This window comes from Microcoleus sp. LAD1_D3, assembly GCF_036702135.1.
GTDB lineage: Bacteria > Cyanobacteriota > Cyanobacteriia > Cyanobacteriales > Microcoleaceae > Microcoleus.
Map to the genome: position 1 here is coordinate 1 of NZ_JAUBSB010000041.1, position 57,671 is coordinate 57,671.

The following is a 57,671-nucleotide window of genomic DNA, read 5'->3' on the forward strand; positions in this document are numbered from 1 at the left end:
AAGCTTGCACACGCGGAGCGTTCAAACCATTCAAAGTCTTTCTCTGTCGAGGTTTTAGGCTTTTTCGGCAAGCCCTAATTATTGTTGTATGATAAACACCTTGGATTCTTTCTTTCTATTGCTCGAAAACCCATACCATTGACATACATCTTTAGGCATTCGTGCTTAAATTCTTGAGAGTAACCTTTATGGGGTTAGTAGCCTTCTATGAATTGCCTACCACAGTCAACAAAAAGATAATTTTGTTTACCTTTTTTAGGGCAATTTTTATTGAGATGTCTTGATTTACATTCAGGAAATTTCATAGGCTTTGACTTTTCGTTAATTGTTTTTGTCAATTTCTCTTTGAACTAATCATACCTTAGTTCAGTAACGCCGCCAATAAATATGGTTCACTTTAACGTTGCCTTTCAAGGCTTTAACTCCTTCACCGACATTACCCTCTCCCTGGCGAAAACTTTAGACCAAATGGGAATTCCTATTTCGGTCGAACCTTCAACAATAGCCTCTCATCTCAGCCGCAATTTCACAGCAGAAGAAAACGACCTGCTAGAGAAGTGGATGAACAGCACACCCTCAGATTTATTTCAGATCAAATGGTCTCATTACTGGAAACCTTATTTTTTAAAAGAACTCAACGGACATCTCAACTTAGAACTTTTTGCTATCAATTATGAATTCGCCAAAAACCATGATGATTATGATTACTGGATTTACGATGCTGTTAACACTTCATCCCACAAACTAGCAGTCAGCCAATATTCTAAAAACGTTTTAATAAAAGCTGGCTGTCCGGCGGCAAACGTATCAGTCATGCCTCTAGGTTTCAATCCTTTAATCTCGCAACTCTATTTTCCCAGCTCCCCAAAAAAACCAAAAGATGTAAAACATATTCTACACATGACCAATTCTTTTGATTTCTATAGATTTGGCACGGATCTGGCCGTTCAAGCTTTTTGGGAAGAGTTTAAAGATGATTCTAACGTAGAGTTAATAATCAAAGATGGAGGCAAAAATTCAGATGTTATAGTAAAACATCTCGCCAATATCGAAAAGCAGCTCGGCAAGTTAAAGGCAAAAATTATGATAATCCCTAAATTTTATAATAAAACCGAACTAGCTGATTTATACTTGTCAGCCGATGCTTTTTTAGCTCCCTTTCGCGGGGAGGGTTTTGCGATTAAAATTTTGGATGCCTTTGCAGCAGGTTTGCCCGTCGCGATGACTATGTACGGCGGCCCGACTGAGTACGCCAATGCTGATAACTGCTATCCCATTGCTTACGATCTAATCCCCGTCGGAAAGTGTTACGATACTCAGTATCTAGAAATCAGAAATGCTCCTCAGTGGGCAGAACCAAATGTTCAGTCTGTTCGCGAACAGTTGCGAAAAAGTGTTGAAGACCCGATGCGTTTTCAGGTAGCTCAAAAAGCTAGAGAGACGGCGGATTTATTTAATTGGGAAGCTGCCGCTCAAAAATTGCTAAAATTAATGCGAGAATTGTTTTAGGAGCGGAAATTATGGGACTCGAACGCAAAATGTTTAGGGGAATGTTTTCACCGGGGGAAGTGGTACGATTGAAACAGCCTTGTTTTACTCCCGGGCGATTGTTTGAGCCCGGAAAATATAACGCTGATGAGTTGCCGGATATCGCTTTTGATATGGGTTTGGTAGACCATTTGCCACCAGCAAAAGGCAAGTGTTCAGAAAATCTCAATGCCCAGAACCCGCCCGCTCAAAACCTTGAGGACTAAACTCCCATTTGCAGTAAGGACATCAGTCCTAACAATCCCCGTTTGTAGTAAGGACTTTAGTGCTGACAATTAAAATAATCAAAGACTCAAGTCCTGACTGCAAAAAAGATAAAGCCAATTTAACTATTTTGCTCTATCTGGGCAATTAACTCTTTCAAAACTTGACTAGCTTTATCGTTCTCAATCTGACAAGTTCCGGCATTCTGGTGCCCACCGCCGCCATATTTTAACATTAACTCCCCAATATTAGTTTTAGAAGTTTTGTTAAAGATTGACTTGCCAACTGCGAAAACAGTATTTTGTTGTTTCAGTCCCCAAAGTACGTGAATTGATATATTGCACTCAGGGAACAAAGCGTAAATTACAAAACGATTCCCCGCATAAATCACCTCTTCGTTACGCAAATCCAAAACAACTAAATTATTATAAACTTGGGCGCATCGCTGTATTTGCTCTTTAAATTTTTCTTCTTGCTCGAAGTAGAGGTCTACTCTTTCTTTTACATCAGGAAGCTGCAAAATTTCATCGATGGTATGATTTTTGCAGTAATCGATTAACTGCATCATTAACTGATAATTGGAAACCGTAAATTCTTTAAACCTTCCCAAGCCGGTTCTGGCGTCCATTATGAAGTTTAACAGCACCCATTCTTGCGGATGCAGAACCTCTTCTTTGGCAAATTGAGCGGAATCTGATTTGTCAACTGCCGCCATCATCGCCTCCGAAATATCAGGAAACTTTGCTTGGCCTCCATAATATTTGTACAGTACCCTAGCTGCAGAAGCTGCATAGGGATCGATGATGTGGTTGATTTTGATTTTCTCGTGTCTGAGAGTTTCGCTGAAGTGGTGATCGAAAGCTAGATGAACTCCCTCAACATAGGGTAAATTGGTGCTAATATCGTTATTTGTTATTTCGATTTTCCCATCCTGCATATCTTTAGGATGCACGAATTTAATCTCGTCGATCATATCGAGTTCTTTGAGCAAAACGGCACAGACAAGACCGTCAAAATCGCTGCGGGTGACTAATCTGTATTTTTTAGTGAGTGGCATATGCTTATGTGATGCGGAGGAACTGATCACCAGCTAATATAACGTATTACCCGATCGCTTTCCAATATGAACGCAGACCCTTACGCTTGGATAGAGAAATCCCTGGACACAGTTCGCCGTGCCCATTGGTATCGATCGCCACAATCGATCGATAGTTGCCCCGGGTCTGTGGTAAAGTTAGCAGGCCACAGGCTGATTAACTTTGCCAGCAACGATTATCTGGGACTTGCCGGCGATGACAGGTTAATTCAAGCTGCTATGGCTGCAACTAAGGAATTTGGTACGGGTGCGACGGGTTCGAGGTTGGTCAGCGGACACCGCGATTTGCACCGACAGCTAGAACAAGCTATTGCTAATTTAAAACAAACTGAAGATGCTTTGGTATTCAGTTCGGGATATTTGGCGAATCTAGGGGCGATCGCATCCGTTGTCGGCAAGCGCGATTTGATATTATCTGACAAGTACAACCATTCGAGCCTGAAAAACGGAGCCACACTCAGCGGTGCAACTGCCCTAGAGTACAGTCACTGCAATCTTGAGGATTTAAAGGCCAAGTTAGAGCAAAATCGCGCCAGATACCGCAAGTGTTTAATTATTACCGATAGCGTCTTTAGCATGGATGGGGACTTGTGTCCCCTACCGCAGTTGTTAACTGTGGCAGCAACATTTAACTGCATGGTATTAGTAGATGAAGCTCACGCTACAGGAGTTTTCGGTGCTAGCGGTGCCGGTTGTGCAGAACATTTCGGGTGTACGGGAACACCGCTGATTCAAGTGGGGACACTCAGCAAAGCTTTGGGAAGTTTAGGTGGTTACGTTGCGGGCTCTGCTGCTTTAATTGATTTTTTGCGTAATCGAGCTGCGAGTTGGATTTATACTACAGCATTGACGCCTGCTGACGCGGCGGCTGCTTTGGAAGCTGTGAGAATTGTACAGCAAGAACCAGAACGCCGAGTTCAGTTGCGACAAAATATCGAAACTTTCAAATATTGGGCGATTACCAATCACCAATTACCAATTACCAATTCCCTCTCCCCAATTTTCAGTCTTCCGTTAAAAGATGCAGCCTCCGCTTTAACAGTCGGCAGCAAACTCAAGGAGATGGGTATTTTTGCTCCGGCTATTCGGCCTCCGACTGTAAGCGTGAGTCGAATTCGGATTTCGCTGATGGCAACTCACGAGCTCGCACACCTTCAGCAGTTGGTAGAGGCACTGCTGCAAGTTTTAAGTTTTGAGTAAATGTTGTGAGACGGGGAGAATTTCTACTTCTGCCTTCTGCCCTCTGCAGCTCTAGCTTTCGGCCTTCTGCAGCTCTAGCGCTCTGCCTTTTTTTTGATTGTCAAGATATCGCTATTGACTTATGACCAATCTTATACAGGAGTTTTGTCGATCGGTCAACAACTGTAAATTTTTTGTAAATTTAGATACTTTTTGGAATTTAGCGCTATATTAGAGAAGTAGCAGGTACACCAAATTTAATATAAGGAACGTCCACCATGAACACAAATCGTCAAAACGTAAAAAAAGTAGCAGAAACCCACCGCGCTAACATTCACAAGCAACTGATGCACCGCATAGAAGTAGCGAGATCCAGTGGGAACCAAGATTTGGTTCGGGTGCTTGAAGAGGAAATGAGACAGCTTTAAAGAAGCTGCAACTAGAATTTGCCTGTAGTTTGGTTTAGAGGGTTGTGCGAGAAATGCAGAATTCCGGCAACCGCTACCTGTGAAGTTTTGACTCCTCTCTTAGTTGGTAGGAAAAGCCCCGGTTTCTTGAAGAAACCGGGATTTTTTATTGAGAAGAAAGAAATAAAGAAACAAGAGGGAAAAGTCCTGGACGCGCAAACTTTATCTGTAGGGTGCGCCTCGGCCCCCAGAGACTCTACAAATAGGGCAGTGAACCATTTTTTGCGTAAGTTATTAAGTCAGAAGGAAGAGGGAAGAAAAGAGAACAGGAGTTATACTGCATTCCTTCTATTTTTATCTGTAGTAAACTGCGCCGAGGCGCGCCCTACGAAGAACTACAGGACTTACCCTACTGGCACAGGATGAGGGCGCGCCCTCACCCTTCACTTTAAGCAGTCCGGGGCACTGACAAGTGGACTGTCGCGACTAACGACAAACTCAATAAGCGCACGAAAGACGTACACTCATGTGTGTGCTATTCGTTGGAAAATTGAGGAATTACAAGCGGGAACTCAAGCAATTAACCGAGAGACAATCTTGGCGCTGCCATCAATCTATAATTCAAACCAATCATATTGCTTGCCATGAACTTGTGTGGGTAGGCGCTCAAAAGTTTAGCCGAGAAAAATGGTCAAATAATATATCAAATTAAACCTGGGTTGCTATTAAGTTATTTAATTCAGCAACTAAAACTTCCCGTTCGATGTTTATTGTCTAATTTTTTGGTGCTGGTAAGTAGGTAGGCGCTGTAAGACGCAACTATGTAAACGATTGTAAAGTATGCAAATGCTCTAAGCGTGGTTGACTGAGCAATGTTTTCCTACTGTTACATTGTTTAGTTTAATCCCACCTACCTACTTACACTGAGCTGTGATAGTTGCGTAAGTCCTGGTAATATTGAAGACGGATTGAGATAGATTTTCATGGTTGACTGGGAAAGGTAGCTTTCCCAAAATTTTAAGACTAGCAAAAATGCTTAACCGAAAAAGTTAAAAGCTATAAAGCTGAACATCAGGGTAGCGACCGCAAAATCCCCAAAATAATAGGTAAAACTGATGGCGACAGGCATCCGACACCAGCCGGAAAACGGCTACCACTCAGAACCAGCTCAGCCTTCCCCAGGAGAAAGTCTCAAGAGGCGAGAGCTCATGCGTCTACCCCGAAGCCTGAGTGCCGTCGAAACATCAGGCTTTGGCCTCACAGGTCTCGCTAATTGGTTTACCATCGCCACAGCCATCCAAGCAGGGATGGGGCCTAGCGCCATCTTCGTCTGGTTGCCCGGTATCCTGATGGGCATAATGCTCAATCTACAGGTAAAACGCATCGGTGAGTATTTCCCAAACATGGCTGGGGGAACGCCCAACTATACCGCCCGAATGCTGAAAAATTATCCCGGTCTGGGAAGCTATGCAGCGATCGGCTACTTTTTAAGCTGGGTATCAACACTGCCAATTTCTGCGATCGTACTGACCCAATTAATCAAAGTCAACCTCAATAGTTTAGGTTTTAGCTGTCCTGAAACTTTACTAAATATTACCTTCACGCTCCTACCCTTCATTTTGACATTCAGTGGCACTCGCGCCTTAAGTATTCTGCACGCCTTTTTCGTGTTACCGACAGTCGGCGTACTATCCGTTTTTTCCATTCATGGTCTAATTTGGTTAGCTTTTTCCCCAAACAGTCCCGGCTTTTTCCCCGCCATTTGGCCGGAATTCACCTTTATTGACTGGGCTAAATGGTTTTACTTTGCTACCTACATCTTCTACTGCTGTGACTCTGCCGCTAGTTTCGTAGCGGATAGCCGCAACCCTACTAAAACCTTGCAGTTTCTCAAAATTTCCGCACTAGGGATGCTGCCTGTGATTTTAGGAGGTTCCTGGGTACTGATGCGCTTGGCTACTGCTCCTGGTCTGAAAGATGACGTGTTCTTGAATGTATTAGCTGCCTGTCAGGTATTATGGGGGCCCTGGGTTCCCACCCTTGTCACCTTTCTGGTAGTCGCAAGCTGTCTTCTGAGTTGCGCGACCATAGTTTCCAACTGCCCCCGGATGCTGTATCAACTTGCCGTAGATGGGCATATTTCGCCAACATTCGCAGTTGTATCCCGCCGGGGTGTATTTGGATTTGGGCTGGTCTTTGTTTTGGTTCTCAGTTTAATCTGTCTAGCTTGGGGAAATGTACCTCGCCTTGTGGCGATTACTAATGTTGGCTTGGTTGTCTGCCTGATGATGTTCCATCTCTCACTATGGCTCCGGCGGGATCAGCCTGAAGTTCGGTGGCCTGGGTGGTCGCTGGGTTTTTTCGTAGTAGATGCGGTGGTTCTGGTGGTGGGAGGCTTGGCTTGGGGCTGGCAAGACTTTATCATTGGGTTGTTTTTTCCCCTGGGCGTTTTAGCAGTGGAGGCAGGGATAAGTCGCATTGCTTTTGCCCCTTTCCATCCGTCGTGGTGGATTCGGCTTTACCGCAACACAAGCAAGAGCAAAATGCCAGATTTTGTGGCGTTTCAGGTTGTAATTTTGATCTTGCTGATTGTGAGCGCCGTCTCTGTCGGCTGGATTTTTGGCTTCAAATTATATGCTAACTCTACTGTTGGCTTGAATTTATTCGTAGTGCTACTGGTGACAGTTGCTTTTATTGGGGTGGCAGTTGCCTGCTGGACAAGCTTACCCCAGGTCGTCTCAATGGACGAGGCGCGAGAGGGAGCAGAACAGCTGTTTATCATTGCCCTAGATGCGATTGTAGTGCTAGATGAAAATGGTGTCATTCGTCAGACTAATCCCGCTGCTGAAAGCGTCTTCGGAATAAAGGCTCGTGGGCTAATTGGGTCTCACCTAAACAAATTACTACCCGGATTAGGGGTTCAGCCAGAGCAGTGGCTCAGTCGCAGCGAACAAACTTTCAATTTTTATGATCGTAGCGCGCGTATTCTGGAAGTTGCCATCTCCGACCGATTCTCTCAAGGCGCTTCCCTTTCCAATCAGGATCTGCAACAATATGTGGCGATCGTCCGCGATATCACCGATCGCAAACAAGCCCAGCAAGCACTGCAAAAAGCTAATGAGGAACTAGAAATCAAAGTCGAAGAGCGTACATCTGAACTCACCCATACTGTGGAGCAATTGCAGAATGAAATTGAAGAGCGCCAGCGAATCGAAGAAAATCTCAGAGCTATGCAAAATCAAATTATCGTCCAAGAAAAACTCGCTTCCCTGGGCAGTTTAACAGCAGGAATTGCCCATGAAATCAGAAATCCCTTAAACTTTGTCAACAATTTTTCAGAAGTTTCTGCTGAATTAACCGAAGAACTTTTGCAAGAAATTGAAAATCAAACAGAACGTTTAGAACCCGATAGCAGGGAGTATATTACTGAGCTATTAACCGATCTAAAAGCTAATCTCCAAAAAATCAATCAACACGGTCAAAGAGCCGACAGAATTGTCGGCAATATGCTTTTGCATTCTCGCGGACAAAGGGGTCATTGGGAAGCCACAAATATAAATAGTTTATTGGAAGAATATGTCAATCTAGCCTATCACGGGATGCGAGCCAAGGAGGCTGCTTTTAACATGATCATCGCCAGCGACTACGATAGTGATATTGGCAAAGTAGAAGTCGTGCCACAAGACATTTCCAGGGTTTTTCTTAACATTATTAACAATGCTTGCTATGCAGCCCATAAAAAGAAACAAGAAACAGGAGAAGAATTTTCACCTCAGCTTGATGTCAGAACTAGAAATCTGGGCTCGGCGATTGAAATTCGCATTCGCGATAACGGCCCAGGTATAGACCCAGATATCTTCGATAAAATTTTCAATCCCTTTTTTACTACAAAGCCAGCGGGGGAAGGTACTGGTCTAGGTCTCTCTATCAGTCACGATATTATCGTCCAGCAGCATCGGGGAGAAATCAAAGTGGAAACAGAAGCAGGAAATTACACAGAGTTTATCATCACATTGCCGAAAAAAATAGCCGAAGTTAAGGAGTTTAAAAAATGAAAGTAATGGTTGTAGACGACGAGGAAGATATTCAGTCTTTGTTCAAGCAAAAGTTTAGAAAAGAAATCAAAGCAGGGCAAATTGAATTTCATTTTGCCCTGTCGGCAAAGACTGCATTGGACTACTTGGAAAACCCGAAAAAAGCGTCTATTGTCTTGATTTTGTCGGATATTAATATGCCAGGGATGAATGGGCTAGAATTGCTCAGAATTATCAAACAAAAGTTTCCAGATATCAAAGTTTTTATGATTACCGCTTATGGAGATGAGACAAATTATCAAACCGCGATATCTTATGGATCTGATGACTATATTACTAAGCCTGTTAATTTTGAGACCCTGAAAAATAAAATAATCAATTTGGAGTAAATTCACAATGAAACATAATTGGTAATTGGTAATTGCTACCTTCCCCATCCTCTCCATCTTCCTTCTGCCTTCTGGGTTCTACTAGCAACTGAAAGACTAATATGTCAGCAAAAATACTGTTTGTAGATGACGAAGAAAATTTAGAATATCTAATTTCCCAGGTATTTAGAAAAAATATCCGCACGGAAGGATGGCAGCTTTTTTTTGCCCATAATGGTGTAGAAGCGCTGGAAAAATTGAAAGAACACCCGGATATCGATATAGTATTGACCGACCTTAATATGCCTGAAATGGATGGTCTGACTTTACTATCTAGACTTAATCAAATAGACCTACCCCTCAAAACAATAGTTATATCAGCCTATGGCGACCTGAAAAACATTAGAAATGCAATGAACTTAGGTGCCTTTGACTTTCTAACCAAGCCGATAGATTTGGAGGATTTAAAAATTACCATCAACCAAACGCTGCGTGACGTGCAACACTTAAAAGAAAACCAGTGCTTGCGGGAATCAGAAGCCCGTGCTAGAGAACAAGCTCAGGATTTACAACAAAGTCTGCAAGAGCTAAAAAAGACCCAAGCTCAACTAATTCAGACCGCAAAAATGTCTTCTTTGGGTCAATTGGTTGCGGGGATGGCCCATGAAATTAACAATCCCGCTAACTTTATCTATGGCAATATTAGCCACGTCAGTGATTATATCCAAAAGCTATTGCACCTGCTACATCTCTATCAGCAGCAGTACCACCCACCCTGTTCTGAGATTGAAGCTGAAATCAAAGCCTTAGATTTAGAATTTATGATAACAGATTTATCCCAAATCCTGGCTTCGATGAAATGTGGTGTTGACCGTATTCACAAGATTGTTTTGTCTTTACGCAACTTTTCGAGGCTGGATGAAGCTAACATAAAGTCTGTTGATATTCACGAGGGGATCAAAAGCAGCCTGCTGATTTTGGCTCATCGACTTCAAACAACGACAGCGCGTCCAGAAATTCAAGTGATCCAGGAGTACAGCAATCTGCCTTTAGTAGAATGCTATGCAGGAGAACTAAATCAGGTGTTTGTTAACATTTTTTCTAATGCGATTGATGCTTTGAATGAGTACAATAAACAACAGTCACTAGATGACATCTTCGCTCCTCAACTCACTATTACTATTCGCACTGTTCTGCTAGAGGAAAACTCCCGTGTTGTCATTCAAATTCGGGACAATGGGCGGGGAATGACCGCAGACGTGAAAGACCGCATTTATGAACCTTTTTTTACTACTAAGCCTGTAGGTCAGGGTACTGGTTTGGGTCTCTATATCAGCTACCAAATTATAGTGGAGAAGCATGGGGGCGAATTGAAGTGTGTTTCAGAGGTGGGGGAGGGAGCGGAGTTTTGGATTGAAATTCCAATCAGACAAACTAAGGCTGAACTTGAGTTGAGCTAATAATTTTGCCTCTACCCAACAAGAAAGCCTATTACAGCCGTCCGGTTGGCAAATGTATAAATCAGCCTTTTCATTACTCCTGCAATAATCTATAATAGACATTAAAGTATATAAATATTATGCGGTTAAGTTAATTAATCAAATAATTAATCAAAGGAGAAAAAATGTCGTATACAACCGAAAGAGTTCGCAATATGCCAGCTAAAATATTATTTGTGGATGACGAACCCGATTTAGAATCTTTAATTTCCCAAAAATTTAGAAAAAAGATCCGCACAGGAGAATACGAAGTTTTTTTTGCACATAATGGCGTAGAAGCGCTGTCAAAGTTGCTAGAACAGCCGGATATAGATATTGTACTGACAGACATTAATATGCCAGTCATGGATGGTATGGATTTACTAGCGAAACTTAACGAGCTAGTTACTATGGTCAAAACAGTAGTTATATCTGCTTATGGCGACTTGGGAAATATTAGAAAGGCAATGAATGGTGGGGCCTTTGATTTTTTGACTAAGCCTATAGATTTTCAGGATTTAGAAATTACAATTAACAAAACATTGTCCCATGTGCAACAGCTAAAGGAAAACGAGCGCTCCCGCCAAGAAAGAGAGGAGAAATTGCGACAATCGGAAGTGCGAGAGCGAGAAAAAGCTATCCAACTAGAAATCGCAATGCAAAAGTTACAGCGTACCCAATCTCAGCTTATTCAGACTGAGAAAATGTCTAGCTTAGGACAGTTAGTTGCTGGTGTTGCCCACGAAATTAATAATCCCGTTAATTTTATCTATGGCAATTTAACTTATGTTAATGAGTATACTCAGCAGCTATTGGATTTAATCAACCTTTACGAACAGCACGATGCCCATAATCACCCTGAAATCGAAGCTTTAATTGAGAAAATAGAGCTGGAATTTATCAGAGAGGATCTGCCTAAAATGCTATCTTCGATGAAAGTAGGGGCAGAACGTATCCGTCAGATTGTGCTGACTTTGCGAAACTTCTCGCGGCTTGATGAAGCTGAGATGAAACCCGTTAATATTCACGAGGGCATCGACAGCAGTATAGTCATTTTGCAGAGTCGGCTCAAGCCTAAGCCGGATTGTCCACCTATTCAAATTATTCAAGAATACGGAGATTTGCCGAAAATAGAATGTTATGTCGGTCAGTTGAATCAGGTATTTATGAATTTGCTGAGCAATGCGATTGATGCCTTGAATTACTATGACAAAAAACGCAGCCCGGAGCAAATTAAAAACGAGCCTAGTATGATTACGATTCGTACTTCTATGCTGAATCAGGATTGGGTAAGAATCAGTGTTAAAGACAATGGGCTGGGGATAACAAGCGAGGTAAAAACGCATCTGTTTAGTCCTTTCTTCACAACTAAACCTGTAGGTCAAGGCACTGGTTTGGGATTATCTATTAGCTATCAGATTGTGGTGGATAAGCACGGCGGAGATTTGAAGTGTTTATCACAGCGAACAGAGCGGGGTGCAGAATTTGTGATCGAGATTCCCATTAGGCAGAATAATCGGGTAGAGATGAAGGAAACTTAAGGGGAATTAAACAAAAAATCAAGGGAAAGTCTAGTAAAGTCTATAATTGCGATCGCACTTCCCCAATTTCTCTGTGATTTCTGAAGTCCCCCAAACACCGAACGACCTAGCTGAAGCCCTCTATAGTAGATTTTGAATCAGTTGTCAATTTGTCAGTGTCCGGGACTGGTTAAGGTGAGGCGTGAGGGCGCGAGCACGCCTTCACCATCTGCCAGTTGCGTAAGTTTTGAACTAATAATTAATGACTAATGACTAATAATTATCTTCCTCCGACGACGACATTTTTAATCCGCAAATGGGGGCCGCCGACGCTTACTGGTAAACCACTCTGGCCGCCTTTACCGCAACCCCCGTAGGCATAAACCGAGTCGTTTCCTATCGACTCAATATCCTTTAAAGTCTGAAATACATTGCCGCTTAAAGTGACATCGCTCACCGGTTCAGCCAATTTGCCGTCGCGAATCATGAACCCTTGAGCCGCCGCAAAGGTAAACATTTCGCCGTTGGTTTGTCCTCCCAACATCCGCACTGCATAAACTCCTTCGTCAATGTCGGCAACCATTTCGTCAAAAGAATGTTCGCCAGATTCGATCGCAGTATTAGTCATCCGCACCAAAGGCATAAAAGTAGCGCTCAGAGCCCGGGCATTTCCCGTCGGACTTTCGCCCATTTTGCCCGCAGTCTCGCGATTGTGCATCCGAGCGGCTAAAACTCCATTTTTAATTAAATGCTTGCACTGAGCCGGCACACCTTCGTCGTCGTATTTCAAAGTTCCCGGCAATCCCGGTACAGTTGCGTCGTCAATTACATTCAATTGTTCGATCGCCACAGGCTTGCCCAAAGTCAACAATTCCTGCATTTTCGGGTTTTCGTAAATGCCGTCTGCTTCCGACAAATGCCCGAAAGCTTCGTGAATAAAAACCCCCGACAAATAAGGGTCTAAAATCACCGGATACTGACCGCCTTTCACCGATTTTGCCTCTAGTTGGCCAACAGCTCGAACGGCAGCACTCTTAACACGATCTTCAATATTTGTCAAGACATTGTAATCCGATCGCGAGTGAATCGACTCAAACCCTTGGCGGACAACACCGCCCTCGCCGCGGGCGATCGCTCCGAAACGCCCGGTCACGTCCAAGCGCTCTTGAGCGATGCAAGTACCTTGAGAATTCACAAAATAAGTAATCCCAAATCTGTCGCTGTAACCTGCCATTGTCGTCTGAATTCGCGGGTCATAATCTAACAGCAACTGATTGTAAGATTCGAGCAATTTCCGCTTTTCGGCTAAAGTAATAGAGCGCGGATCGCGACCCAATTCCACCGCTACATAATCTTGAATCGGGGTGACATCTGCTAGTAGAGTTTTTTCGCTGCCAACCAAACGAGATTGCACTACAGCTTCTTCAATGCGGTCTTTTAACTCAGCTAAACCGTTAAAAGTTACAAAACTCCAGCCGCCTTTGTGACAGGCGCGAATGCCGCCTGCGAGACTAAAACTGCGGTTGACAGCATCTAACTGAGGGCCGCGAAAACTAATCGCAGTTGACTCGCTTTGTTCGAGGCGAACTTCTAGATAATCTACGCGATCGCGGTAAGGTGCGATCGCTTCCATCAACTGTTCTTGCATCAAATTGCCCCTATGAATGATTAGCCGTAGCGCTGAAAAAAATTATTGCTAACCTTATTTTAGCTAATAACTCCCGTCTTTCGGGTGCGCGCTCCCCCCCCGGTGTGGTGCGGGAGCATGGCGCGCCCTACCCGAGCAAGGAGGAGTCAACCAATTTTAGATTTTAGATTTTAGATTTTAGATTGATCCCGTCCTGAGCCTGTGAAGGAATGAATCCGGGGGCTTATGATCACATTACTTTCGGTCAGTCGATTGTAGATTTAAAACTTTTTCCATAGAATTGATGATTAGAGGCTTACACATCGCCGACGTTCGGCGGGCGTCCTAGAACACAAAAAACTCGCGCCCGCTTGCGAAAAGCCCGGTATGCCGCAAATCTGGCATTTGCCTACAGAAATCAAACTAAACTAAATCTATCTAAAGATGTAAAAAATATACCTTAACCGCCGGCAGATGGAATACTTTAAGGTGAAAAAATTCCAAATTTCACCGTATTTAGCAGCAATTTCGGCATCAATAGCAATTTTGGTCGGAGTTGGCATTTTAGATCGATCAGAACAGCGGCGGTTTTTTCAATACAACCGCGCTAGCACCCTCGATCGGCTCAGCACAGTCCGTTCTAAGCTAGAAGGCTCTTTAAATTCCCGGCTATTTCTGATGCGGGGTTTGGTGGCTTACCTTTCCAACAACCCAAATATCACCGAAGCCGAGTTTGCAGCGACGGCGAGAATTCTGGTGGCACAGCAACCGGGCATTCGCGCCATAACTTTAGTTAAAGGCACGACGATCGCTTACATTTATCCGCGGGACGGAAATGAAGCGGCGATCGGCATTGACTTGACGGCGCTACCTGAACACAGGCAAATGGTCAAAGATGTCATCAACACCAGAAAAACTTTGCTTGCCGGGCCCGTAAAATTATTGGAGGGGGACTTGGCGTTCATCAGTCGATCGCCCATTTTTCTCACACCCTCCGGTGCCGAGCCCGAAACAGGAGTCTACTGGGGCTTGACAGGTCTGATCATCGACAAAAATTCCCTGATTGAGGAAGCAGGACTCAACGACTCCTCAGCGAAGCTGCAATACTCTCTGCGGGGCCAAGACGGGAAGGGAGCATCCGGCCGAGTGTTTTTCGGTGACGGGTCAATTTTTCACCACAATCCCGTGATGCTGGAAGTGACTTTGCCCAACGGTTCCTGGCAGTTGGCAGCAATTCCGGCGGGAGGATGGCCTGCGAATTCGCCGTTTCGGGGCTGGCTGCTTTTTGGAGGCGGCTTGCTGGCACTTTTGAGCGGGGTGGCGGTTTTTAGCTGGGTGTACGGCCGTGCGAAACTGCGTTCCAGCGAAGCTAAGTATCGGCAACTCGTTGAGAATGCTAACAGTATGATTGTGCAGTTAGACAGTGAAGGCAAGATTACTTTTTTTAACGAGTGTGCTGAAACTTTTTTCGGGTATTCAGAAGCAGAAATCATCGGCAAAAGTGCGATCGGCACAATTATACCGAAAACAGATTTATCAGAAAGTGGCCTGGCGGCAATCATTCGAGACTGTTTGGCACAGCCGGAAAAATACTTGCAAAACGAAAATGAAAACATCCGCCGCAATGGAGAAAGGGTGTGGATAGCGTGGACAAATAAACCTTTACTAGATGGGAAGGGAAATTTGGCAGGAGTGCTTTGTATCGGGACGGATATTAGCGATCGCAAACAAGCTGAAATCGCCCTGCAAGCTTCTGAAGCGGAACTTCGAGCTTTGTTCGCTGCCATGAACGACGTAATTTTCGAGGTCGATATTGAGGGACGGTTCCTGAAAGTTGCTCCGACCCATCCCCAATTATTGTACAAGCCGACGGCGGAATTTGCCGGTAAAAAAATTAACGATTTATTCGAGCCCGAAATGGCAGAATTTTTTCTGGACCAAATTCGCACCGCCCTCGCTACAAATCAAACCTGTACTTTTGAATATAACCTGGAAATTGCCAGCTTACAAAAGTGGTTTGCCGCTACCATTTCGCCAATGAAAGAAAACACGGTTCTGTGGGTTGCCCGCGACATTACGGAGCGCAAGCAAGCTGAAAGTTGGTTGATCGGTCAAAAACAAATTTTAGAAATGATTGCTAAGGGCGCTCCTCTTGGCGATACTTTAAATACCTTAGTTGAAATTATCGAACAGCAATCTAGAGATGTCATCGGTTCGATATTGCTTCTAGCTCCAGATGGCGAACATTTACTGCATGGAGCCGCGCCCAGTTTACCCGACAGTTACAATGCTGCTATTCATGGCAGAGCCATCGGCCCGGATGTAGGCTCCTGCGGCACTGCTGCCTTTACCCGCCAACAGGTGATCGTTACAGATATTGCCAGCGATTTTTTGTGGGAAAATTATCGAGATTTAGCCTTGAGTTTTGGACTGAGAGCGTGCTTGTCTACTCCTATTTTCTCATCTCAGGGTCAAGTTTTGGGAACTTTTGGAATGTATTATTCCCAACCGTGCCACCCCCCAATTGTTGATCTGCAATTAATAGAAGCAGCCATGAATTTAGCCGGAATTGCGATCGAACGCAACCAGGCAGAAGAAAGTCTCCAACAACTCAATCAAGAATTAGAAAATAGAGTCCAACAGAGAACTGCTCAATTGATGCAAACTGAAGAACGCTGGCAGTTAGCACTCAAAGGCAACAACGACGGCATTTGGGACTGGAACTTGCAAACAGGGGAACTATTCCTGTCCGATAGATTTAAGGAAATCACCGGATACGACGAACACAGCCCCATTCTCGATTACTTCGACGAATTGAACAAGGGCACGCATCCCGACGATTTAGCCTTAGTAATGCAAGCTCTCCAAGACCATTTAAACAAAAAAACGCCGCATTACATCATCGAATACCGCTGCTGGTGCTACAACAGCGCCTACAAATGGATACTCAGTCGAGGACAAGCTTTGTGGGATGTATCTGGAAAAGCAGTCCGCATGGTTGGTTCAATTACTGACATTACGGAGCGCAAACAAGCAGAGGAAGCACTACGGGAAAGCGAGGCAAGATTCCAAAAGCTGTCGGGTAATGTGCCGGGAGTAATTTATCAATTTGTATTGCGTACCGATAGCTCTTTCAGTTTCCCTTACATTAGTCCGGCTTGCCGAGAAATGTTTGAGCGAGAAGCAGAAGCTGTTCTGCAAAATGCGGCTTTAATAACAGATTTAATTCATTCCGATGACCGCCAAAATCATGACGAATCCGTTGCTATTTCAGCCCAAACTTTGCAACCTTGGCACTGGGAAGGACGGTTCGTGCTACCTTCCGGCAAAATTCGATGGTTCCAGATAATTTCGCGTCCTGAAGCTAAAGAAAACGGCGATACTATTTGGGACGGAATCGCGGTTGATGTTACCGATCGCAAACAAGCTGAGTTAGCTTTGCAAGAAAGCCAGCAGTTCATTCAAAAAGTAGCATCAGCTACTCCCGGTATTTTGTATCTCTACGACTTGGAAGAACAGCGAAATATCTACACTAATACTTCAATGCTCGCGCTTTTGGGCTATACCAGCGAGGAAATTACAGCGATGGATGCGTCCCTGATGCCTCAGTTAATACACCCCGAAGATTTGCCTAAAATTGTGAAACATCACGCCAGCTTTGCAGGAATTAAAGATGGCGAAACTAGGGAAATTGAGTACCGGGTACGGGCAGCAGATGGTCAATTGTTGTGGCTGCAAAGTCGCGATACTATTTTTAGTAGAAATGCGGAGGGTCAGGCTAAGGTAATAATTGGAGTTTCCCAGGATATTACGACTAGCAAGCAAGCAGAGGAAGCACTGCGACAAAGCGAGGCGCGAGAAAGAGAAAAAGCTCGAGATTTAGAGTCAGCGCTCCTGGAATTGCGCTCTACTCAAACTCAGCTCATTCAAACTGAAAAAATGTCTTCTTTGGGGCAATTAGTGGCCGGGATTGCTCACGAGATTAATAATCCCGTTAATTTCATTCACGCTAACATTGATTATCTCAACCAGTATACTAAAGAGTTGCTGGATCTGGTGACTCTTTACGAACAGGAGTATCCCGAACCAAATTCAAAAATTGTCGATCGCATTCAAGAGATAGATCTGGATTTCATGGCTGAGGATTTAAGAAAAGTTATGGGTTCGATGCAGGTAGGAAGCGAGCGCATCCGGCAAATTGTATTGTCCCTCAGAAATTTCTCGCGACTGGACGAATCGGCAATGAAGCCGGTCGATATTCACGCGGGAATTGAAAGCACTTTGTTGATTTTGCAGCACCGCTTGAAGAGTCACGACAGCCGCCCGGAAATTGAAGTAATTAAGGAGTTTGGGAAACTGCCGCTGGTGGAGTGCTATGCCAGCCAACTGAATCAGGTGTTTATGAATATTATTGCTAATGCAATTGATGCTATTGAAGAACGATATCACAAGTTGTCGGTTCCACTATCAGAGACAAAGAGTGGCCGGATTGCTATTTCCACTGGCATAACCCCCCACAACACTGTGAGGGTGGAAATTTCGGACAACGGTACGGGCATTGCCGAGGGGATAGTCGATCGAATTTTTAATCCGTTTTTTACTACAAAAGCTGTAGGGAAAGGTACGGGGTTGGGAATGTCTATCGCGCACTCGATTGTGGTGGAAAAGCACAAGGGCAATATTGAGTGTATTTCGTCCATAGGATGCGGAACGACTTTTAAGATTGAGATTCCGATCGACAAAGTGTATAAAGAGTAGGGTGCGTCAGTCGATTTTAGATTTTAGATTTTAGATTTTAGATTTAGATTTTAGATTTTAGATTTTAGAATTGACTCCACAGTGGTAGGGTGCGTCAGTCGATTTTAGATTTTCAGGCGCGGGCGTGGAGTCATAAGCTGACGCACCCTACAAGTAGTAGCAGTTCCTAATTTTCAGGCGCGCCGTCTGGAGCGATAAGCGGATGCACCCTACAAGTTAAGGACTAAAATAGACTGAAGCTGCGAATGAAGCGGTGCTGCATCAAACCTTTAAGTGTATAAAAATTGACATGATGGGATTAATCCTGGAAGCGCTGCAAGCAATGGGACACAATGTCCGCTGGATGTCTTGGAATTTGTTTTTGAGTTTAGTACCGCTGGGCCTGAGTTTTTGGCTGTTCCGCAAACCTCGATCGCGCTGGCTGCTGTGGGGTACGGGCTTTCTCCTCGGCGCTACTTTTTTGTTCAGTACGCGCCCTGTTTTTGCCTATCTGAAGCACATAGTGCAAGATGTGGGCAAAACTTACGTTTTGGGGGCGATCGCCATTACACTCGCATTGATGGCTGTAGACATCTGGGTACTGCGACAGCGCGGAGTTCGCTCTCTCCGGTGGTGGGTCGGCTTTTTCTGGTTTATCGCATTTTTACCCAATGCGCCCTACGTTTTAACTGATATCATTCACCTGATTCGCCAGATTAAAGAGGGGAACTCGGTGTGGATTGTGGCTCTAGCTTTGATCCCGCAGTATCTGGTGTTTATGCTGGCCGGGTTTGGGGCTTACGTGCTGTCGGTGATGAATTTGGGTTACTATTTGAAGCAACAGGGTTGGAGTAAATTTATCCTGGCAACGGAGATAACTATACACGCACTTTCGGCGATCGGAATTTATTTAGGGCGATTTATCCGCTTCAACACTTGGGACATTCTGACTAACCCCGATGCGCTAGTTAACACAGTAATGAACGATTTGATAGGCAAGCGTCCCGTTTTAGTAATGGCTGTCACTTTTGTAGTAATTGCTGTTTTGTATTGGCTAATGAAACAAGTAATTTTAGGGATTAGCCAACGATTTTACAGCAGTAAATTGCAGTCGGACTTGGCAGGCGATAGCGCAACTTCTTCCAGCTAGAGCGATTTGAGATTTGAGATTAAATAATTGATTCAACACAGGAATCTAAGAGCTTGAACTAAGCTCCTAAATTTTTTCTTGCCACCAGTTAAGTCGGAAAACCTGTTTCCGTCTGTGGGTGAGACAAATTTTTTCGCGAAACTCCGAAATAAATTACTGCTGCAGTTTGTCACAACACTTGATATGTTAGAACAGTCAAAGTAGTTTTGTGAACAGCAAAGATGAATCGATTTGACCGTCAGTTGTGGCAGAGATTTATTGCGATCGCTCAGCCTTACTTTTATCCTTTAGAGCCTGGGGGCGGCAGAATATTTTTAGGATTAGTGGCGCTGTTGTTGATATTTCTCTTCGCTGCGATGTTTGTGGCTGTCAGTGTTGTCAGTTTGGGTGCTCAACTCTTTTTTCCAGACGCTTTTAACGGGGTTGCCGCTGGCTTAGCTACTTTGATTAAAGGGATTATCTACTCACCGACAATTGCGATCGTTGGTTTAATGCTAATCCTCCCGCTGGCTGCTTTTGTCTTTTTCCGAAGCAAGTTGATACCGCGCTGGAAGCAGTGGATAATGTTAGCTCTGCTGCTATTTTTGTCGCTGTCAGTTAGCGGAATTAACGTAGTAATTAGCTACATTGGTAACTTTTTTACGACATCACTTGCTGAAAAAGATCAAACCACTTTTTGGCGGTTTATGTGGGTCTATGCTGGAGTTTTCATAATCGGTACTCCGATAGTGGTGATTTACCGCTATACCCAAGATAAACTAGGACTGTATTGGCGAGAGTGGATGACTGATAGTTTCCTGGATAGATATTTTCAAAACCGCGCTTATTACGAAGTAAATTCTCAGAAAGAAATTGACAATCCCGACCAGCGAATTTCTGAAGACATTAACTCGTTTACTAGCACAAGTTTATATTTTTTGCTGCTGATGTTGGGAGCAGTTATTGATGTTATTTCGTTTACGTGGATTCTCTGGTCTATTTCTGAAGGCCTTTCGATAGGTCTAATTATTTATGCTGTCTTTGGCACGGCAGTAATGGTAATTTTTGGCAAAAGGTTGATTGTTTTGAATTTCAATCAGCTTCGCAAAGAAGCTGACTTTCGCTATGGATTGGTTCACATTAGGGACAATGCAGAATCAATTGCCTTTTACCGGGGAGAAGCACAGGAATCTGTTCAGGTGAAACACCGATTTTTAGAAGCAGTTCGGAACTTTAATTTGCTAATTGGCTGGCAGCGGAATCTGGAATATTTTACACGCACTTATAAATATGCAACTTATATTATTCCCTCTTTGTTTCTGGCTTCTATCTACTTTACAGGTGAGATAAGATACGGCGATATTACTCAAGCTGAATTTGCTTTTCGTCAGGTTTTAGAGGCATTTTCTTTGGTTGTATATAATATTGAAGACTTGAGTGCTTTTGCGGCGGGTATTAATCGTCTAGCTACGTTTAATGAGTCTTTAAAAAATGAAAAAAATGCTATTAATTTCGACGAAATCCGAAGAATCGATACAGTTATAAATTCGCAGTTGACATTGGAACACGTTACTTTATATACTCCGAAGCAGCAAAAGACTTTGATTAGGGATTTGTCGGTAGCGGTGTCGCCAGGGGAAGGACTGTTAATTGTCGGTCAAAGCGGTGCTGGGAAGAGTTCTTTGCTGCGGGCAATTGCGGGTTTGTGGGACTCGGGAACCGGCCGTTTGGCGCGGCCGGAACTCGGAGAAATGTTGTTTTTGCCGCAGCGTCCTTATATGATTTTGGGTAGTTTGCGATCGCAACTTTTGTATCCCAATACCAGCAGCGCAGTTGATGAGGAAAAATTGCACCTCGTTTTGGCATCAGTAAATTTAGCAGATTTGCCCGACAGATTGGGCGGTTTTGATGCGGATTTAGATTGGGGTGAGATTTTGTCGCTGGGAGAACAGCAACGTTTAGCTTTTGCTAGATTGTTATTGACGGAACCGAGATACGCTATTTTGGATGAGGCGACAAGTGCTTTGGATTTGAAGAACGAGCAACATTTATACGAGCAATTGCAAGCCACTAAAACTACGTTTGTCAGTGTCGGCCACAGAATGAGTTTGTTGCAATATCACCAGCAGGTTTTGGAACTTTTGGGCGATGGGAGTTGGCGGCTGGTTTCGACGGAAGAATACCGCGCTAGTGCGAAGGTTTTTGGCTGATCCTGATACAGCGCTGCTTTCAGGAATGGTGAATTTACCGGGTTGTTGGTTGGGGGTGAGTGGTGGCGCGGTTGGAGATTTATGGTTTGGTGCTATAAATTAATCGCCGTGCCTCCACCCATCCTACAATAGGTTCTACCGGTAGGGACATAGCAACAATCAATGCCGATCCATTCCCGGTTCCTCATACCCTTTTAAATTAAAGAATTAAAGAATTGAAAAATTGGTAATGACTGATTCTGTATGGGTTTGGATCGCGGGCCTACAGTTGCATTCTTTGTTTAAACTGATATCACAATCGATAAAGGGGTATAAATATCTAAAACTGCCTAAACAGCAAAAAGCAAGCTGAACGTTTGCAGATTCGATTCAATTGCTCGCCCGCGAGAACTCACAGAATATAATAGAAGATAGATTTTTTTAGTATAGGCGAGATTCCTACCTTGACTACTCCGATTCCTCAAAACTTTGTGCAAACGATCGCCAAACAGCGCGGTGTCACAGATGCCGAGTTAGAAACTGTGTTTATGGCTCTCGATGGTCAATCTACGGCGAAGATCGCCACAAAGCTTGGCATTAGCGACATCGCCGTTCGCAAAAGACTCGGCGAAGTTTACAAAAAGTTTCAGATCGGGGGGAACGGCCCTGGAAAGCTTTCGGAATTGAGGCATCAGTTGCTGTTCTCATACCACACGGATCAGGGAACGAGCGATTTTAGTCGACGTAAAGGCTCTCTATTGAAGATGGCGCTCCTCTCCGAGGGCTTCGCTAACGGACACCGACAGGAAGATTGGGGTCAAGCACCGGATGTTTCGGTTTTTTACGGACGGACTGAAGAATTAACTACTTTAAAGCAGTGGACTGTATCAGATAATTGTCGCCTGGTAGCGCTGCTGGGTTTGGCTGGTAGCGGCAAAACAACTCTGTCGGTGCAGTTGGCAAAACAGGTACAGAATGAGTTTGATTTTGTGATTTGGCGATCGCTGCGATCGACACCAGCACCATCCGACTTCCTAGGAAGCTTAATTCAACTTTTTTATAACCAACAACAACCCGATGTACAGATCGACCTCAACAGCCAAATTTCGCGATTGGTCGAGTGTCTGCGGAAACACCGCTGTCTGGTAATTTTAGACGATTTTGAAGCGGTTCTCAGACCAGAAGAATTAGCGGGACACTACCGCGAAGGCTGCGAAGGATATCGAGATTTAATTGTGCGGCTGTCAGAGGTCAATCACAATAGCTGTTTACTGCTAGTTAGTTCGGAAGAACCTACGGAACTGGCTTTGCTGGCGGGAGAAAAAGTGCGGTCTTTAAAACCTGCTATTTCCGAGGAAATAGCGCGGGAAATTTTCCAAGAAAAAGGTTTGTCGGCTCAAGATCAAGAGTTGGAAATCTTGTTATCCCGCTACGGAGGCAATCTGTTAGCATTAAAGATTGTAGCGACCACAATTAACGAGTTTTTCGAGGGAAATGTTTTAAAGCTTTTGGAAGCAACGGCGTTATTTATTGAAGAACATATCAGCAATTTGCTGGCGCAGCAGTTCGAGCGAATGTCGAGCTCTGAACAAGAGATTGCCTACTGGATTGCTATTGCTCAAAGTCCGATTTCCCTGGGGAGTTTGCGAGAGCATATCTTGGTCAATTTATCGCTTTCGGATTTGCTGAAAAATCTCGATTCTCTGGGTCGTCGCTCGCTGATTGAAAAAATTAGTAAGGGCGGGGAAACTGTTTTTATGCTTCAGCCTTTGATCGTGCAATATGTGAGCGACAGATTAGGGGAGCAAATTCGAGCGGAGGTTTTGGAGACGGTTAAGACGCAAGGAATAGAAAGAATGGGGCTGTTGAAAACTCACAAATTGAGCATCAATATTGCTAAACGGAAAGGGGATAAAGGCGAACCAAGTAGCTATATTTTAGCATTAGTAAAAAATCGGTTGCAAGTGTTGTTTATGAAGACGATAGGCTCTGAAGAACCGCTAAATATCTTGAAGAAAGTTGCCTCTGACCTGGAGGATAAATCGATTCTTGAGGTGGGATATGCTAGGGAGAATCTGGCGCAAATTATTTCAGAAATTCAGCGATAAGAAAAAAGCGATCGCCCTTTGCCAAAAGCGATCGCCCAATTTTTAACAAAAACAGAATTCGATAAAATTATTTGACAATGCCCAAAACCGATGCAGATTCAGACCTTGTAATTTTGCCCAAAGCAGGCGATTTTTGAGCTTGTGCAATTTTGGGAAGCAAAAGTTGATTCGCATAAATCCGAGGATTTTCTTGAGCAATTTGGATGTAAGATTGGCGGACTTCTGCGGTGACTGCGACAGTCTTGGCATCGTAGACTTGCATCGCCATCTTAGGATAGAAACCAATGCCGACAATCGGTATCAAAAAGCAAAATGCGATCGCCAATTCGCGAGGTTTAGCATCAATAAACTCTGCATCACCAGGCAAAACGCAACTATTACCGAAACAAACCGCTGCATCCAGATTGTTTCTCTGGTTCTGCAAATTCAGATCCTCAAGGTCGCAAGCCGCTAGTGTCCCACAGTTGTAAAATAACTGTCGCAGCATCGAGAGCAAATAAATCGGTGTCAAAATCACTCCAACCGCCGACAGGAACACAATCGCTGCGCGGAAAGAATCGCTGTAGATATCGCTAGTTGCTACACCGACAAATACCGAAAGTTCGCTAGCAAAACCGCTCATTCCCGGGAGTGCCAAAGATGCCATCGCGCCTACGGTAAACAAGGCAAACACTTTCGGCATGACTTTGCCAATCTCGCCCATTTCATCCATGATCATTGTATGGGTGCGATCGTAAGTAACGCCAGCCAGGAAAAACAATACTGAGGCGATTAAACCGTGGGAAATCATTTGCAACAGCGCCCCGTTGATTCCCAAATCCGTGAAGGAAGCAATACCCAACAACACGAATCCCATGTGAGAAATCGACGAATTGGCTAAGCGACGCTTCATGTTCGATTGGCCGAAGGAATTCAGCGCGCCGTAGATAATATTGACCACGCCGAGCACCGCCATAATCGGTGCAAAGTAAACGTGTGCTTTGGGAAGAAGTTCCAAATTCAGGCGAATCAGTCCGTATCCGCCCATTTTCAGCAACACACCTGCCAGAATCATCGACACGGGAGAAGATGCTTCGCCGTGGGCGTCAGGTAGCCAAGTGTGGAAGGGGAAAATCGCCAGTTTCACGCCGAAAGCAATGAACAATCCCGCATAAAGCAGTAATTCTAAACCGAGTGGGTAGTCCTTCAAGCCTAGTTCTACCATGTCGAAGGTGGGGGTGCCTCCGCCGTAGAATGCCATTGCTAAGGCAGCTATCAAAATAAAGATGGAAGCGCCTGCGGTGTAAATCAAGAATTTGGTAGCTGCGTAGCGGCGGTTTTGTCCGCCCCAAATCGAGATTAGCAGGTACACCGGAATGAGTTCTAGTTCCCAGACAATGAACAGCAGCATGATGTCTTGGGCAACGAACACTCCTATTTGTGCGGAGTACATCACCAGCATCAGGAAGTAGAAGAGTCGTGGCTTGCGATCGACTTCCCATGCAGCAAAAATAGATAGAGTCGTCACCAATCCCGCCAACAGTACCAATGGAACTGACAGTCCGTCAACGGAAACAGACCAGTTGAGGCCTAAAGAAGGTATCCACGAATACTGCTCTACGATTTGGAAACTAGAGATACTCGGATCGTAATGAGTCCAAAACACCCAGCACATTAATACAAAATCTGCAATACCTACGCCTAGCGCATACCAGCGCACGGTTTTGCCGTCTGTATCGGGCAGAAAAGGGATGGCGATGGAAGCGAGGAGGGGTAGGATGACAATTGCGGTCAGCCAAGGAAATTGATCCGCTATCATGATAGTGAGAATAAATACTTAGTTGGAAGTTACCAAGATTATAATACTAAATTTAATCAAACATTAAGATTTGTAAATAAATCTTTTTTTTTAGAGGTATGCGGAGTAAATCCGCTAAACACAACTTGTTGCAAAAGTCAAGAAGTTTTGCAGTTATTAGTCAGTAATCATTAGTCGCACTTTAGTGGTTGACAATTACCGATGACCGATTACTCTGTTGTCATGCAGTGGCAAACTGTGGTAAATATTCAGCTCGATCGAGATAAAGTCCAGAGTCGATCGGCGAAAGATGCAATTACAGGGAGATACGCCAATTGCGATCGCCATTTTTCCGGTATACCACATTCTCCGTAAAAAGCCCCAGCCAACTGTCCGTAAACCGCACCAGTGGTATCCGCATCGTCGCCCAAATTTACAGCCAACAAACAGCCTTCAGCAAAAGAAGAACTGTTGTAAAACGCCCAAAGTGCCGCCTCCAAAGACTTGACAACATAACCAGTACCTTTAATTTCAGGAGGTTGTCGCAATTTAAATGAACCCGCCGCAATCTCATCAATCTCTGCTACCAGGGGATTTTCTGCCCAATATCCAGAAATCGGACAATATCTTTCCGAAAGCAACACATCTTTAGCAACTCCATTCACCGCCCCCGCAATTAAAGCACCAAAATAGCGGCAAGCATCCACACAAGTAGCAGCACCATGAGTAGTTCGAGAACTTTCTCCAGATTTTTCTATTACTTCTAAAGGATTTGTAGCATAAAACAAAGGCACGGGAGCCAAGCGCATAATCGAACCGTTTCCAGCAGCCCAAGCATCCGTAGAACCGCAGTAAGGTTTGTTTGTATCTTCAAACTTCCAAAGTGCTTGTTGAACCGTATTGCCAATATCAAAACATTCACCAGTGCTGCTCAAATGTCCCTCTCGCCACCACCGCACATAAGTTTCTAACTGATGGACAGGATCGAAACCTTGTTTCTCAATCAAACTTTCAGCCAAACAAAGTGCCATAGAAGTATCGTCCGTCCACTCACCCGGTTGCAGTCGAAACGGGCCACCGCCCACCATATCGTTAATAGGCGCAAACGTTCCAGGGCGATGGAACTCTAAAGTTGTTCCAAGAGCATCGCCCACTGCTAAACCGAGAAGACTGCCGCGATAACGTTCTATTTGCTGCATAACGTAATTGAAAATTAATAATTAGTAAGCGCTAGTGAATTCAAAACCATTTCTCTGTGCATCTTACCTGCCTGTATAACAATCGATGCCAAACTTGTCAAATTCTCTCTTTCTCTCTTCTCTTAATTCTCTTTCTCTGTGTTCTCTGCGCCCTCTGCGGTTCATTAAAACACAATCTCGTCCAACAACCGATACCAAATTGGTGAACTTCTCTCATTCTCTCTTGTGATCTCTTAATTCTCTTTCTCTGTGCCCTCTGCGGTTCATTAAAACAAAATCTTGTTCACAAACGAAATAGAATTGCCCTGGCTGCCGTTAAAAATAAAAAAACAAGACTTTCTCCCCAAATGCTGAGCCAAAAGACGACTCAGGCTAATATTGATGTTAACCTGTCCCTACCCGATATCAAACTGTCCCATGACACCCGATGCCTCCGCCGCAGCCGCTGCTGCCGCCCCTCAATCCACACCCGAAGTCAGCTTAGAGTTGCAAGTCCGACTCAAGACAGAAGATGGACAGCTACTGTTGCTACTCCCCCCAGAAACTAATAACGAACCTGCAACAGCCTCCGCCTCGACTTGGACTGAACTTTGGCAGCAGCTAAAAGTCAGGCTGAATGCGGGAGAACGCTTTTGGCAGCCAAACGCAGAAGTACAATTGATGGGGAACGATCGACTTTTAGATATCCGCCAACTGCAAGAAATCGCTGATGCCCTCTCCGAAGTGGAACTGCAACTCAAACGAGTCCACACCAACCGCCGCCAAACAGCCGTTGCCGCAGCTACGGCAGGCTATTGTGTAGAACAGCAGCCTCCGGTTTCTTCCCTGAATAAAGCCACTGCCGAAAAACCGCAATCGCTGGCGGAACCTTTATATTTGCAGATGACAGTGCGATCGGGCGTAGAAATTCGTCATCCAGGCACCGTCGTACTTTTGGGAGACGTAAATCCCGGCGGCTCAGTCATCGCCGGAGGGGATATCCTAGTTTGGGGCCGTTTGCGGGGCGTCGTGCACGCCGGTGCCGGTGGTAATACCAAAAGTGTGATTATGACCTTGCAGATGGAACCGATGGTGATTAGGATTGCTAAGTATGTTGCCAGAGGCCCAGAAACCTCACCCGCTCAGTTTTTCCCGGAAGTCGCCTATGTGACGCCCCAAGGGATTCGGATCGGTAGAGCCTCTGATTTTGACAAATCGCAGTTAGTCGGGGGTAATGAGTAATCGATAATTGGTCAGTGATAATTGGTAATTGGTCAGTGATAATTGGTAATTGGTAATACTCTTTCTCTTTAATCCTGCACTTGATAATTTTTGCCGGGGCTAAATCAGTCACTAAAGGACGCTTTAAAAATTAAGGGCACGATTAAAAAGAATTAGTAGAACAAGGAGAGTTGTGAGTTTATGAAGTAGGGGCAAAGGCTTTCGCCGTGTCCCTACGGCGGGGATAGAACGATCGCGTGGCGTCCTTCATAAACGTGGCATCTGCTGTAATTCCCTGAATAACCGATGGCTGCCTAATTACCAAAGAAAAATTGCCAATTATCAATTAACAATAAGACCAATTATCACTTAGCCATTACCAATTACCAATCACCAATTCCCAATAAATCTAAAATCGCTTATGGCTCGCATTATTGTTGTTACATCAGGGAAAGGCGGGGTAGGAAAAACCACCTCCACAGCCAATCTCGGCATGGCTTTAGCTAAGCGGGGGCGCAACGTTGCCGTAATTGATGCCGATTTCGGTCTCAGAAATTTAGACTTGCTGCTGGGCTTAGAAAATCGCATTGTTTATACGGCATTAGAAGTTCTCGCAGGAGAGTGCCGATTAGAGCAAGCTTTGGTGAAAGATAAGCGGCAGCCGCGCTTGGTGCTGTTGCCGGCTGCCCAAACTCGGATGAAAGATGCCATCAGCGCCGAGCAAATGAAGCAGCTTGTGGGGATGTTGGGAGCAAAATACGACTATATTTTGATCGACTCTCCTGCTGGAATTGAACAAGGTTTTCAAAATGCGATCGCCCCGGCCCAAGAAGGCATCATTGTCACCACTCCCGAAATCGCTGCTGTCCGCGATGCCGATCGAGTCATCGGCCTGCTGGAAGCCAACAACGTCAAGAAAATCAACCTCATCGTCAACCGGATCAGGCCCGCAATGGTGCTGGCAAATGATATGATGTCGGTACAAGACGTGCGGGAAATCCTCGCCATTCCGCTGTTAGGCGTCGTTCCCGACGACGAGCGCGTCATCGTTTCCACCAACCGAGGGGAACCATTAGTATTGTCGGAAACGGCCTCTTTAGCTGGAACTGCCTTCGACAATATTGCCCGCCGCTTAGAAGGCGAAAAAGTTGAATTTCTAGATCTCAATCCCCGTCGGGAAAACTTCTTCACTCGCCTCCGCAAGTTCTTAAACACTAAAATTATGTGATGTGCTTATTGGCGATCGATCTTTAACAGCAGCGACCGCATCACAAAAACTAGCCCAAAATTTCCCCCAGTTACACCAGTTCCCAAAAAGAATGAAAGTGTCGCCCAGCTCCCAACCTGACGGGAATCACTGATTCCCCAATCGAAAATCGACAATCGAAAATCGAAAATGGTATGACCTTTTCTATGCCTAACCCTTGACAAACCAGCCCGACCCATGATACATACACTTCTCGAACGACTTTTCCCGCGCACCCCTGACAACAGCCGCGACGAGGTAAAACGGCGCCTCAAACTGGTTCTAGCCCACGATCGCTCAGAACTCAGCCCAGAAATGGTTGAGTCGATGCGCCGAGAAATTCTAGAGGTGGTATCTCGCTACGTGGAAATCGATACCACCGGATCTGAGTTCTCGCTGGAGAGCGACCAGCGGGCAACAGCACTGATTGCAAATCTCCCGATCCGGCGAGTCAGGCTGGAGCATCCACCGGAGAATTTGCCCCAGAATTTGCCCCCGAATCGGTCCGAAAATCGACCCGAATATGTACCGGAGTATGTAGTCGAAATTATCCCCGACACTAGAGAGTGATAGGGATTGAGATTTTATGGTCAGGCAAAGAGTTCGATCGGCTCGATCGCCATTTAAATTAAACTATCTCTCTCGAATTAAAATATTGTGGTGGGTACTCTTAAGTCGCCCAAAATATGTGATTAAAAAGGGAAAAAGTTTCTGATACCTAAAAACTCATGAAGTTAATCTTAATAACTAATGGCTCTTTCCAGAGGATCGGGCGTGGACTATCTTAATAACTAATCGCTCTTTCCAGAGTATCTTGTAACTGAAGTTCTAAGGGTCGGTCGGAGCGAATTTCTAAACCGGGTAACTCATGTTTTACTAACATTTTTTCGCCAGTTTCAGCAGTTGCCAACGGCCAGAGTACCCAGCGGCTGCCGGGGGAAAGAGTGCTTAAACTTGCAGAATTTTGAGTCAGCCAAATTATCGGCAATTTCGGCAGATTCTCAACCGCATCTTCCGCAGCATTAACCGCCGCTAAAGTTTCCAAAACTACCCGGTTCCCCGATACGAGTCCAGTCCGGGCAGTCCAAAGTTTGACGTTTAACAGGCGCTTGCTAGCATAGAAGTAAAGAGACGCCGCTACAGTCACGGCTCGTTCAAATTCTTCTGACTGCCACCCCGCAGCGCTGTCGAGAGCAATAATAATTTCTTGACCGCCGGCTGCAACTTCTAACTCTCTCACCCGCAGTTCTCCGTAGCGGGCGCTGGTGCGCCAGTGAATTAGGCGGGTGGGGTCTCCGTGGCGGTAAGGTCTCAGGTTGCGGGTGAGGCCTTCGGTAGCAGTTTGCGATCGACTACGATTGTAAAATTGCGGGCTGTCTTCTTGACCGATGCGATCGATCAAAGGGCAAGTGCTCAAGGGCAAAACTTGTGGATAGACAACCGCCACCGCTTTGACTGGGCGACTGCGTCGGCACCAAAACAACCCTAAAGGTGCCGCCGTCCTCAAGTTTACCTCTTGCCAACGATAGACCCCGCGCTGCCGGACTTCTAGATAGTATGTATCCCTGTATATACTGTTAGGGTCTATGACTTCGATGGGGCGGGCGACGGGTTCTCCCAATACAAACGGCAAGATGTCTACGACTTGTAACAGAGTCTTAGGTTGGCGGGCGCGATTTTCGATTTCTAGTTCGACGGTGATTTGATCGCCCGCACTCACCGGTTCGATGGGGCGGCGACGGACTTCCAAGGAACGGAGGGATTTTCCCGGCAAAACTGCCGCTACTCCCAACAGCGCCAAACCCCCACCGCTAAGCACATATAGCCACCCAGACATTGTATTGGTCGCAGACCCAAAAAAGAAAACCGTCATCCCCAAGAGCAGCCAACCCGCGTAGGCGGGGGTGACAGCTCGATTTTCGAGCCAGTCAGCAATTTTGTGACCGATGTTCATAGGAGTTTAAATTGTTAATTACTCGATCGCCCCATCAAGCCTAATTCTAAAATATTCTCAGCATTTAACACCGAATTAGCTGCGAGCGATTAGATTAGAAATCGGGCATTTTTTCGCAATAAATCTACATTGACCCCGCCCAAAAACGGATACAAGCCCCCGACACTCAGTCAGGGTCGATCCCCAAATTTTAGACTCTAGTTCTTGCTCCCAGATTAATCTGTGGAGTAAATCTAAAATCTAAAATCTAAAATCTAAAATAGACTGACTGGAGACAAAAAAATGAACCCATTAAACAATCCTACACCCCTTCGACCAGAGGCTCAAGCCCGCCGAACACCGCCCCCGCCCCCGCCTTTGGCTGCAACTCCCGCGCCGCCTCCACCCGCGCCGAGTGCGCCCCCCGCAGCCCAGCAGCAGCAGCAGCAGCAGCAGCAGCAGCAGCGGCCTGTTGAGACACCCGTCAGTACGATCGAACAAATGGTCAGAGATGCCCATAGTGCCTCGGCTTCCGACATTCACATTCGAGTCGGCCAAGTACCTCGATTTCGGATTCGCGGTGTGATGCAAGTAGCGACCACCCACCCTAAAGTAACGCCAGAAATTTTTGAACATTACCTAGCCGAAATTCTCACCCCCGAACAGCGAAAACAGTTTGCAACTACCAAGGAATTAGATTCAGCAATTTTTTACCCTGGCTTCGTGCGGTGTCGCCTCAACTGTTTTGATTCCCTCAGCGGCGGTGCCGTAGTATTGCGGTTGATCAGTTTGGAAATACCTACTATCGATTCCTTGAGGTTGCCAGAAGTTTTCAAAAATATCATTTTGCGATCGCAGGGATTAATATTGGTTACTGGGCCTACCGGTTCGGGGAAATCGACAACCGTAGCTGCGATGATCGACCACCTGAATCAGATGGAGCAAAAGCACGTAGTTACAATTGAAGACCCGATCGAATTCATTCACCCCTCCAAAAAATGCTTGGTCAGCCAGCGGGAAGTCGGCTTGCATACTCATGAGTTTCAGCAGGCTTTGCGGGCAGTTTTGCGGGAAGATCCAGATGTAATTCTCATCGGGGAAATGCGCGATCGCGTTACCATCAATACAGCGTTGCAAGCAGCTCAAACAGGTCACTTAGTATTGGGAACTCTCCACACTCGCAGCGCCATTAACGCTATTAATCGGTTGTTGAACCTCTACCCGCCCGAGGAACAACAGGCGATGCGGATTCAAATTTGCGATTCTTTAGTAGCGGTAATTGCTCAACTTTTGCTGCCAACAGTTGACAACCGTCGGATAGCAGTTCACGATATTTTGGTAAATACACCTGCCATGCACGATTACTTGATGAAAGGTGCTGATGATGAAGCTTTCCGATTAATGGAACATGATACTTACGAAGGAATGCAGATTATCAACCAAGGTCTTTACAAACTGGTGCTTGAAGGCAGAGTGACGATCGAAGAAGCAGCAAAAACTTCTCCCGAAGCCAGCGATTTAGACCGCCGCTTGCGGACAGGAGGTTACGATGTTGGGGACGCTCGTGGCTTTGAAGGTAGCAAAAAAGAACGCACCGTTCGCGCCTAGTAGCAGCGCACAGACAGGGGTAGGCACAGCAGGACTACCCCACCCATCAAGATAACAAGCTTTTCAGCAGACGGAAATATTTGGTTAGAGTTTGGGTGCGTATTTTTACTTAAAACTCCGCTCTATTTAGTAACAAAACATACATTTTAATTAAATAGTAAAATGATATAATCAATGTCGAGTTTATTGTTAAGTTTTTTAAACATAGACCTTACTTTACATAAACTTTAAAATTGCGTGAAAACTCGCAGGTAATTGCAAAGAAATAGTAAAGATATGTTCGGAGTATTGCCAACACTGAGCAATTTAAGTATATAGTTGTAGTGACAAATTTTGGACAGAGAAGATTCCGACTTTGCCGATATTTGCCGATCGCAGAAATAAGGCGGTTAAAAAAGCGCTTAATAAAACTACAAGCAGAGCTGATGGCGTGTCTTTCCGATTAAGTAGCTTTCTGTCTAAAAAATCCTAAAACCAACCAGACTTTTAAAGATTCTGTCCCTCGCTAATTTGTTTAACAACTCGCTTATCAGCAACGGTATTTCTAGAATTTAAAGGAGCAAAAAAAGTGAAGAGTGCATTTAACCCAAGAGAAGTGTTTGAAGGTGCCAGCACAGCAGAAATCATCGATCGCATCCAGCAGCTAGTTCCGCCCGGTTCCCCGGAACCGCAAGATCCTGAAATCCTCGCGGCCTTACAAACTCTCACCGCACAGCTAATCGCAGCTTATCAAGCCGACGGACAATTAGAAAGCGAACCTTTTAGCGACGTGCGCGATCGCACCATTCACCTATACGCGGCCAAAGTCAGCAGCCAAATCCAAGGAAAAACCATCCTCATCACCGGCGGAGAAGGATGTGTCGGCAGTTTCTTAATCGAAAAACTCCTCGAATTAGGCGCAACTAAAATCATTTCTGCCGACAACGCCCGATGTCAAAACCCCGAAGAAAATCTCCCGCTTTTTACCAGAGAAGGTGCAGTAACTTTCTATGCCGTTGACATTCGCAACATCGAGGCGCTCAAACACATATTTGAGGTAGAAAAACCAGAAATTGTTTTTCACCTAGCAGCCCAGCGCCAACCCGGACTCGCTGAAATCAAAATCCGAGAAACAGTTACAACCAGCCTGTTAGGATGTAAACACGTCATCCAACTGTGCGAAGAATACGGCATAGAACACTGCATCTTCTCTTCCACAGGCAAAACATCTCGATATTTTACAACCGAAGTTTACGCCGCCTCGAAGAAGTTTGCCGAATGGCAATTTGCCAAAGCAGCTCAAGAAGGAGATGTCACTTACGGGATGGTTCGCTTTACTCATATGTTGGAAAATAGCTTGTTCTGCGAGCAAATGTCCAAAAAAGTAGAGCAAGGTAAAACTGTCAACGTTCATGCTCCCCACCGCTACGTAACCGCTCAAAATCTGGTCGAAGCCGTACATTTATTGCTGAATTCTCTGGTTGTGTCGGTTCCCGGAAAACTGAAATTTGTTGCCGTAAGTAATCTCGGGTGGCCCACAGAAACCTTGGAAGTAGCTCTTTATAAAATTCTTGAATCAGGCAAAAATCTGCCGATTTATTTTCAAGGACTTTTACCGGGATACGAAGAACCGTTTTTCCTGGGACAGTTTGACTGGAAAAAACCTACAGACATTCACCTCCTAATTAATGTTTTGGAAGATCCTTTTAGAAGTGTTAACGATAGGGGTGACATGGTGAGTGTAGAATTAGCTCCTTTTTCTTTGCCCGTCTTAGATAAACAAGTGTCGAAGCTGGAAAGCTTAATCATTGATCCAGATTTCCCCGAAGTGCAAATCAAGCACGCTCTTGTCGCAGCGGAAAAAGAAGTGATTGCTTCCTCTTTTGCGTGGAGTGTCCCTGAAGACTTGTTGAAGATTTTGCAGTGGGGAATTAATCCGAAGAAATTGCAAGGTTACGGAACGGAAATCGCTGACTATAGCGAGATTATCGAACTCCTCCTGCAAGGAATCTGCGGGCGGCTGAGCCAAGAAGTCTTGCACAGTGCTGGAGTTACTGCTGATGAATTTGATGACTTGGTGGAGAGTCTTTCTACGCTGGATTCTATTCAAGCAGAAGTGGGATATTTGCGATCGGTGTCGAGATATCTCAGAGAATTTGCACCCCCCGCACAGTTCACCACCAAAAAATCTGAACCTGTTGCTATCCCGGATGCAGCGTAGCTTAAAAATAGTTTTGAGTGGGAAGATTGCTTCCTGATTGGCAACCCACAGGGGATGAATGAGTTAAACATCGACTAAGTGTTTAGTTGATTAAAAATAGAAAACGCAGAAACCAGGTTTCTTTTAAAAACCTGGTTTCTCCAGTCTGGGCTTGTTTGAGGTTTAATTAAATAGAGTGACTTAACATTGTCAGAATAGACATGATATGATATTAGTTGCGACCGCACAACCGCAATCAAATTAATTTGTAGTAATGACGCTAGTCCTAGTAGTTTTAGGAGGACTTAAGTCGTCACTACAAATGTGAAAATGGTGATTTTTTGCGGGCATGATATAATGATACTTTAGATAGCGTGGCGTCGTGAGTTAACAAAGGTGGAATTAGATTAAATGAACTCAATGCCCGCAGCAAATTAAATTAAATTAAGGTACTAGAATTGTGGAAATAAATCAGCTAGCATCCCTATTTATTGATGTTGTGCTATTGGCGATCGCCCTGATCCTTCTCATTCCCGTTGCAGTTCTATTTCTAGAATGCAGTGCAGCTTTCTTCTCCGGCTTCGACCCCACACCGGAAACTAAAGCGCCCCGCCCCAAAGTAGCAGTTTTAATTCCCGCTTACAACGAAGCAGCAGGAATTGCCGCCACCATCTCCACCATATTGCCGCAGCTAACACCTCAAGACCGCCTGTTAGTGATTGCTGACAACTGCACGGACGCCACGGCAGAAATCGCCCGTAAGTGCGGTGCAAGTGCGATCGAGCGCCAAGACACACAACGCAAGGGCAAAGGATACGCACTGGATTTTGGCTTGCAGTCGATCGAATCAGACCCCCCCGAAGTAGTTATCATGGTTGACGCAGACTGCATTTGTCAGCCAGACGCCGTAGAGAAATTAGCCCGGGTGGCAATTGCCGAACAAAGACCGGTACAAGCGACTTATTTAATGGAACAGCCACCCAATCCTACCCCCAAAGATTCAATTTCTGCCTTAGCATTTCTCGTGAAAAATTTAGTCCGTCCCAGCGGATTAAAACAGTTAGGATTCCCATCATTACTAACAGGTACTGGCATGGCTTTTCCCTGGTCGATAATTCGATCGGTTTCCCTAGCCAGCAGCAATATTGTTGAAGATATGCAGATGAGTTTGGATTTGGCGATCGCCGGACATCCAACCGTATTCTGCCCCGAAGCCAAAGTCACCGGGTGTTTGCCACAGCAGCAGCAAGCAGCTAAAAGTCAAAGAACCAGATGGGAACACGGTCACATACAGACATTGTTAACTCAAACTCCCCGGCTGACAGCAGCTTCAGTCGAGCAAAAACGTTTTGACTTATTGGCGATCGCCCTCGACTTATCCGTCCCTCCCCTATCGCTTTTAGTCGCTATCTGGGTAGCTGCTTTTGCCGCCTCTTTACTAGCAGCAACCTTTGGAACATCCCCAATTCCCGCCGTCTTTTTAGCAGTACAAGGACTGCTGATTTTAGTTTCAATTGTCGGCGCTTGGGCAAAATTCGGGCGTGCCGACATTTCTGGCTCAACTCTTTTATCCGTACCTTTTTATATCCTTTGGAAAATCCCTTTGTATCTGGGTTTTCTCCTGAAGCGGCAAACCAAATGGGTGCGGACCGAACGCGATGTTTAATATTTAGATGGATAATTGGGAACCGCAGATATCAGCAGATAAACACAGATGAACGCAGATAGAATTTTATCTGCGTTCATCGGCGTTGATTGGCGGTTTCAAAAACTTATATACAAACTTAAAAAAAGTTCACTGCTTCACGGGAATTTCAATCACAAACTCAGCCCCCTCACCGGGCGCGGAAAAGCACATTAGCTTCCCCCCGTGTTTCTCTACTACAATCTGATAACTGATACTCAACCCTAAACCGGTACCTTTGCCCACAGCTTTTGTAGTAAAGAAAGGGTCAAATATTCGCGATCGTACTTCCTCCGTCATCCCCGGGCCATTATCAGCAATATAAATTCTCACCAAGTTTTTGTCGCATACCTCAGTCCGAATCTCAATCTTTCGCTCAAAGATGGGAGATAAAGGATTTTCTAGTTTGGCTGTTGTCTCCGGTCGCCCAACTCCTAACTCTACTGCATCAATTGCATTGCTCAAAACATTCATAAACACCTGATTTAACCCAGAAGCATAACAATTTACCTTCGGTAGTTCACCGTAGTCTTTAATCACCTGAATTCCCGATCCGTCTCCATTCTTTTTCAACCTGTGCTGCAAGATTAACAGAGTAGATTCAATCCCAGAATAAATATCAACTGGTTTCATCTCAGCTTCATCAAGCCTTGAAAAATTCCGCAGCGACAGCACAATATTGCGAACGCGATCGACCCCAACCTGCATAGATTGCAGGATTTTGGGTAAATCTTCTTGAATAAAAGCGAGCTCAATATCTTCTGTTGTAGCAACAATCTCAGGAGTAGGATTCGGGTAAGACTCCTGGTAAAGCTCAATCAATCCCAGCAAATCCGAGCTATATTCGCTAGCGTGGAGGACATTGCCGTAGATAAAATTAATCGGATTATTAATTTCGTGAGCAACACCCGCCACCAACTGCCCCAAAGAAGACATTTTTTCAGTTTGAATTAGTTGAGTCTGCGTCGAGCGTAATTCGGACAAAGTAATTTCTAACTGTGACGCTTTTTCTCTCAACTGCCCCTCCGACTGTCGCAAAGCATCCTCGGCTAACTTGCGATCCGTAATGTCCTGGACAGTCCCAAATAATTTAATCACCTTACCGCCATCCAAAATAGCTTGCGCCTTAGCATAAATATATCTGACAGCTCCATCAGGGCGCAAAATTCTCATCTCATACTCGCAAGGATTTCCTAACTGACCAATCTCCTCTAGTCGCTCTAACCACAACTGTAGGTCATCTGGATGAATTTGCTTCCTGTGTTCTAAAAGAGTAGGTTCTGGTAGTTCAGGGTCAAGAGCAAAAATTCGGAATACTTCCTCAGACCAAGTTAATTTATCCCCCTCCAAATCAAATTCCCAGTTACCCAAGTGCGCCAGTTTTTGAGCTTCTTGCAGCTTCGTTTCTTTAGTCTTTAATTCCTGCGTGCGCTCTTCTACTCTCACCTCCAGCGTCTGCGAATAATCCTCCAACTGTTCCTTTGCTGCAGACAAATTAGCAACAAGTACGGCATTCTCCAGAGAGATAGCCGCTTGGGAAGAAAGCATTTTTAACACCTCCAGTCTAGTTGGAGAAAACGCTTCAAAAGTTAAATTATTTTCCAGATAAAGAATGCCTACGAGTTTGCTTTGATTCAGAATGGGAGTACAAAGCGCAGATTTCACTTGCCGTCTTTTAATATAGGGGTCATCTGTAAATAGACCTTCCCTAGCCGCCTGACTTAAAACCACATCAGAGTGCGTCCTTTCAACATAATTAATCACCGTTATTGGCAAAACCTCCGCTGGAGCCACTGTCGGACATTGCTCAACTGCAACATCCGAAGACTCCACCGATGCCGCTGCTTGAATCAGCAATTTTCCTTCCTTGGGCATCAACAGAAAACCTTTTTGTGCTCCGGCATTCTCGATCGCCATTTTCATTAACTTTTCTAGCAACTTGTCCAACACAATTTCACTAGCTAGCGCTTGAGATCCTTTCAAAACAGTTGTCAAATCCAATAAAGTGCTGTGACTGCTGTTCGTGCTAGAATTAGTGCTAGTAATAGTTCTATCGGCGCTGGGTTTTGCCGCCGATGCAGGGGGTAAAGACATCGGATATTCTAATTCCAAATATTTGACCTTGGCGGTTGCTCCCCAATGAATATAGCCGTAGTAAGCATCTATCAGATAACTCTCAGCCACTTTGTTTCGACCGTTAGCTCGATAAAATTCTGCCGCCCGTTCGTTTGCTAGCGCTTCTTCGTGGATGTATTCATTCTCCGAGGCTCCTTTCACCGCTCGATCGTAATACTGAGCCGCTTTTTCATATTGTCCCAATACTCGCGCTTTCTCAGCCTCTACTAAGTCATATTTGTGCTGATAATTTCCCGGACAGTGAAAAGCCCAATGCTTCATTTTTTTCTGAAGCGAAGCAACTTTTTTTATATCTTGTTTCTGTTCACTTGTTGAAGCTGTGGGATGCAAAGCTAAGAGTGCTAGACAATAGTAAAAGTTGTGAATGGGAACATACATCGTGGACATCGCACCCTCAGAATAATTTGATGCTGTCACGGCATTTTCAGCAGATTGAGCATAATCTTTAAATAGATAATGTAGCCAGGATTTATACAAGTAAACTACAAATACTACGAGATTATTTTGACTCTCCTTTAAAGCTGGCAGCATAGTTTGTTCATTAAACTTTTCGCCAACTAATAGACGAGGATTGGTTGTTTTACCTTGCAAATTTAAGACAACTTGCGCCCCAAGTCGGGCTTTATAAATCATAATTTCATTCTGATAATTCAGCAGCATTTGAATATATTGCTCCTGCTTAGTCTCCACAGAATCCAGAGGTTCGCCGCTCAAAAATATATAATTGCTGTAAAAAGTAGCACAATAACAAGCATTGTTGACATCTCCCGTTTCTAGTCCACTCTGAATACCCTCAAGTAAACCGATAAGACTTTCCCTGACCTGTTCAGACCAGTGACGGATAAAACCATTAAAAAGTAGCGAGATTTGAGAGTTGTGCAAGTTGGTGTGGAATCGTTCTAAAAGTGCCTGAGCTAGTTGACCGTATCGGTATCCAGAATCCATATCACCTAATACTGCACAGTGAATCAGCCCGTAACTTCCATACCCCTGACTAGACAGCGGCGCATTCCCGTACTTAAGAGAAAGAATAACTATTTTAAAGGAGATCAGTGGGAACATATCGGGTGCTGTTACAGAAGCAGCCGGACACATATTCGTTAAAATCCGTATAGCCGCAATTTTATGAAGGTCAGTCATTGGTGGCAACTGGGCTAAATCCTCAATCCGTTTGTTTCCCACAGCTAATTTTGTCTGTATTAGCCCCATAAAAATATTTAATTTAGTGGGTTTTTGAGGGAGATAGACTCCCAACAGTTTCAAAGCTTCGAGAGCTATATCTATCGAAGCTTGGAATTGATTTTGATTAAAGTAGAAAACAACTTTTAGCTCATAAACTTTGACTTTTTCTAGTAAATTTTGGGCGCGGAATATAATAACCTCTGATAGCTGAAACGCTCGCTCAAAATCGGTATTTATATAGGACGATTCCAGCGCTTGGGTATGGAGTTCCATGATTAAATCATAGTGACTCTGCCAAGCGACATCGAGTAGAAGTTCTAGACCTACATTAAAATATTTTAGCGCTGCTTCATAGGCGGCAGAACTCTTAGCTTTTTTACCCGCTATAAGATTAAATTTAGCTAGTTCATCTCGCTTTTCTTGAGTTGTGAGGAATTCAACCCCGATATTGAGTTGGTTGACAATATCAAAGATATTGTCTGCTATTTCCGATGGCGGGGTTGAATTCAGTAGGAGGGAGCCGATTTTTAAGTGAGTTTGTTTTTTCTGCGAGTCAGGGATGAGAGAATAGGCGGCTTGCTGTATGCGATCGTGCAAAAACCTGTAATCAATTGAGCAGTGCATAATTGCGGGATGATTTTGATTGTTTTGTGGGATGGGCGTCCCGCCCGTCCGGTGTGTTTTCACGATTTCCTCATCAAGCATCGGAATTTTGTAAGCATCGCTCATTGGCAAAATTAAACCAGCTTGAAGCGCATCCCATAAATCTGCCGCCGTTTCCGAGCCGGATTTTTCCCTAACAATTGCCAAATTGTCTAAATTAAAATGGTTGCCCATACAAGCCGCTAATTTTAACACTTGCTGCGTCTGCTCGGGTAGTTGTTGAAGATTCCGAGCAACTAATTCAACGACACTGTAATCTGCAATGCCAGCGGCTTCAATTTCCGTTATATCCCACTGCCATCCACCAACCGTGAAATCAAAAACTAACAGTTGTTCTGAGTGAATAGTTGAAAGAAGTTGAGTTATAAAAAATGGATTGCCGCCAGTTTTATTAAAAATTAACTCTGTCAAAGAATTTAAGTTTTTCGTTGGATTACCCAAAGTATCCCCTACTAGCTCAGTGACGCTGCTTAAATCTAAACATGGGAGAATAATGTGATGCACAGCCGCACAAGTATGTTGAATTTTTTCGACAGTTTGAACTAACGGATGAGTCGAATTTACTTCGTTATCTCGATATGCTCCTATTAGTAAAAAATATCGGCTATTCTGGTCACTAACTAATTCCTGAATCAATTTTAAGGAAGCTAAATCTGCCCACTGCAAATCATCCAAAAAGAGAACTAATGGGTGTTCAGCTTGGGCAAACACACTCATGAATTCTTTGAACAATCGATGAAAGCGATTTTGAGATTCTGTCGGTTCCAATGGGGTAACAGCAGGCTGCGAACCAATTATTAGTTCGACAGAAGGGACAACCTCCATAATAATTTCACCGTTATTACCCAGCCTTGACAAAAGCTTTTCTTTCCAAATTGCCAAATCTTCTGAGCTTTTTGTTAATAACTGCTGCATTAATGATTCAAAGGCTTGAGTTATTGCAGCATAAGGAATATCTCGCTTAAACTGATCAAATTTACCAGCAATAAAATAACCCCGCTGCCTGACAATTGGTTTGTGGATTTCACTGACAACTGAGGTTTTACCGATGCCTGAGTAACCGCTCACCAACAACATCTCTGTTTTCCCAAAGCTGACTCGCTCGAATGATGCTATCAAATCAGCGACTTCTTGGGTGCGGCCGTAGAGTTTTTGGGGAATCAAAAATTGACCTGATTTGTCAAGTGTCCCTGGAACGAAATTTTCTATTTTGTCAGTAGTTTGTAGCTGGGTTAGACAATTTTCCAGGTCTGCTTTTACTCCAAAGGCACTTTGATATCGGTCTTCGGCATTTTTAGCTAATAGTTTCATGACAATAGATGAAACTACCAGGGGGACTTCCTTTTTTAACTGATTGGGAGGAGCTGGCGTCACCGCAATGTGGCTGTGAATTAATTCTAAGGGGTCGGTTGAATTAAAGGGTAACTCTCCGGTCAGCATTTCATAAAACGTGATGCCTAGAGAGTACAAGTCAGTTCGGTAGTCGAGGTCTCGGTTCATCCGACCAGTTTGCTCGGGGGATATATAGGCGAGAGTGCCTTCTAGCACGGTGGTATTGATATTTTGGTGGACTTCTCTAGATAGGCGCGTTGCCATGCTAAAGTCGGTGATTTTTACTTGTTCAAAATCGGGTGTAATGATAATATTTGATGGTTTTATATCTTTATGAATAATCTGGTTTTGATGCACTTCTCCGAGAGTTTGAGCCACTTGAATAGCCAGCGGCAAAAACTTCTGAATTTTAATATTTTTACCCGCGAGATGGTGTCTGAGAGATTGACCGCCGCAATCTTCTAAGATCAGGGCGAAACTGTTTTTATATTTTTCTAAGCTATGGGGTTTGACAATCCCTTCAAGCTTGAGATTCGAGCTAATTTTGTATTCATGTCTCAAGCGGGTAATTTCTTCTATTGTGGGATACTCGGTATTGAGTGTTTTAACGATCGCCGACGATCGATCGGATTCCCTGACTGCGCGATAAATGATGGACTTCACACCAAGTTGAACAACTTCTGTGAATTTGTAACCGGGAAGTGCATTCATGGCTTTTATTCTCTGACTAAGTGTTGGGTTAATATCGCGCTTGATGTCGATCGGAGCGGGGGCGGACGCTACTTAAGTATTTTTTGTAATTGTGGTAATTTGGGATACTTTAAAATTTCAGTAATTACTCAGGAATTTTTTAGATAGCGAGATGCCTAAACTTTGAAAGTGCCTGGACAGCCAAACATCTGGTTTGAATTCCGACTTAATCATGTACGGTCTGACACCTCACCGAGTTGATTGCCATATTGTAACAAATTCTGTGATGCCGATCGCACACATGACAGACAAATCCTTATAAATTTAAGGTTTAGCTAAATCTTTGAGCCTTGTAACCAAGTAACGAATAGGACGCCTGGGTCTTGAAAACGCAGGTTGAGGCGATCGAGATCAGAATTTAATATGACGTGCATTACAAATAAGCATGATTTAGATCACAAGTACAGAGTGATGAACTTGCTAGCATCTTTTCATCATTAGGTGCATCCCCATGGAAGAAGTCCTAGCATTGATTGAAAAGAAGAAGCAAGAATTTGCTAAATCTGGGCTATTTGAGTTTATGCGAGACACAAGTATAGACCCCAGACAACGCCTTGCTTTTGCTCCCTGTGTTTCTCCTTTCGTGATGAGTTTTGGTGAATTTAACAAGTATGTGTTCCGAGAAGAACCAACCAACGATCCACTTCAGGTAATAGTCAACAATCATACTTATGAAGATGATCATCACTGGTTGTGGTTTTTACAAGATTTGGAAACACTGGGTATTGACATATCTGTGAATTTCAGTGATGCTTTGAATTTTCTATGGAAGGAAGAAACAAAGGGAGCACGTTGGGTATCACATCAAATTTTTCGAGCAGCTTTTGGGGCTAGTCCTATTACTAAGTTAGCCATCTTGGAAGTGATAGAAGCAACCGGTAATGTGTTCTTCTCAACGGCGGCACCTATTGCTCAAGAATTACGAACAATTACCCAAAAGGAGTTGCTTTATTTTGGCTGTTTTCATTTAGCAGTGGAAACAGGTCATACTACAGGAACCCTGGAAGTGGATAAATTGATTAAAAACATACCACTCTCAGAGGAAACCCGCCAAGAGGCTTTTAAGATAGTTGAGAACTTGTTTGAAGTTTTCACAGAACTGACGGCTGAGCTTCTGGTTTATGCAAAAACGCATAGCTTTGAGCAACCTTTTGCCAAACCCCGCCCGATTTTGCAACCTTTAAAAGCTGCGTAGCTTACCCGATGTAAAATTTTCAACTCTTAGAACCAGACCAATCTTAGAATCAGACAAAATTTATTACTTAGTAAGGAGACTCATCATGTCAGAAGTTAACAGCAATTCTTCAACTGTAATCAATGAGCTAGAACCGACAATGATTCACACTTGGACTGAGAATCTGGATATTGCTCATACTTGGACTGAGAATTTGGATATTGCTCATACTTGGACTGAGAATTTGGATATTGCTCATACTTGGACTGAGAATTTGGATATTTCCCAGAGTTCTCACATACCTGAAGATCAGAAACGGGCAGTAGGATAAAACTGAGATATTGCACCAATGTGAATAAGCCTTTTAGGAACGGGATCTCCGGCCCGTTCCACAAGAGAATTTATTTGTTGTGAAACAGGCATCTTGCCTGTTCTTGACAATGGTGCAAAATCTCAGATAAAACCTGTTGTAAATAACTATTCAGCCTCCGAATGAGCGAGGCTGAATAGTTAGACATTTATCTCGTCAATGCCCAAAATTAGCATCTACTATCCCTATTTGATATGAGCCATTACGACGTTGTTATTGTCGGCGGCGGCCCCGCTGGGAGCACTGCTGGCACTCTGCTCAAGAAATACAATCCCAATCTGAGCGTGCTAATCCTAGAGAAAGAAAAATTCCCTCGCGATCACGTTGGGGAAAGTCAATTGCCTCAAATTAGTGATGTGCTTCAAGAAATGGGATGTTGGGACAAAGTAGAAGCAGCAGACTTCCCAATTAAAATTGGTGCTACCTATCGCTGGGGAACAGATCCGCATCCTTGGGATTTTAATTTTATCAAGCCTGAACAGTTTAAAGATGAGCAGCGTCCTGCTAAATTTGAGGGACAGAGACGGCAAACTGCTTTCCAAGTCGATCGAGCAAAATATGATGAAATTTTGCTGCGTCACGCGGAAGAAATGGGATGCTTAGTAAGAGAAGAAACGCCCGTTGTTAAAGTAGATACAGAGGGCGATCGCATTACCGCCCTGCATCTGCGGCAAGAACAAATAACCGCCCGCTACTACATCGACGCCTCCGGCCACATTGGCGTGGTGCGGCGAGTTTTAGGAATTGAAACACACTGCCCGACGCGGTTGCAAAATATCGCTATCTGGGACTACTGGACAAACGCTGAATGGGCCGATGAAATTGGCGTTGGTGGCACGCGCGTACAGGTGATGAGTTTGAGTCACGGGTGGATTTGGTTTATTCCCTTGAGCCCCACTCGCACCAGCATCGGTTTCATTTGCCCTGCAGAACATTATAAGCAAATGAAACAGCGGCCAGAGGAGATATATTCCGAAGCCCTCAACAGCGAACCCCGCATCAGCAAGTTAATCGCTAATGCTACCAGTACCGGAAAGATTGAAACTACAAAAGATTGGTCATTTTTGGCTGATAGAACAGTAGGAGAAAACTGGTTTTTGGTCGGAGAAGCGGCCGGTTTTGCTGATCCAATTTTAGCTGCTGGCATGACTTTAGCTCACACAGGTGCCCGTGAAGTGGCTTACACAATTTTGGAACTAGAGCAGCAGAAGCACGAGGCTAACTGGCTGAAAACTCAATACGATGGGAATCAACGACGCCGAGTGCAACAGCATATTCGCTTCGCCGATTACTGGTACGCTGCTAACGGTCAATTCACTGATTTACAAGAGCATTCTAGGGAAATCGCGCGGGATTCAGGGTTGAATTTAAGCCCGGAAAAAGCTTTTCAGTGGTTGGCTCAAGGCGGATTCACGAATGATATTTTGGGTCAAGCTGTGATTGCTGGATTTGATTTGGGTTCTATGAAACAGGTGATGCAACGCTTCTCGCAGCAGGAGGTTCCGTGGCTACTTTCGGCATACAATGTGTTTCAGTTAGATTTATTGGATGCGGAAGTCGAGTTTGTAGCTGTTTATGATGCTGGTCAAATTAGCAAGATCAAGTGTTATGTGAAGAACGGTCAGCGCTTGCCTGTTACAGGTTTATATGGTTTGCTGATTGACATTTTGAGCCGCACTCAGTACATTGAACAAATTTATCGGCAGTTGGTACTGGTGTTTGGAGAGCGTTTTTCTGTGCAACACGCTCGTGTAGCTCTGCATCAAGCCCTTGGTTGTTTGGAGGTGATGGTGAGTTCTGGTATTGTCAAGGCGATATTAAACCCGGAGTTGTCTAAGTTGAATATTTCCATACCTATGGAAGGTGAGTTAATTCACACTCACAGGGATGCGAATTAAGGCGCTACCAGAAAGCTTGACCCCAAACCATCTCAAATCTTAAAAAACAAAAAGTCTGAAGCTGGAAAATTCCAACTTCAGACTTTTACTAACTCCCCGGGTAGGATTTGAACCTACGACCAATCGGTTACACTTATCCCAACGTTTCCGAAGGGCGCGGACTATTTCATCATCCCTACAAATCATGTTTGTGATCTGTCGTCGGATGTCGGGCGCTATGAGATTTATTGGTTAGGCTCCTCATCTCTAGTCTCTGCACCTTCCTGGGTACTTGCGATCGCAACCGCTGCCTTTCGCCAGACTTGGCTCAAGATTGCCGCCACCCGAAGTGCTGCGGTTTCCTTGAATTCACCCGATTTTTCAGTATCCGTTACCGGATAGAGCTGCTATGTCACTAGGGCTTTTGGTTGATGCCAAAGGCTTGCATTCATTACAGCCGACCGCTCTGCCACTGAGCTACCGAGGATTGGGGGTTTTTGTTACCCACATTTACTAACAATAGCTGAACTTACTCGATTTGGCAAGGCCTTTGACAAACTTTTTTTTTATCAGACAGCGAGCGGGTTTCAGCAGCTAATGCAGCCCCATTCTCAACTTGGCGAGGCGCTGCTGGGATTCTGGATCGAGGGAACTGGCGAGAAAGCGACTGGAGTTGTGTTTGCGGGATTTGTGCCGGCGCTCGCTGCGGCGCGCGGTGGATTCTACGTCAGCCGCTAGTTGTTCGGCGGACATCCATTCGGCACCGTAGCCGACTACGGTCAATTGTTGCGCTCGGTCTGAGGTGGCGACAATCATGCGGCCTTTGCCTTTGACCGATCGCAACTCGTAGCGCAAACTAGCACAAGATTTTTCAATATAGGTATCTGCTGTCTGACCGAAGTCAGTGTAGTGCACCGATAAATTTTTAGTAATAATTTCTTTAACGCCGGGAGTATCTCGATAGTGCGCGTCAAACACCAGCCGAGCCTCAAAATCTTGAACAGCGCTGTAGTTAACTAAAACCTCTATTAACTCGCGGCGAGCTGTTTCGAGTTCGTCGCGATCGCGCTTCTCTCGGAGTCGAGGCCAAAGTCCAATTATGTTATAACCGTCTACAAGTAAAACTGCTTGTGATACATAGGGTGACATGGTTCAAGGCTGAAGAGATCCAGCACGTATAGGACATTATTTGCATTGTTCATCAAAGCTTTTGTTCAATAATATTACCTATTGATGTGTAATTGCTAGGTTACATCGCAATAATTAAACCCCCCAGAGCCAGCTTTACCTGAGTTTTGGGGGGTTAGATTAACCTATAAATTTTCCGGCTTATTCGGCCGATTCCAGCGATACGGGCGATGGCTTACGCCCCGCTTCGCTACGTACAACTGTCGGCAGGGATATTTTCTCAACAGCAGGAGTACAACCGAGCCACTGCACCGACAACTCCTCAAACTGCTGCGGGGGGCCGCTCACGCAAAAACGAGTCGGTAGCGCAGTACCAGGATTCCGCAGCCCTAAAAGCTCCAATTCTCTGGCAGCAGCAGCCACCACCCGTACCGCAGGATCGATCAATGTCACCCCAGCAGGCAAAAGGGAGCGAAGCACAGGAGCTAACAGCGGATAATGAGTGCAGCCGTAAATCAGCGTATCGATGCGTTGCTGAATCAAAGGAGCCAAATATTCCCCAGCCACCTCACAAGTATAAGGGTCGTGAATCCGGTTTTGCTCCACCAGTGGCACAAAAGCCGGACAGCTAACCTGCCACACCAGGCAAGAATCGTCCATCTCCAAAATCGCATTTCGATAAGCATTGCTAGCAGCCGTAGCAGGAGTTGCGATGACCCCGATCCGCTTGCCTTGCTGCACTGCAGCCTGCGCCCCCGGCAGAATTACTCCCAGCACCGGGATATCAAATTCAGCCTGCACCATCTCCATCGCCAAAGCAGAACTGGTGTTGCAGGCCATAATCACCATTTTCACATCCTGTTCCACCAACCAGGCCATAATTTCGCGGACAAACTCCACAATTTCCGACGGCGTGCGAGTGCCGTAAGGCAGCCTCGCCGTATCTCCAAAATAAAGTATCGATTCGTTGGGCAATTGTCGGTACAACTGAGTCAAAACAGTCAAACCCCCCACGCCGCTGTCAAAAATACCGATTCTTTGTTGTCCAGAGTCTGTTGTCATTTGTTAATAGTTAGTTATCTGTTGGCAGTTATCTGTTGGCAGTTGGCAGTTGTCAGTTGTCAGTTGGCAGTTGTCAGTTGTCATTTGTTAATCGTTTGCTGTGGCTAATAACAAATAACCAATAACCAATAACATTAATCAACAATCAACAGTCAACAGTCAACAGTCAACTGCCCACTGCCCATTATCTTTGTTGAAGATAAAACAAAATGCCGCGAGCGATCGAAGCCGCCATTTGACTGCGGTAAGCTGGATCTGAAAGCCTAGCAGCATCCTCAGCACCCGTGACAAAACCCACCTCCAGCAAAACAGAAGGCATAGAAGTCTTTCTCAAAACATAAAATCTCGCCTGCCGCACCCGGCGGTCAGTCGCCCCCGTGCCCTCCAAAATACTGGCGTGAATCACCCTCGCCAAATCTTGGCCGTTATTGAAATAATAAGTCTCAATCCCACTGATATCCGGCCGGCTCATATTAATTGCATTAGCGTGAATGCTGACAAACAAAGTAGCATTCACCCGTTCCGCCAAAGAAACTCTGGGGTCCAGGTCGATTTCGCTGTCGTCAGTCCGAGTCATCACCGCCTGCACCCCCTGCTGTTCCAGCAGCCTCGCCACCTGAAAAGAGATATCCAAAACAATCTCCTTCTCCTGAATGCCCTGAATCCCGACTGCCCCCGGATCGCGACCACCGTGACCAGGATCGATCGCTACTACGGCGCGGCGGTTAGAAACTTGGGGCAAATCGTCGCTTCCGAAAGTCCTTCTCGGCAAAGGCGACAAATTGGGAGGGCGAGTCAAAGGTTGCTGCGCGCTAGCATTAGAGCGCAACTGCAAAGACAGCAACTGCGGACTCGGCCTCGTCACCCTGCCTACCTCTACCCCCGATCGCGGCTGCACCCAAATCACCACAGTCTCCGAGTCTTCTTGGCTGGCTGTAAACGATACAGGACTGTTGGCATCGAGCTGAGGAATTTCCCCCGTCAGGACACCAGAGGCGATCCTGATCCAGTAAGCTCTCGACCCCTGGTCCCACCCGCTGGTATAGGAGACTTGGCGGTCCGTTCTCACCACCAGTTGCGTGCCGTTACTGGCTAAATCAATTGACTGAACTCTCGCTAAATTTCCTTGAGCTTGTCTAGCCGGAGGGTCTACAGTCAGGCGGCGGGGAACCGAGGGCTGTCGTACTACACTTCCAGGCAATAGCACCACCCCGCCCAAATTGCTCACAGACGCCCGCCACTGAGTATTAGAATTCTTCATCCGCAAAGTCACGCGGGTAACGGGCGGGTCTGTTGGCAGTTGCCGGACTTCAATCTTGTCAACCCCGTGCTTGCCGTTCGTTTGAGGCTGTTGGCTGCTTAGGCCCGGATCTAAACTAGCTCCTTCAATATCGAGGGTGGCGATGTCCCCGGCGCGACTTTGTTCAAAATTAATTTGGGGGCGGCCGCCCGCAGTGCGGACTAAAAAACCGTCCGCCGTCACCTGAACGTTCTGAACTACAGTCGCCTCGGCAGACTGGGCTTGGGGTGCTGAAGATTCAACCGATAACCTTTCTCCCCCAGGCTCTGAAATCGGATTTTGAGTTTCTCCCCGCATCGGCGTTGGTAAATCCACTGTCCACTCGCTCGGAGAAATACCCCGGAATTTTACTTGCTGAGGGTCTATAGTAAACCCGTCTCTGATCTCGACCACAATTCTGGTCGTATCGTTGTCAAACTGCCCTACTCGCACCGATTCGATCGCCCCTGAGAGCGGTTTGCTGACCGAGGGACGACCCAGACTCGTCCCCGGCAAGTCGATTACCAACCGCATCGGGTTGAAAATTAGTTGAGCCTTGGGTTGTACTCCCCCCTCTGTTGTAATGTAAAGCCGGTTCTCTGAAGCATCAAACCGCCAAGATTGCAGTCTAGCTGCTTCGGCGGCTCCGGCGAGCAAAAATACACTTAAGAAACTCGGTAGTAGCCAGTGGAATTTCACGACAGTTTTTTCCTCGTTTGCGTTACTGCCAAAAGCTGGAAGGGCGCTGCTTGCCCGATCGGCTTTCAGCAGTTAGCCGCCAGCAGACCGGGGGCACGGGGGCCGTCAGTTGTTGGCTAAATTGACTTTTTTATGCGTTAACAGGCTCCCAAATGCCAGATCCCGGCATTTTTGAACTTTCCCGTATACTTGGGGGCGATCGGTTATAAGCAGACTGAAAGATTGTTGGCACAAGGGAAGGTATTTATTTTTAGGAGCAAGAAACAAGGTGTTTCTTAAAGCTAGAAGGTACAAGTTAGAAGGTATAATTTTACCGTTCTTCCAGAGAGGGGTTTCATAGCTCTTTAATGTTGGCGAAGCTCGTTACGGCAATGGTTATAATCCGCTTTACACTTGCGTTTTGTTCTAACTTTTCCTAAACTACCTCAATAACTTAACAACTTACCTCGCGAACAATCCGGATTTTCAAGATTTAGGTAACTTTTCAAGGCCGCCAAATGTTACTCCCAGACAAACTGACATATTCTTTGGGAAAAGCTTTTTTGCTAACACATTGACAGTTAAATACAACTACATATCGCCCCTGCTCTCTTTTTTTCTGAATTTTTTAATCAGGGATTTTCGGTGCTGCTTGAAACTTAGTGGGGCGATCGTGATCGCGCCCGCCAATTAGACAGTATAATAGCTAGTCCATGTTTTCAGCAGTAACGGGAGAGTTTTGTGTGTTACTTGGGCGGGCAATGCTTTGTCATTTAGACTCTTTTTGAGTGCACGATCTACAGCCAGAGCATTGGTTGGTTGACCTGATAAAAAGTTTTGACCGTAGATATAGTTATCGCAGTTGTAAAGTTTGTTGGACAGCAAAGACAATCGATCGGCTTCTGGGTAAAACCTATGATTTGGTTTAATGGCTTGCCTTTCGACTAACTGCATAACTTGGATGTGTACTACCAGTTAGAGAAGATACACTATCTTGGTGATTGTGTCAATCTCTGATTTTCTCAAAAAAGGGCCCTTCCATAAAAGTAGATACATGACATCACAGAAATACGGAGACTTACTTTCCTGCAAGAGTCGCCCACAGTAAAAAAGTTGTTTAGTTTAGGTTAGTTTAAGCCTCCAGATAGCGGCTGTGGAGTCAATCTCTAACTTCAAATCGACTGACTCTCAACAAAGGGAATTTTTGTAATATAGCAACCGCTTTGACGGTTAGGACATTCTTAATTGCTGAAACATAAGCGGTCGATTGCTTCTTCCTTCTTTTTACCCTGCCCTTCTTCCTTCTTCCTTGTGCTATACCATACCGCCGGACCATACCGCCGGGTGCGATCGAGTTCTAGCAACTTTTTTTTGAGCCGGATAGATACCCGCAAGTTATTTTTTTCCCTTAGCAACGCACGGCCCTGTGTCTAATCAACAGCGCTGCAATTTGCTCCTGCCCGTAGGTGCAAAATTCCGGCTCATCCAGCTCAAAATTGCTTGATTTACTTGTTCCGGACATTCATCCTGGGGACAGTGGCCCGCATTGTCTAATTCAACTAGCTCTACATAATTGGGATTGCATTCGACATATTGGTGGGGTCGGGCGAACCGAGGGGGAATCATCCGGTCTTGTTTGCCCCAAATTAACAGCATCGGGATTGTTAAATTTCGCATCACCGTCTTGACACCGGGGCTGAATTGTGAACTACCTACAGCTTTAAATAAAGCGCAGAAGGCGCGGGCGGCTCCCCGATCACCTGCTGGCCCTGCTAGAATTTCCACTAATTCGTCGGTAACAGCTTCGGGATTGGAGTAGGCAAAGCCAACCCAGCGACGGACAAAGGAAGGCTTGCGGGCAAAATAAAATAAAGGCCTGAGTAAGATCGGAGAAACAAACAAACTTTCAACCGCTTCGATCGCCGGAAGCAGCCATCCGGGCACCGCCTCGGCTCGCACAGAGGGGTCTGGGAGGCTAATCATCACTGTGCCCGCCACCATGTCCGGGTGAGCTGCAGCCACGGCCAGACAAATCAGCGAGCCGATCGAGTTTCCTGCCAAGACTACCGGCTCTCTGATAAAATTCACCCAAAAATCATAAACTTGAGCGACCCACAAAGACACAGAGTAGTTGACCGGAGCTTTTTGGGAAGCGCCAAACCCCAACAAATCCAAAGCGTAAACGGTTTGGTTTTCGGCGAGTTGGGCGAGATTTTGTCGCCAGTGACCGATCGAAGCTCCAAACCCGTGCAGTAAAATAATCGGCGTTCCCGATGCGCGCGGGGCAATTGCCTCGGCCGCAGAATCTTGAGATTCGAGCGCGTCTTGATTTCGCCCCAAAACCGGCCGCAAATAAGTGTAGCGAGTTTGCCAACCCCGCCACATCCAGTCTCGTTGGGTTCCCACCCGTTGGTGCCACAGCAGAGAATTTGTCAATTTTGCCTCAGCTCGCAACATAAATTTACACTTGCTTATACCTATTCTACAAGGCAAATCAGGCGACTTGGGGGACTTGCCAGACCGGGGGAGAGGGGGTAAGAAAAGCGGTTGTACCTCATCCTTAAGCTTTTACCCTGAATTTTTGACGGTTTTGTCATCAATCGGGCAAGGGGGCGGGCGATCGTGTGTGAAGTTAAAATAAAACTAGGCAGAAACTCAGCCAGACTGAGTAGAATAGCAAGTATTGTAAGAATTCATTTACGATCGTCCAAATATTCCCCAAGGCTTTAGCGGAGGGGAGACAGGGCGCGGTAGTACGTCCGGTAAGGGTAACACCTTATAAAACAGTTCGATCGTCAATCGTGAAAAATTGACCGATCAAACCTGTAACTATCAAGAAGCTTCGCTATTAAACTACTGCTTGTAAAACCATTCATGCCTGTGATTGAAAGAAGACAAAATCGCAACCTACCCCAGATCAACGAAAATATTCGATACCCCAAAATCCGGGTAATCGATACCGACGGCGCGCAACTAGGGATATTGACGCCTGCAGAAGCGCTGCGCCTCGCAGAAGAAAAAGAACTGGATCTCGTACTTGTCAGCGACAAAGCTGACCCGCCCGTATGCCGGGTAATGGACTATGGGAAGTACAAATTTGAGCAGGAAAAGAAAGCGCGAGAAGCAAAGCGGAAGCAGCACACTGCCGATGTTAAAGAAGTGAAGATGCGCTACAAAATTGAAGAACACGACTACCAAGTGCGCCTCAAACTAGCAGACCGCTTTATCAAATCTGGGGACAAAGTAAAAGCCACGATCATGTTCAGAGGTCGGGAAATCCAACACAGCAACCTAGCAGAGGACTTGCTTAAGCGCATGGCCACAGATTTGCAGGAAATCGCAGAAGTGCAGCAAGCCCCGAAAAAAGAAGGACGCAGTATGATGATGCTGCTGTCGCCGAAAAAAGTATAAATAGATAGTCATTAGTCAGCAGTCATCAGTCATAAACTGGTGACTGATAGCTGATGACTTCCGAAGTTAGTCAGGAATAAGCTACCACACAGGGAAATCAACGCTGCATGGAAAATTTTCAAATCAGCGGTTCGGCGGGAGTAAGACATGGAGTGCTGCGATCGCTTAACCTGCGATCGGAAGAAGTAGAGCGAACCGTACTGATGTTCCTCGTCTACACTCTAACCTCCGTCGGGCTGATCTGGCTGGAACTCAGCACAGTAGGTCTTTTTCTAGATGAATTTGGTGCAGATAAAATGCCCTGGATTTACATAGCCAGTGCGTTTATCGGTTCTGGCTTGGGATTTGTCTACTCGTGGTTGCAAAAAATCCTGCCGCTAAGGCGCACCGTCGTAGTGGTTCTGGGAATGATGTCGGTACCCTTATTTTTGTTTCGATTTGGCATCGGCTACGAAAATACTAAGATAGCTGGCATCAGCATCGCTTTTATTACTATTTTTTTGATGTGGCTGTGGGTGGAAGCTTGCTATGTGCTGAACGACCTCAACACTTCTATCACTTCCAACCAACTGTTTAATATTAGAGAAATCAAGCGCACCTATCCGCTAGTGAGTAGCGGCTATCTAGTAGCTGGAGTAGTCAGCGGATTTTCTCTGCCTGTTTTGCTGCGCGTAGTTGGACTCCAAAACGTTACCCTCATATCCGGGTTGATGGTGGCGACAGGCTCGGTGTTGCTGTACTACCTCACGGAAAAATACAGCCAAGCATTCCCGGAAACGGCTCACTGGACGGATGATGATGAAGACGACGACCAAGAAGAATTTACCGCCCGCAAAGTTACAGGCCCACTCCAAAAATACGCCGTACCTCTAGTCAGTTTCTTCATCCTCGCAGAAGTCGTCTACGTGCTGGTAGATTTCCAATTCTACAGCCAGTTAGAATACCAAAACCCTGGGGACGGAGCTAGCTGGATCGCTAGCTTCCTGGGCATTTATGAAGGCATACAAGGCCTGTTTCAAGTGGCGACTCAGTGGTTCGCTTCGAGCAGGTTGGTGGAAAGAATCGGTGTATTCGTGACGGCGATGATTTTGCCGGCGGGCATCGCGATACTCGGGGTACTAACCATAGGAGCATCCCTGGGCCAGCTAGTATCTGTGTTCATCGGGCTGATATTGCTGAGATTTTTAGACGAACTGCTGCACTACACGCTTTTGGAAACCGTTAGTCCGGTTTTATTCCAACCGATTCCCGACAATATTCGATCGGGCATTCAAACTTTGGTCAACGGTGTGGGCGAACCTTTGTCCACCGGAGTTACAGGAGTCGGCATCCTGATTATGCTGTGGGTGACAGGCACGATACTCCCCCAGCAAGATGAAGAGGTATTTCACGACCAGCAAAGCTTGATATTTATTGGCGTGATCGTCATATTGGCACTGTTGTGGGTGTTTGTCGTATGGTTGATCCGCTCTCAATACGTGGGTTTGTTGGTCAAAAGTGCGGAGCGGGGGCGCTTGGGCGTCACAGACGTTGACCTCAAAGCTCTCAAGCGCGCAGTGGTGGAAACTCTACAAAAGCCGGGGGGCGAAGATGAAAAGCGCTCTTGCATAGAACTCCTGACGCAAATTGACCCGAAAAATGTCGGAGAAGTTCTGGCTCCCCTCCTCGATTCGCTGTCCCCTGGTTTGCAGCGCCAGAGCTTGGAAACGATGCTGCAACACCCGAACCCCGCATATTTAGAAGCTGTCCGCGCACTTTCGCAGCAATCCTTGCCGCCGGAGGTGCTGGCCTTGGCTTTGCGCTACATCTGGCTGACGGAAGCTGAACCGAATATTGAGAGCTTGCGGCCTTACTTGCAGCCGACGGTCGATCCGGTGGTGCGGGGTACGGCGGCTGCTTTAATTATGAGAAGGGGCGATCGCCTGCAAAAGGCAGAGGCTACTAACACGCTGCGCCAAATGCTGACGCACAAACAAGAGCGGGAACGTGTTATGGGGACGCGGGCTCTGGGAGAGGCTGATTATTTGCAAGGACTGCGGCTGTACATCCCCAATCTGTTGCAAGATGAATCTCTGCGAGTGCGCTGCGCTCTGTTAGATGTGATTTCGTCTACTCATTCGGAAGAATATTATCCTTCGCTGCTGCGCGGACTCGGTTACAAATCGACTAGGGAAGCGGCTTTGCAGGCTATAGTCAAACTTCACAACGATGCCATTCCTTTGCTCGTGTATTTGGCTGAGGATATCCACAAGTCCGATTTGGTCAGGTTGCAAGCTTGGACGGCTCTGGGTCAAATTGGGACTGCGGAGGCGATCGACATTTTGGTCAGCAATTTGATGACGGCTTGGGGCACGACCAGGCGCAACATCCTTCGCATCCTGTTGAAAATGCCTTCGGAAGCGGGGATAGAAGGGGTTCTAGACCGCATCGGCCGCAGTGGCTTGGAAACTCTCATCGAACAGGAGTTAATGTTTATCGGTCAAATTTATGCAGGTCTGGTAGATTTGTCTGGGGTAACAACCTACGGCAATTTGTCGGGGGGTGCTAACAGCACTGGGGCACATGGGGACGATACGGCTCAATTGTTGCAGCGGGCTCTGGCGGGGTTGGAAGCGGATGCTAAGGAGCGGTGTTTTTTGCTGATGAAGTTTCTTTATCCGCTGGACACAGTACAAGCGGCTGCTTTCAACATCGCTTCTGGCCAACCTTCTTTGCTTGCTAGGGGATTGGAAATTCTCGACAATACTGTGGATATAGCTAGGAAGCGATCGCTGATCAATTTGTTGGATCAGAATTCGGAAAGAGAAAAATTGAGCAACCTCTCGGAATTGATGGTTTACAAACCTCTAGCCCCTAGCGATCGCTTGCGCCGCTTGCTAGAATTGCGCCACTTCCTTTCCGATTGGGCTTTGGCGTGCTGCTTTCACTTGGCGAGGGAAGCGCGCTGGAGCCTTACGGCTCAACAAACTCTTGTCTGTCTGCAGCACCCGACGGGTTTTGTCCGCGAAGCAGTGTTAGCCTATTTGAAAATAGCCTCGCCGCGGGCTTTGGTCGAATTGTTGCCCAGGCTGCAAAATGACCCCGATAATTTGGTATCCGCTCAAGTTGAAGAGATGATGGCAGAGTTGGGTGCTGGGGGAAAAAGGTAACATTAGTTAGTTGTCAGTTGGCAGTTGTTATTGTCAGTCAACAGTTAACAGTCAACCGTTTTTATTCCCCTTCTTCTTCCCCTTTTTAAGTTTAAATTAATCACTGCATCTCATTATGTTAACCAGCGTCGAACGCCTATTGTTTGTGAGGGAGGTTCCGATTTTTAAGGAACTGCGGGATGATTTTCTCGTGCGTCTAGCATCGGTAATGGATGAACTTTCATTTCCTTCCAAGCACAGGATTTTTACGGAAGGACAAGAAGGTCGGTCTCTTTATATTTTGGTATCGGGAACGGTGCGGGTGCATATAGGCGATCGGGATTTGGCACAGTTGAAAGCGGGGGCTTGTTTTGGGGAAATGTCGCTGTTTGATGCAGAACCTCGATCGGCTTCTATTTCTACTCTCGAACAATCCGAGTGTTTGATGCTGACTCAAATGCAGCTATATGATGCGATTGATGAAACGCCGGGAATTGCTGTGAATATTATTCGCTTGCTGTCGCGCCGGATTCGCGAGTTGAATCAAAAGTTGAATGCTAAAGAGGCAATTATGCCACCTACAGAGACTGTGAGAGTTGCTGAAATGCGATGAAAGTGGGGAATTAGGAATTGTGTTTTTAGTCGCTCGGTAATTCTGCAATTCTGCACAATTTATCTTCTGTAAGGTGCGAATAGCGATTACGAATAGGCACAATTTCTCTGGTAGATTATACCAAATCCGGGTTAGCTACCCCCTGATGATGGCAGAGCCGAAACGGAACCCTCTGTGCTCGATCACTAGCGCGAGTTAAGGGTTGATGAAATTTGAGTCTGGTTAATCCTTAAAACTGTTTGATGTCAGGCAGGACACCGGCGGGCGATCGAGAGATGGGCGGGCAACGCAAGGAGCTACAATAGGGCTTGCTGAATAAGTTAAGAAAAATCACGATCGCAATTGATGGGTGATTCAAGTTCGGCGAAACATAATTTTTTGTTTTCTATAACTTGTCCCGTTATAGTTTTTGATAATAACTGACCCGTAAATAGGGCT

The 57,671-nt window shown here is 45.5% G+C and carries 35 protein-coding genes and 1 pseudogene; 24 read left to right on the forward strand and 12 right to left on the reverse strand.

Annotation, left to right across the window (positions count from 1 at the left end; translation table 11 throughout):
• Positions 1 to 110 precede the first annotated feature (110 nt).
• Positions 111 to 305, reverse strand: a pseudogene (locus QUA74_RS20710) (IS1/IS1595 family N-terminal zinc-binding domain-containing protein); the annotation flags it as partial.
• Positions 306 to 387: 82 nt separating this feature from the next.
• Between QUA74_RS20710 and QUA74_RS20715 the strand changes: the two are divergent.
• Both QUA74_RS20715 and QUA74_RS20720 read left to right on the forward strand, forming a co-directional pair.
• Entirely contained in the window at positions 388 to 1,509 is a 1,122-nt protein-coding gene (locus tag QUA74_RS20715; RefSeq protein ID WP_333333034.1) for a glycosyltransferase family 4 protein, read from the forward strand.
• 11 nt (positions 1,510 to 1,520) lie between these two features.
• Positions 1,521 to 1,754, forward strand: coding sequence for a hypothetical protein (locus tag QUA74_RS20720; protein WP_333333036.1), 234 nt, complete (start codon positions 1,521 to 1,523; stop codon positions 1,752 to 1,754).
• Positions 1,755 to 1,873: 119 nt separating this feature from the next.
• On the opposite strand, the gene QUA74_RS20725 is transcribed toward QUA74_RS20720, so the two are convergent.
• Positions 1,874 to 2,809 carry an exopolyphosphatase gene (locus tag QUA74_RS20725; RefSeq protein ID WP_333333038.1) on the reverse strand — a complete coding sequence of 312 codons (936 nt, stop codon included), beginning with the start codon at positions 2,807 to 2,809 and terminating at the stop codon, positions 1,874 to 1,876.
• A gap of 66 nt (positions 2,810 to 2,875) precedes the next feature.
• Between QUA74_RS20725 and bioF the strand changes: the two genes are divergently transcribed.
• The 6 genes from bioF to QUA74_RS20755 all read left to right on the forward strand — a co-directional run bounded on the left by bioF (position 2,876) and on the right by QUA74_RS20755 (position 11,855).
• Positions 2,876 to 4,048: an 8-amino-7-oxononanoate synthase gene (bioF, locus tag QUA74_RS20730; RefSeq protein WP_333333040.1), complete on the forward strand. Its 1,173-nt coding sequence runs from the start codon at positions 2,876 to 2,878 to the stop codon at positions 4,046 to 4,048.
• A gap of 257 nt (positions 4,049 to 4,305) precedes the next feature.
• Positions 4,306 to 4,455 carry an arginine synthesis PII-interacting regulator PirA gene (gene pirA / locus QUA74_RS20735; RefSeq protein ID WP_172185012.1) on the forward strand — a complete coding sequence of 50 codons (150 nt, stop codon included), beginning with the start codon at positions 4,306 to 4,308 and terminating at the stop codon, positions 4,453 to 4,455.
• Positions 4,456 to 5,549: 1,094 nt separating this feature from the next.
• Positions 5,550 to 8,489: an ATP-binding protein gene (locus QUA74_RS20740; RefSeq protein ID WP_333333042.1), complete on the forward strand. Its 2,940-nt coding sequence runs from the start codon at positions 5,550 to 5,552 to the stop codon at positions 8,487 to 8,489.
• Positions 8,486 to 8,857 carry a response regulator gene (locus QUA74_RS20745; protein ID WP_333333044.1) on the forward strand — a complete coding sequence of 124 codons (372 nt, stop codon included), beginning with the start codon at positions 8,486 to 8,488 and terminating at the stop codon, positions 8,855 to 8,857. Before QUA74_RS20740 ends, QUA74_RS20745 begins: the two co-directional genes overlap by 4 nt.
• Positions 8,858 to 8,958: 101 nt before the next feature.
• Positions 8,959 to 10,296 (forward strand): response regulator, encoded by a 1,338-nt coding sequence (locus QUA74_RS20750; protein ID WP_333333045.1) that lies wholly within the window; start codon positions 8,959 to 8,961, stop codon positions 10,294 to 10,296.
• 194 nt (positions 10,297 to 10,490) lie between these two features.
• On the forward strand, positions 10,491 to 11,855 hold the full coding sequence (locus QUA74_RS20755; protein ID WP_333333092.1) for a response regulator: 1,365 nt from the start codon (positions 10,491 to 10,493) through the stop codon (positions 11,853 to 11,855).
• A 259-nt stretch (positions 11,856 to 12,114) separates the two neighbouring features.
• On the opposite strand, the gene QUA74_RS20760 is transcribed toward QUA74_RS20755, so the two are convergent.
• Positions 12,115 to 13,482, reverse strand: coding sequence for a TldD/PmbA family protein (locus tag QUA74_RS20760; protein ID WP_333333047.1), 1,368 nt, complete (start codon positions 13,480 to 13,482; stop codon positions 12,115 to 12,117).
• 468 nt (positions 13,483 to 13,950) lie between these two features.
• On the opposite strand from QUA74_RS20760, the gene QUA74_RS20765 reads away from it, so the two are divergent.
• The 4 genes from QUA74_RS20765 (at position 13,951) to QUA74_RS20780 (ending at position 23,624) form a co-directional block, all read left to right on the forward strand.
• Positions 13,951 to 18,219: a PAS domain S-box protein gene (locus tag QUA74_RS20765; RefSeq protein ID WP_333333049.1), complete on the forward strand. Its 4,269-nt coding sequence runs from the start codon at positions 13,951 to 13,953 to the stop codon at positions 18,217 to 18,219.
• A 289-nt stretch (positions 18,220 to 18,508) separates the two neighbouring features.
• Complete coding sequence (locus tag QUA74_RS20770) at positions 18,509 to 19,348, forward strand: DUF1361 domain-containing protein (RefSeq protein ID WP_333333051.1); 840 nt, start codon at positions 18,509 to 18,511, stop codon at positions 19,346 to 19,348.
• Between the two features lie 221 nt (positions 19,349 to 19,569).
• Positions 19,570 to 21,537 (forward strand): ABC transporter ATP-binding protein/permease, encoded by a 1,968-nt coding sequence (locus QUA74_RS20775; RefSeq protein ID WP_333333053.1) that lies wholly within the window; start codon positions 19,570 to 19,572, stop codon positions 21,535 to 21,537.
• 443 nt (positions 21,538 to 21,980) lie between these two features.
• On the forward strand, positions 21,981 to 23,624 hold the full coding sequence (locus QUA74_RS20780; RefSeq protein ID WP_333333055.1) for an NB-ARC domain-containing protein: 1,644 nt from the start codon (positions 21,981 to 21,983) through the stop codon (positions 23,622 to 23,624).
• A gap of 67 nt (positions 23,625 to 23,691) precedes the next feature.
• Here QUA74_RS20780 and QUA74_RS20785 read toward each other — a convergent pair whose 3' ends face one another.
• Together QUA74_RS20785 and QUA74_RS20790 are read right to left on the reverse strand one after the other, a co-directional pair.
• Positions 23,692 to 25,422 carry an NAD(P)H-quinone oxidoreductase subunit 4 gene (locus QUA74_RS20785; protein WP_333333057.1) on the reverse strand — a complete coding sequence of 577 codons (1,731 nt, stop codon included), beginning with the start codon at positions 25,420 to 25,422 and terminating at the stop codon, positions 23,692 to 23,694.
• Positions 25,423 to 25,670: 248 nt separating this feature from the next.
• Entirely contained in the window at positions 25,671 to 26,600 is a 930-nt protein-coding gene (locus tag QUA74_RS20790) for an ADP-ribosylglycohydrolase family protein (RefSeq protein WP_333333059.1), read from the reverse strand.
• A gap of 417 nt (positions 26,601 to 27,017) precedes the next feature.
• Here QUA74_RS20790 and minC point away from each other — a divergent pair, with 417 nt between their 5' ends.
• From minC to minE, 3 genes are all read left to right on the forward strand, one after another.
• Positions 27,018 to 27,821, forward strand: a complete 804-nt coding sequence (gene minC, locus QUA74_RS20795; RefSeq protein WP_333333061.1) for a septum site-determining protein MinC — start codon at positions 27,018 to 27,020, stop codon at positions 27,819 to 27,821.
• A gap of 400 nt (positions 27,822 to 28,221) precedes the next feature.
• Complete coding sequence (minD, locus tag QUA74_RS20800) at positions 28,222 to 29,028, forward strand: septum site-determining protein MinD (RefSeq protein ID WP_172190817.1); 807 nt, start codon at positions 28,222 to 28,224, stop codon at positions 29,026 to 29,028.
• A gap of 216 nt (positions 29,029 to 29,244) precedes the next feature.
• Positions 29,245 to 29,616: a cell division topological specificity factor MinE gene (minE, locus tag QUA74_RS20805; RefSeq protein WP_333333063.1), complete on the forward strand. Its 372-nt coding sequence runs from the start codon at positions 29,245 to 29,247 to the stop codon at positions 29,614 to 29,616.
• A 214-nt stretch (positions 29,617 to 29,830) separates the two neighbouring features.
• Here minE and QUA74_RS20810 read toward each other — a convergent pair whose 3' ends face one another.
• Positions 29,831 to 31,000 (reverse strand): DUF58 domain-containing protein, encoded by a 1,170-nt coding sequence (locus QUA74_RS20810; protein ID WP_333333065.1) that lies wholly within the window; start codon positions 30,998 to 31,000, stop codon positions 29,831 to 29,833.
• Positions 31,001 to 31,282: 282 nt separating this feature from the next.
• On the opposite strand from QUA74_RS20810, the gene QUA74_RS20815 reads away from it, so the two are divergent.
• From QUA74_RS20815 to QUA74_RS20825, 3 genes are all read left to right on the forward strand, one after another.
• The gene (locus QUA74_RS20815) at positions 31,283 to 32,587 is read left to right on the forward strand and encodes a PilT/PilU family type 4a pilus ATPase (protein WP_333333067.1); all 1,305 of its coding nucleotides are present in this window, start codon (positions 31,283 to 31,285) and stop codon (positions 32,585 to 32,587) included.
• A 568-nt stretch (positions 32,588 to 33,155) separates the two neighbouring features.
• Positions 33,156 to 34,787 carry a polysaccharide biosynthesis protein gene (locus QUA74_RS20820; protein ID WP_333333069.1) on the forward strand — a complete coding sequence of 544 codons (1,632 nt, stop codon included), beginning with the start codon at positions 33,156 to 33,158 and terminating at the stop codon, positions 34,785 to 34,787.
• 439 nt (positions 34,788 to 35,226) lie between these two features.
• Positions 35,227 to 36,432 carry a glycosyltransferase family 2 protein gene (locus tag QUA74_RS20825; RefSeq protein WP_333333071.1) on the forward strand — a complete coding sequence of 402 codons (1,206 nt, stop codon included), beginning with the start codon at positions 35,227 to 35,229 and terminating at the stop codon, positions 36,430 to 36,432.
• A 129-nt stretch (positions 36,433 to 36,561) separates the two neighbouring features.
• On the opposite strand, the gene QUA74_RS20830 is transcribed toward QUA74_RS20825, so the two are convergent.
• Positions 36,562 to 42,474, reverse strand: coding sequence for an AAA family ATPase (locus QUA74_RS20830; protein ID WP_333333073.1), 5,913 nt, complete (start codon positions 42,472 to 42,474; stop codon positions 36,562 to 36,564).
• Between the two features lie 490 nt (positions 42,475 to 42,964).
• Here QUA74_RS20830 and QUA74_RS20835 point away from each other — a divergent pair, with 490 nt between their 5' ends.
• From QUA74_RS20835 to QUA74_RS20845, 3 genes are all read left to right on the forward strand, one after another.
• On the forward strand, positions 42,965 to 43,708 hold the full coding sequence (locus tag QUA74_RS20835; protein ID WP_333333075.1) for a hypothetical protein: 744 nt from the start codon (positions 42,965 to 42,967) through the stop codon (positions 43,706 to 43,708).
• Positions 43,709 to 43,793: 85 nt separating this feature from the next.
• Positions 43,794 to 44,018, forward strand: coding sequence for a hypothetical protein (locus QUA74_RS20840; protein WP_333333077.1), 225 nt, complete (start codon positions 43,794 to 43,796; stop codon positions 44,016 to 44,018).
• Between the two features lie 233 nt (positions 44,019 to 44,251).
• Positions 44,252 to 45,955, forward strand: coding sequence for an NAD(P)/FAD-dependent oxidoreductase (locus tag QUA74_RS20845; RefSeq protein ID WP_333333079.1), 1,704 nt, complete (start codon positions 44,252 to 44,254; stop codon positions 45,953 to 45,955).
• A gap of 573 nt (positions 45,956 to 46,528) precedes the next feature.
• On the opposite strand, the gene QUA74_RS20850 is transcribed toward QUA74_RS20845, so the two are convergent.
• From QUA74_RS20850 to QUA74_RS20870, 5 genes are all read right to left on the reverse strand, one after another.
• Positions 46,529 to 47,083, reverse strand: a complete 555-nt coding sequence (locus tag QUA74_RS20850) for an NYN domain-containing protein (protein WP_333333081.1) — start codon at positions 47,081 to 47,083, stop codon at positions 46,529 to 46,531.
• Between the two features lie 180 nt (positions 47,084 to 47,263).
• Complete coding sequence (gene murI, locus QUA74_RS20855; RefSeq protein ID WP_333333083.1) at positions 47,264 to 48,124, reverse strand: glutamate racemase; 861 nt, start codon at positions 48,122 to 48,124, stop codon at positions 47,264 to 47,266.
• Between the two features lie 184 nt (positions 48,125 to 48,308).
• Complete coding sequence (locus tag QUA74_RS20860; protein ID WP_333333085.1) at positions 48,309 to 50,102, reverse strand: N-acetylmuramoyl-L-alanine amidase; 1,794 nt, start codon at positions 50,100 to 50,102, stop codon at positions 48,309 to 48,311.
• 669 nt (positions 50,103 to 50,771) lie between these two features.
• Entirely contained in the window at positions 50,772 to 51,035 is a 264-nt protein-coding gene (locus QUA74_RS20865; protein ID WP_333333087.1) for a hypothetical protein, read from the reverse strand.
• 480 nt (positions 51,036 to 51,515) lie between these two features.
• Positions 51,516 to 52,538 carry an alpha/beta fold hydrolase gene (locus tag QUA74_RS20870; protein ID WP_333333088.1) on the reverse strand — a complete coding sequence of 341 codons (1,023 nt, stop codon included), beginning with the start codon at positions 52,536 to 52,538 and terminating at the stop codon, positions 51,516 to 51,518.
• Between the two features lie 417 nt (positions 52,539 to 52,955).
• Between QUA74_RS20870 and infC the strand changes: the two genes are divergently transcribed.
• The 3 genes from infC to QUA74_RS20885 all read left to right on the forward strand — a co-directional run bounded on the left by infC (position 52,956) and on the right by QUA74_RS20885 (position 57,233).
• Positions 52,956 to 53,492: a translation initiation factor IF-3 gene (infC, locus tag QUA74_RS20875; protein ID WP_006635262.1), complete on the forward strand. Its 537-nt coding sequence runs from the start codon at positions 52,956 to 52,958 to the stop codon at positions 53,490 to 53,492.
• A gap of 107 nt (positions 53,493 to 53,599) precedes the next feature.
• A complete protein-coding gene (locus QUA74_RS20880) occupies positions 53,600 to 56,641 on the forward strand; it encodes a HEAT repeat domain-containing protein (protein WP_333333090.1) in 3,042 nt (1,013 codons plus the stop codon).
• Between the two features lie 115 nt (positions 56,642 to 56,756).
• Complete coding sequence (locus QUA74_RS20885; protein WP_006635260.1) at positions 56,757 to 57,233, forward strand: Crp/Fnr family transcriptional regulator; 477 nt, start codon at positions 56,757 to 56,759, stop codon at positions 57,231 to 57,233.
• Positions 57,234 to 57,671: the final 438 nt, after the last annotated feature.

Bases quoted from the DNA above. Each gene is read 5' to 3' on its own strand.
- QUA74_RS20715 (WP_333333034.1), top strand. From the start codon at position 388: ATGGTTCACTTTAACGTTGCCTTTCAAGGCTTTAACTCCTTCACCGAC.
- QUA74_RS20720 (WP_333333036.1), top strand. From the start codon at position 1,521: ATGGGACTCGAACGCAAAATGTTTAGGGGAATGTTTTCACCGGGGGAA.
- QUA74_RS20725 (WP_333333038.1), bottom strand. From the start codon at position 2,809: ATGCCACTCACTAAAAAATACAGATTAGTCACCCGCAGCGATTTTGAC.
- bioF (WP_333333040.1), top strand. From the start codon at position 2,876: ATGAACGCAGACCCTTACGCTTGGATAGAGAAATCCCTGGACACAGTT.
- pirA (WP_172185012.1), top strand. From the start codon at position 4,306: ATGAACACAAATCGTCAAAACGTAAAAAAAGTAGCAGAAACCCACCGC.
- QUA74_RS20740 (WP_333333042.1), top strand. From the start codon at position 5,550: ATGGCGACAGGCATCCGACACCAGCCGGAAAACGGCTACCACTCAGAA.
- QUA74_RS20745 (WP_333333044.1), top strand. From the start codon at position 8,486: ATGAAAGTAATGGTTGTAGACGACGAGGAAGATATTCAGTCTTTGTTC.
- QUA74_RS20750 (WP_333333045.1), top strand. From the start codon at position 8,959: ATGTCAGCAAAAATACTGTTTGTAGATGACGAAGAAAATTTAGAATAT.
- QUA74_RS20755 (WP_333333092.1), top strand. From the start codon at position 10,491: ATGCCAGCTAAAATATTATTTGTGGATGACGAACCCGATTTAGAATCT.
- QUA74_RS20760 (WP_333333047.1), bottom strand. From the start codon at position 13,482: ATGCAAGAACAGTTGATGGAAGCGATCGCACCTTACCGCGATCGCGTA.
- QUA74_RS20770 (WP_333333051.1), top strand. From the start codon at position 18,509: ATGATGGGATTAATCCTGGAAGCGCTGCAAGCAATGGGACACAATGTC.
- QUA74_RS20775 (WP_333333053.1), top strand. From the start codon at position 19,570: ATGAATCGATTTGACCGTCAGTTGTGGCAGAGATTTATTGCGATCGCT.
- QUA74_RS20785 (WP_333333057.1), bottom strand. From the start codon at position 25,422: ATGATAGCGGATCAATTTCCTTGGCTGACCGCAATTGTCATCCTACCC.
- QUA74_RS20790 (WP_333333059.1), bottom strand. From the start codon at position 26,600: ATGCAGCAAATAGAACGTTATCGCGGCAGTCTTCTCGGTTTAGCAGTG.
- minC (WP_333333061.1), top strand. From the start codon at position 27,018: ATGACACCCGATGCCTCCGCCGCAGCCGCTGCTGCCGCCCCTCAATCC.
- minD (WP_172190817.1), top strand. From the start codon at position 28,222: ATGGCTCGCATTATTGTTGTTACATCAGGGAAAGGCGGGGTAGGAAAA.
- minE (WP_333333063.1), top strand. From the start codon at position 29,245: ATGATACATACACTTCTCGAACGACTTTTCCCGCGCACCCCTGACAAC.
- QUA74_RS20810 (WP_333333065.1), bottom strand. From the start codon at position 31,000: ATGAACATCGGTCACAAAATTGCTGACTGGCTCGAAAATCGAGCTGTC.
- QUA74_RS20815 (WP_333333067.1), top strand. From the start codon at position 31,283: ATGAACCCATTAAACAATCCTACACCCCTTCGACCAGAGGCTCAAGCC.
- QUA74_RS20830 (WP_333333073.1), bottom strand. From the start codon at position 42,474: ATGAATGCACTTCCCGGTTACAAATTCACAGAAGTTGTTCAACTTGGT.
- QUA74_RS20835 (WP_333333075.1), top strand. From the start codon at position 42,965: ATGGAAGAAGTCCTAGCATTGATTGAAAAGAAGAAGCAAGAATTTGCT.
- QUA74_RS20840 (WP_333333077.1), top strand. From the start codon at position 43,794: ATGTCAGAAGTTAACAGCAATTCTTCAACTGTAATCAATGAGCTAGAA.
- QUA74_RS20845 (WP_333333079.1), top strand. From the start codon at position 44,252: ATGAGCCATTACGACGTTGTTATTGTCGGCGGCGGCCCCGCTGGGAGC.
- QUA74_RS20850 (WP_333333081.1), bottom strand. From the start codon at position 47,083: ATGTCACCCTATGTATCACAAGCAGTTTTACTTGTAGACGGTTATAAC.
- murI (WP_333333083.1), bottom strand. From the start codon at position 48,124: ATGACAACAGACTCTGGACAACAAAGAATCGGTATTTTTGACAGCGGC.
- QUA74_RS20865 (WP_333333087.1), bottom strand. From the start codon at position 51,035: ATGCAGTTAGTCGAAAGGCAAGCCATTAAACCAAATCATAGGTTTTAC.
- QUA74_RS20870 (WP_333333088.1), bottom strand. From the start codon at position 52,538: ATGTTGCGAGCTGAGGCAAAATTGACAAATTCTCTGCTGTGGCACCAA.
- infC (WP_006635262.1), top strand. From the start codon at position 52,956: ATGCCTGTGATTGAAAGAAGACAAAATCGCAACCTACCCCAGATCAAC.
- QUA74_RS20880 (WP_333333090.1), top strand. From the start codon at position 53,600: ATGGAAAATTTTCAAATCAGCGGTTCGGCGGGAGTAAGACATGGAGTG.
- QUA74_RS20885 (WP_006635260.1), top strand. From the start codon at position 56,757: ATGTTAACCAGCGTCGAACGCCTATTGTTTGTGAGGGAGGTTCCGATT.